General features: G+C 42.4%; 48 protein-coding genes (1 of these 48 running past the window's edge). 25 read left to right on the forward strand and 23 right to left on the reverse strand.

The window, feature by feature from the left end:
* Positions 1–315: 315 nt before the first annotated feature.
* From I3259_RS09605 to hemC, 5 genes are all read right to left on the reverse strand, one after another.
* Positions 316–828: a helix-turn-helix domain-containing protein gene (locus tag I3259_RS09605; protein ID WP_238029418.1), complete on the reverse strand. Its 513-nt coding sequence runs from the start codon at positions 826–828 to the stop codon at positions 316–318.
* A gap of 359 nt (positions 829–1,187) precedes the next feature.
* Positions 1,188–2,378: a heme biosynthesis HemY N-terminal domain-containing protein gene (locus tag I3259_RS09610; RefSeq protein WP_238029419.1), complete on the reverse strand. Its 1,191-nt coding sequence runs from the start codon at positions 2,376–2,378 to the stop codon at positions 1,188–1,190.
* Positions 2,378–3,727, reverse strand: coding sequence for a uroporphyrinogen-III C-methyltransferase (gene hemX / locus I3259_RS09615; RefSeq protein ID WP_238029420.1), 1,350 nt, complete (start codon positions 3,725–3,727; stop codon positions 2,378–2,380). The genes I3259_RS09610 and hemX overlap by 1 nt, the downstream gene beginning before the upstream one ends.
* 14 nt (positions 3,728–3,741) lie before the next feature.
* The gene (locus tag I3259_RS09620) at positions 3,742–4,488 is read right to left on the reverse strand and encodes a uroporphyrinogen-III synthase (RefSeq protein ID WP_238029421.1); all 747 of its coding nucleotides are present in this window, start codon (positions 4,486–4,488) and stop codon (positions 3,742–3,744) included.
* On the reverse strand, positions 4,488–5,420 hold the full coding sequence (gene hemC, locus I3259_RS09625) for a hydroxymethylbilane synthase (protein WP_238029422.1): 933 nt from the start codon (positions 5,418–5,420) through the stop codon (positions 4,488–4,490). Before hemC ends, I3259_RS09620 begins: the two co-directional genes overlap by 1 nt.
* A gap of 394 nt (positions 5,421–5,814) precedes the next feature.
* Between hemC and I3259_RS09630 the strand changes: the two genes are divergently transcribed.
* Complete coding sequence (locus tag I3259_RS09630; RefSeq protein ID WP_238029423.1) at positions 5,815–8,370, forward strand: class I adenylate cyclase; 2,556 nt, start codon at positions 5,815–5,817, stop codon at positions 8,368–8,370.
* Between the two features lie 81 nt (positions 8,371–8,451).
* On the opposite strand, the gene cyaY is transcribed toward I3259_RS09630, so the two are convergent.
* Positions 8,452–8,763 carry an iron donor protein CyaY gene (cyaY, locus tag I3259_RS09635; protein WP_238029424.1) on the reverse strand — a complete coding sequence of 104 codons (312 nt, stop codon included), beginning with the start codon at positions 8,761–8,763 and terminating at the stop codon, positions 8,452–8,454.
* A gap of 78 nt (positions 8,764–8,841) precedes the next feature.
* Here cyaY and I3259_RS09640 point away from each other — a divergent pair, with 78 nt between their 5' ends.
* From I3259_RS09640 to yigB, 6 genes are all read left to right on the forward strand, one after another.
* Positions 8,842–8,958 carry a lipoprotein gene (locus I3259_RS09640; protein WP_005372467.1) on the forward strand — a complete coding sequence of 39 codons (117 nt, stop codon included), beginning with the start codon at positions 8,842–8,844 and terminating at the stop codon, positions 8,956–8,958.
* A 68-nt stretch (positions 8,959–9,026) separates the two neighbouring features.
* A complete protein-coding gene (gene lysA / locus I3259_RS09645; protein WP_238029425.1) occupies positions 9,027–10,277 on the forward strand; it encodes a diaminopimelate decarboxylase in 1,251 nt (416 codons plus the stop codon).
* 38 nt (positions 10,278–10,315) lie between these two features.
* Complete coding sequence (gene dapF / locus I3259_RS09650; protein ID WP_238029426.1) at positions 10,316–11,146, forward strand: diaminopimelate epimerase; 831 nt, start codon at positions 10,316–10,318, stop codon at positions 11,144–11,146.
* Positions 11,143–11,847: a DUF484 family protein gene (locus I3259_RS09655; protein ID WP_238029427.1), complete on the forward strand. Its 705-nt coding sequence runs from the start codon at positions 11,143–11,145 to the stop codon at positions 11,845–11,847. Before dapF ends, I3259_RS09655 begins: the two co-directional genes overlap by 4 nt.
* A 1-nt stretch (position 11,848) precedes the next feature.
* Complete coding sequence (gene xerC / locus I3259_RS09660; RefSeq protein WP_107294801.1) at positions 11,849–12,754, forward strand: tyrosine recombinase XerC; 906 nt, start codon at positions 11,849–11,851, stop codon at positions 12,752–12,754.
* Between the two features lie 32 nt (positions 12,755–12,786).
* The gene (yigB, locus tag I3259_RS09665) at positions 12,787–13,515 is read left to right on the forward strand and encodes a 5-amino-6-(5-phospho-D-ribitylamino)uracil phosphatase YigB (RefSeq protein ID WP_238029428.1); all 729 of its coding nucleotides are present in this window, start codon (positions 12,787–12,789) and stop codon (positions 13,513–13,515) included.
* A 59-nt stretch (positions 13,516–13,574) separates the two neighbouring features.
* Here yigB and I3259_RS09670 read toward each other — a convergent pair whose 3' ends face one another.
* The 4 genes from I3259_RS09670 to I3259_RS09685 are packed head-to-tail and all read right to left on the reverse strand — an operon-like array spanning position 13,575 to position 15,930.
* Complete coding sequence (locus I3259_RS09670) at positions 13,575–14,027, reverse strand: DoxX family protein (protein WP_238029429.1); 453 nt, start codon at positions 14,025–14,027, stop codon at positions 13,575–13,577.
* Positions 14,020–14,838, reverse strand: coding sequence for a DNA-binding domain-containing protein (locus I3259_RS09675; RefSeq protein WP_238029430.1), 819 nt, complete (start codon positions 14,836–14,838; stop codon positions 14,020–14,022). Before I3259_RS09675 ends, I3259_RS09670 begins: the two co-directional genes overlap by 8 nt.
* Positions 14,816–15,679, reverse strand: a complete 864-nt coding sequence (locus I3259_RS09680) for a DUF692 domain-containing protein (protein WP_238029431.1) — start codon at positions 15,677–15,679, stop codon at positions 14,816–14,818. The genes I3259_RS09675 and I3259_RS09680 overlap by 23 nt, the downstream gene beginning before the upstream one ends.
* Positions 15,679–15,930: a DUF2282 domain-containing protein gene (locus I3259_RS09685; RefSeq protein ID WP_238029432.1), complete on the reverse strand. Its 252-nt coding sequence runs from the start codon at positions 15,928–15,930 to the stop codon at positions 15,679–15,681. Before I3259_RS09685 ends, I3259_RS09680 begins: the two co-directional genes overlap by 1 nt.
* 214 nt (positions 15,931–16,144) lie before the next feature.
* On the opposite strand from I3259_RS09685, the gene uvrD reads away from it, so the two are divergent.
* The gene (uvrD, locus tag I3259_RS09690) at positions 16,145–18,316 is read left to right on the forward strand and encodes a DNA helicase II (protein ID WP_005372483.1); all 2,172 of its coding nucleotides are present in this window, start codon (positions 16,145–16,147) and stop codon (positions 18,314–18,316) included.
* 96 nt (positions 18,317–18,412) lie between these two features.
* On the opposite strand, the gene ggt is transcribed toward uvrD, so the two are convergent.
* A complete protein-coding gene (ggt, locus tag I3259_RS09695) occupies positions 18,413–20,176 on the reverse strand; it encodes a gamma-glutamyltransferase (RefSeq protein ID WP_238029433.1) in 1,764 nt (587 codons plus the stop codon).
* Positions 20,177–20,310: 134 nt separating this feature from the next.
* The gene (gene rarD, locus I3259_RS09700; protein WP_238029434.1) at positions 20,311–21,216 is read right to left on the reverse strand and encodes an EamA family transporter RarD; all 906 of its coding nucleotides are present in this window, start codon (positions 21,214–21,216) and stop codon (positions 20,311–20,313) included.
* Positions 21,217–21,420: 204 nt separating this feature from the next.
* On the opposite strand from rarD, the gene recQ reads away from it, so the two are divergent.
* The 4 genes from recQ to polA all read left to right on the forward strand — a co-directional run bounded on the left by recQ (position 21,421) and on the right by polA (position 28,468).
* Entirely contained in the window at positions 21,421–23,271 is a 1,851-nt protein-coding gene (gene recQ, locus I3259_RS09705; RefSeq protein WP_238029435.1) for an ATP-dependent DNA helicase RecQ, read from the forward strand.
* Positions 23,272–23,587: 316 nt separating this feature from the next.
* On the forward strand, positions 23,588–23,893 hold the full coding sequence (locus I3259_RS09710; RefSeq protein WP_238029436.1) for a DUF3630 family protein: 306 nt from the start codon (positions 23,588–23,590) through the stop codon (positions 23,891–23,893).
* A gap of 133 nt (positions 23,894–24,026) precedes the next feature.
* Complete coding sequence (locus I3259_RS09715) at positions 24,027–24,737, forward strand: 7-cyano-7-deazaguanine/7-aminomethyl-7-deazaguanine transporter (protein WP_238029437.1); 711 nt, start codon at positions 24,027–24,029, stop codon at positions 24,735–24,737.
* Between the two features lie 959 nt (positions 24,738–25,696).
* Positions 25,697–28,468 (forward strand): DNA polymerase I, encoded by a 2,772-nt coding sequence (polA, locus tag I3259_RS09720; RefSeq protein WP_238029438.1) that lies wholly within the window; start codon positions 25,697–25,699, stop codon positions 28,466–28,468.
* A 950-nt stretch (positions 28,469–29,418) separates the two neighbouring features.
* Here the strand turns inward: polA and yihA are convergent.
* Positions 29,419–30,093 carry a ribosome biogenesis GTP-binding protein YihA/YsxC gene (yihA, locus tag I3259_RS09725; RefSeq protein ID WP_105061451.1) on the reverse strand — a complete coding sequence of 225 codons (675 nt, stop codon included), beginning with the start codon at positions 30,091–30,093 and terminating at the stop codon, positions 29,419–29,421.
* Positions 30,094–30,250: 157 nt separating this feature from the next.
* On the opposite strand from yihA, the gene I3259_RS09730 reads away from it, so the two are divergent.
* From I3259_RS09730 to hemN, 5 genes are all read left to right on the forward strand, one after another.
* Positions 30,251–30,874: a c-type cytochrome gene (locus I3259_RS09730; protein WP_238029439.1), complete on the forward strand. Its 624-nt coding sequence runs from the start codon at positions 30,251–30,253 to the stop codon at positions 30,872–30,874.
* Between the two features lie 948 nt (positions 30,875–31,822).
* A complete protein-coding gene (locus I3259_RS09735; protein ID WP_238029440.1) occupies positions 31,823–32,464 on the forward strand; it encodes a class I SAM-dependent methyltransferase in 642 nt (213 codons plus the stop codon).
* On the forward strand, positions 32,464–33,009 hold the full coding sequence (gene yihI, locus I3259_RS09740) for a Der GTPase-activating protein YihI (protein ID WP_238029441.1): 546 nt from the start codon (positions 32,464–32,466) through the stop codon (positions 33,007–33,009). Before I3259_RS09735 ends, yihI begins: the two co-directional genes overlap by 1 nt.
* Before the next feature lie 3 nt (positions 33,010–33,012).
* On the forward strand, positions 33,013–33,492 hold the full coding sequence (locus I3259_RS09745; RefSeq protein ID WP_238029442.1) for a DUF2489 domain-containing protein: 480 nt from the start codon (positions 33,013–33,015) through the stop codon (positions 33,490–33,492).
* A gap of 140 nt (positions 33,493–33,632) precedes the next feature.
* A complete protein-coding gene (hemN, locus tag I3259_RS09750; RefSeq protein ID WP_238029443.1) occupies positions 33,633–35,006 on the forward strand; it encodes an oxygen-independent coproporphyrinogen III oxidase in 1,374 nt (457 codons plus the stop codon).
* A gap of 81 nt (positions 35,007–35,087) precedes the next feature.
* Here the strand turns inward: hemN and add are convergent, their stop codons facing one another.
* From add to glnA, 5 genes are all read right to left on the reverse strand, one after another.
* Positions 35,088–36,092 carry an adenosine deaminase gene (add, locus tag I3259_RS09755; RefSeq protein WP_238029444.1) on the reverse strand — a complete coding sequence of 335 codons (1,005 nt, stop codon included), beginning with the start codon at positions 36,090–36,092 and terminating at the stop codon, positions 35,088–35,090.
* Between the two features lie 117 nt (positions 36,093–36,209).
* Entirely contained in the window at positions 36,210–37,625 is a 1,416-nt protein-coding gene (glnG, locus tag I3259_RS09760) for a nitrogen regulation protein NR(I) (RefSeq protein WP_238029445.1), read from the reverse strand.
* Between the two features lie 20 nt (positions 37,626–37,645).
* Positions 37,646–38,704 (reverse strand): nitrogen regulation protein NR(II), encoded by a 1,059-nt coding sequence (glnL, locus tag I3259_RS09765; RefSeq protein ID WP_238029446.1) that lies wholly within the window; start codon positions 38,702–38,704, stop codon positions 37,646–37,648.
* Positions 38,705–38,826: 122 nt separating this feature from the next.
* Positions 38,827–39,405 carry a DUF4124 domain-containing protein gene (locus tag I3259_RS09770; RefSeq protein WP_238029447.1) on the reverse strand — a complete coding sequence of 193 codons (579 nt, stop codon included), beginning with the start codon at positions 39,403–39,405 and terminating at the stop codon, positions 38,827–38,829.
* 140 nt (positions 39,406–39,545) lie between these two features.
* Positions 39,546–40,955 carry a glutamate--ammonia ligase gene (gene glnA / locus I3259_RS09775; RefSeq protein WP_005372511.1) on the reverse strand — a complete coding sequence of 470 codons (1,410 nt, stop codon included), beginning with the start codon at positions 40,953–40,955 and terminating at the stop codon, positions 39,546–39,548.
* 578 nt (positions 40,956–41,533) lie between these two features.
* Between glnA and typA the strand changes: the two genes are divergently transcribed.
* A complete protein-coding gene (gene typA / locus I3259_RS09780) occupies positions 41,534–43,360 on the forward strand; it encodes a translational GTPase TypA (protein WP_238029448.1) in 1,827 nt (608 codons plus the stop codon).
* A 171-nt stretch (positions 43,361–43,531) separates the two neighbouring features.
* Here the strand turns inward: typA and I3259_RS09785 are convergent, their stop codons facing one another.
* Positions 43,532–44,170, reverse strand: coding sequence for a DUF2959 domain-containing protein (locus I3259_RS09785; RefSeq protein ID WP_238029449.1), 639 nt, complete (start codon positions 44,168–44,170; stop codon positions 43,532–43,534).
* 176 nt (positions 44,171–44,346) lie between these two features.
* Between I3259_RS09785 and I3259_RS09790 the strand changes: the two genes are divergently transcribed.
* From I3259_RS09790 to I3259_RS09800, 3 genes are read left to right on the forward strand one after another with little or no spacing between them, the layout of a single operon-like run.
* The gene (locus tag I3259_RS09790) at positions 44,347–45,255 is read left to right on the forward strand and encodes a virulence factor BrkB family protein (RefSeq protein WP_238029450.1); all 909 of its coding nucleotides are present in this window, start codon (positions 44,347–44,349) and stop codon (positions 45,253–45,255) included.
* Entirely contained in the window at positions 45,252–45,689 is a 438-nt protein-coding gene (dtd, locus tag I3259_RS09795) for a D-aminoacyl-tRNA deacylase (protein ID WP_238029451.1), read from the forward strand. Before I3259_RS09790 ends, dtd begins: the two co-directional genes overlap by 4 nt.
* Before the next feature lie 58 nt (positions 45,690–45,747).
* Positions 45,748–46,671: a bifunctional GNAT family N-acetyltransferase/hotdog fold thioesterase gene (locus I3259_RS09800; RefSeq protein ID WP_238029452.1), complete on the forward strand. Its 924-nt coding sequence runs from the start codon at positions 45,748–45,750 to the stop codon at positions 46,669–46,671.
* Here I3259_RS09800 and I3259_RS09805 read toward each other — a convergent pair.
* From I3259_RS09805 to hslR, 4 genes are all read right to left on the reverse strand, one after another.
* Positions 46,623–48,617 (reverse strand): AsmA family protein, encoded by a 1,995-nt coding sequence (locus tag I3259_RS09805; RefSeq protein WP_238029453.1) that lies wholly within the window; start codon positions 48,615–48,617, stop codon positions 46,623–46,625. The two genes, I3259_RS09800 and I3259_RS09805, sit on opposite strands and share 49 nt — an antisense overlap.
* Before the next feature lie 183 nt (positions 48,618–48,800).
* Positions 48,801–50,432, reverse strand: coding sequence for a phosphoenolpyruvate carboxykinase (ATP) (pckA, locus tag I3259_RS09810; RefSeq protein ID WP_238029454.1), 1,632 nt, complete (start codon positions 50,430–50,432; stop codon positions 48,801–48,803).
* A gap of 315 nt (positions 50,433–50,747) precedes the next feature.
* Positions 50,748–51,626, reverse strand: a complete 879-nt coding sequence (gene hslO, locus I3259_RS09815) for an Hsp33 family molecular chaperone HslO (protein ID WP_238029455.1) — start codon at positions 51,624–51,626, stop codon at positions 50,748–50,750.
* Between the two features lie 166 nt (positions 51,627–51,792).
* A complete protein-coding gene (gene hslR / locus I3259_RS09820) occupies positions 51,793–52,203 on the reverse strand; it encodes a ribosome-associated heat shock protein Hsp15 (protein WP_238029456.1) in 411 nt (136 codons plus the stop codon).
* Positions 52,204–52,485: 282 nt separating this feature from the next.
* Here hslR and gspC point away from each other — a divergent pair, with 282 nt between their 5' ends.
* The 4 genes in view from gspC to gspF are tightly spaced (at most 48 nt apart) and all read left to right on the forward strand, a layout consistent with a single transcriptional unit that may run on beyond the window.
* Positions 52,486–53,373, forward strand: coding sequence for a type II secretion system protein GspC (gene gspC / locus I3259_RS09825; protein ID WP_238029457.1), 888 nt, complete (start codon positions 52,486–52,488; stop codon positions 53,371–53,373).
* Between the two features lie 48 nt (positions 53,374–53,421).
* Complete coding sequence (gspD, locus tag I3259_RS09830; protein WP_346015695.1) at positions 53,422–55,446, forward strand: type II secretion system secretin GspD; 2,025 nt, start codon at positions 53,422–53,424, stop codon at positions 55,444–55,446.
* Positions 55,446–56,948: a type II secretion system ATPase GspE gene (gene gspE / locus I3259_RS09835; RefSeq protein ID WP_238029458.1), complete on the forward strand. Its 1,503-nt coding sequence runs from the start codon at positions 55,446–55,448 to the stop codon at positions 56,946–56,948. Before gspD ends, gspE begins: the two co-directional genes overlap by 1 nt.
* Positions 56,948–57,671: the 5' portion of a type II secretion system inner membrane protein GspF gene (gene gspF, locus I3259_RS09840; protein ID WP_238029459.1), read on the forward strand. It continues 503 nt past the right edge of the window; the window shows 724 of its 1,227 coding nt (coding positions 1–724); its start codon is at positions 56,948–56,950; the stop codon falls past the right edge of the window. Before gspE ends, gspF begins: the two co-directional genes overlap by 1 nt.

Consider the following 57,671-nt stretch of genomic DNA (forward strand, 5'->3'; position numbering starts at 1 on the left):
GTGCTGTTTTGCCAATATCACCTTTATAAGAGCGGTATCTTTTGGGTCTCACTGTTGATTTTAGATTGAGTTGACCCATAAGACGTTGCACCGTCTTATGATTTATCATTATGCCTTGATTTCGCAACTCTAAATGGATGCGGCGATAGCCATATCGTCCTTTATGTTGATGAAAAATAGACGTTATCAGCGCTCGTTCATCGGCATAACTCTCAGGATGTTTACTCGCCTTAGCTTGGTAATAAAACACACTTCTTGGTAGCTTTAGCACCTGCAGCAAATATTTTAAAGCGTGGGTATTTCTTAGAGTTAGCGCTATTGCCGCTTTTTCTTTACTTGGCGATGTTTCTTTTCCTGCGCTAACTCTTCCAACTTTTTTAAGACGGCATTCTCAGCTCTTAAGTAAGCTAATGCTTCTTTCAGCTCCTCACGTGTCATATCGTCATCGGATTTTTGAGTACGTTGAGGTTGCTGCTTCATAGATGGTCTGCCTAATCGTTGAGGTTCGAGCCCTTGGATACCGTGGTCTCTATATCTTTTGAGCCAGGTGGAAAGTATTCCAGGGGAGGAAAGGTTTAATACAGCACTAGTGTGCGTTAAAGACCAGCTGTTCGTCCACATTAAATGAAGCGCTTTTATCTTATCTTTTACAGTACTGTATTGCGCAGTAAAAGCAAAGGAGCGGTTGCCATGAATGGCAAACACTTGAGTCCAATAACGTATTTGACGCGATGAAATGGAATGTTGTTTAGCGAGTGAAATAGATGAGGCTCCCGCTAAGCATTGCTTAGCTAAGATGCATTTTAACTCTCGACTGTATTTGGACATAAAAGACCCCCAATAATTGGTGTCCAACTATTGGGGGTCAGTTCAAAAGTGGAGGCTTTTTTTGGTTTCGTATTAGTCAGCGTTTTTAATTAGTACTGCGGTCATTACGCATACAATTACTGAAACTACGATACCAGAAACAATTAACCAAGGAAGCATATCCATAGCTTAGTTATCCAAATGTTAAGGAAATGGAAAGGCTATTGAAGCGTGTTTATGCGACGGGAGCAATGGTCTTGATATACCTTGAAATGGCTGTTTACAACTAGAAACATGTTTTTGTTAAAAATGTTAATTAACTTTGATTTGGCAAAAAAAAAGCGTCCACAAAGGGACGCTTTTTTATGTTATTTAGCCCGTTAAGCTTGTTTGCTCGGTTGTGCTAATTCCAGAGCTTGACGAGAAGCTGCAGCAGCACCTTGCTTGTCATCTAACTGCTCTAGCGTTGCGACTAAGTGAGCGTAGTCTGTCATATCAGGACGAACCGCAACGGCTTTTTCAAAATGATCTTTTGCTTCTAGCCAGTTACCTTCAGCCATTAACATCTGACCCAATGCACTGTGAGTGACTGCATTATTACCATCTTGGCGTAATAGTTCCTGTAGCTTCACAATCGCAGGGTGACGATCGGGTAGGTTTAGCTGAGGAACAAGACTGATCAAACGCTCATCTTGGCTCTTCTTAAGCGCATCACGTAAAATTGGGTAAGCATCGTTATCTGCATGACGTGCCATCATTTGTTTGATGAAGCATGCCACAAGCGCTGGATTCTGCTTATCTTTACGTCCCATGTTATTCCAGTAACCCACTAAGCCATCAGTACCATTTTGCTGACCAAGGTGCTGCATTTGACCACATTGCGCTTGTTCATCAAGGATTACCGCTTCTTCTGGAGTGATCACGCCTGCTTTAGTTAGCTGTGGCAGTAAAGTCAGTAGTGATTTCCAATCTTCTAGCTTTAAGTAGCACTCTTGAAGTAGACCTAATACGATAGGATTGCGAGCATGATCTTGTTGTACTTCTTGTAATGTTGCTAATGCTTGCTCAAATTGCTGTTGGCGGATTTGAAGCTTAGCACGGGTTAGCGCAACGGCAAGATTTTGGCTATCAAGTTCAGCGGCTTGCTTTAAGTACTCATCACGCTGCTCAGTTTTACCTAATCCTTGCGCCGCTTCTGCTGCTGCAAGGTAGTTAAGGAGTGGCGCATCGCTGAACTTAGCTGATTTGGTCAGTAGTTTTTCAGCAGGTTTCCAATCACCTTCAGTGACTTTTAATAAGCCTTCTGAAGTTTGGATACGTGCTTTACGAACTTTACGCCCACTAAACCAACCACGAGTTGAACTACTGATTGAAAAGACGCGTTTTAGAATAAATTCTAGTAATAAGAATACGGCAAACAATGCGACGATTAATACAACGAGTGTGGTTAAACTCATCTCGATGGTTTGATTTGCCGTAGAGATCAGCACATATCCTTGGTTGCCTGCGAGTTCTGGGCCGACAACAATACCGGCGATAAGCGCAAGTACCAATAATAATAATTTAATCATTATTTGGCCTCCACAGTGGTTACCGTGTTGTAAGTAACGGTTGCCTTATTCTCGCCTTTATTTTTAGTTTCAGCTGGTTGCGTCACTGTTGTTTCAAGCTTCGCTTGGATTGGTTTTTTTTCTACTGCTGGCACTTCTGTTTTCGGTGTAGGTTTTACTGCTGGCTTAGTCTGCTTTACAGGTTGTGCCTGCGTATCACCTAATGTCGCCATTTTATTACGTAGCACTTGATTGACGAGCTTAGTAATTAACGCCTGAGATTGCAGCTTATCTGGGTAGTTAACTGTGATTTGCTGTTGGGCTAATTGATCAAGGCTTTTAATAAAGCTTTGTGTTAGCGGTGAAGACATATCGTAATACTGTTCAGCCCACTTTTTCGCTGTATCAAGAGAGATCTTATAAACATCACCTTGTTCACGGTAAACCGCATCAATGGCCGTTTCTAACTTATTTTTGATATTTTGCTGTAAGTAGAAATCTTGCTGTGGTGAAAGCAGTGGAACAACATTGCCATCGCGCTTACGGTAAGTAATGAAGTGTTCACCAAAATTTTTCAGCGACGTCATTAAATTATCTTTCCAATCATTCACCGATTGACTCACGGTTTGTGATTGTGGTTCATCTTCTGCTTTTGGCAAAATAGCATTAGCTAATGGTAAGCCATCAACACTGTTTTCAAGGCTGGTTAAGCGTAGTACTAAGCCATCACGATCAACATTAGTCAGTGATTTTAATGTTGTGATGTCGTTACTCATTGCTTGGCGTAGGTTTTTCAAGCTTGGATCATTCAGCTCTGCGATACGATGATCGGCAGACTCAAGTAATAACGTTGCACTGGTAACATCATGTTCTAACCAGAGTTTACGTCCAGCCATTTTGACAAGATAATCTGCTTCAGCGAGTAGCCAATCATTTGGATTATTGCCTTTAAGCTCTGTCACTGTAGTTTGCAGTGCTGCAATGGATTTTTGCTGTTGGCTTAGGCTGACTTCAGTACTGCGTAATCCACCATTAATAATGCTAATCGTTTCTTTTTGATCGTTCTGCATTGCTGCTTTCATACTAGCAATTTGCTGTTGAAGTGCATCAATATGTTGTTGCTGCTGCAACCCTTGCTGATGACCGTGATAGTACAGCCCACCACCGAGTGCAATAACTAATGCAATCGCCACCCAACCTGTTTTGCTACCCGATTTTTTTTCAGATTTCTCTGTTTTTGCTGGAGCTTTAGGTTGTTCTTTGGTCGCTTTTTTGGGCGCTTCTTTAGCCGGAGTAGACGTTGCTGCCGTGGTTGGCTTGTCCTGCTTTGGCTGTTCTGCTGCGGTATTGTTGTTAGATTTGTCTGTCATCCTAATTATTCCGTTTAGCTAAAGTTGCTTAGGAACGTGAAGAGTGCATGATTAGAGGCACTGCCCACGGTGGAAATATTCACAAAGCCAAGCGCTGTTGCTTGCTCGGCTACTCGTTGACTTGGGACGAGAAGGTGGCAATTGAGAAACCAAGTCAAATGCTGAGTTGGGATCCTTGTTGTTAAAAATACTAGCTGTTCAGCACTGGTAATAACAAGGGTATCCAGTTGTTGATGTTGCCATTGTGCCACTAATTTCTCGCCATCGAGATCAAGCCAACATCGCTGATACGTTTCGCAATAGTTGACTACTGCATGGCGTGCCGTTAATGCTTGGTGGATCAGTTCTCTGCCACCATTCCCTCGCAATATAAGTATGTTACGATCCGTAACCTGTGCGAGTTCGGGTAAGGCTAATAATCCTTCGCTATCACAGCGGTGTTCAGGAGATAATACTCGCTGTCCGCTCAATTTTGTCAATGTTGCGGCAGTTTTATGGCCAACAGCTATATAATGCACGTTTTTTGGCCATGCTGCACCTTGTGATACTAAGTAATCGTGCGCAAATGTTACTGCATGATGACTTACGGCAATAATATAATCACCGGCTTTTAATGCATTGATTTGTAGCAATAACGAAGAAAGTCCATCACCCGCTTTTAAGGTTAATAGCGGTTGAGCTATTGCGCTGATCGCCGCAGCATTAAGTTGCGCTGCCAATTGATAACAATCGGGGGCAGGGCGGGTGATCAGCACTGTCATTATGCGTTACCGTATAAACGTTCTAAAATATCACGGGCACCATCGTTAAGTAGTTGCTCCGCAAGGGTTTCTCCTAACTGTTCTGCTTGCTCGATTGGTCCACGAATTTCAGCACTCACAATCTTACTTCCATCGGGCTCACCGACTAATGCACGTAGCCAAATTTGGTCGCCTTCAAGTTCTGCGTAACTACCAATTGGCACCTGACAACCACCTTGTAAGTAGTTATTCATTGCGCGCTCACACAATACACGTGTAGTTGTCGCTTGATCGCTTAATGCTTCTAATAACTGACGAACACGTGAGTCATCGAGGCGGCACTCAATACCTACCGCACCTTGACCTACAGCCGGTAAACTGACTTCAGGTGGGATCTCGCTACGAATACGCTCTTCCATTTTTAGACGTTTAAGACCAGCACAAGCAAGAATAATGGCATCGTATTGGCCTTCATCCATCTTACGTAGGCGTGTATTTACGTTGCCACGCAGATCGTTGACGATAAGATCAGGGCGCTGAGCACGTAGCTGACATTGACGGCGCAGGCTAGAAGTACCGACAATAGCCCCTTGCGGTAGCTCATCAATATTATTGTATTTATTTGAGACAAACGCATCGCGAGGATCTTCACGCTCACAGATGGTCACAAGACCTAAGCCTTCTGGAAACTCAACAGGTACATCTTTCATTGAATGAACTGCGATATCGGCACGGCCTTCAAGCATTGCAACTTCAAGTTCTTTTACGAAAAGCCCTTTACCACCGACTTTAGCTAATGGTGTATCAAGAATGATATCGCCTTTAGTTATCATAGGAACAAGCTCGACAATAATGCCTGGATGCGCTTGTTCTAGTTCTGCTTTAACGAATTCAGCTTGCCACATAGCCAATGGGCTTTTGCGTGTTGCAATACGGATTGGTTGATTACTCATAAGTCTTGGGGATCCATAATGAAGGTTCTATTTTTTATTAAGCACATCGTACCATTAGCATCGTCTGGATGATAATTTGCTTGCTCATTTGAGTATATGCATACTATTGTGTTGCTAATAGTTTAAAAAAATGTGATATTAATCACATCTACTTTAAATGATAATAATGATGATTCGCTAACAACTGGCACTCATTCATCATTGTACTAATTTGAGGTAATAGTTTAAGGATGAATCACACAGAATTGTCGCATTACCTGACTTGGCATTATCTTTACCAAGGGTATTAAAAGTGTTACATTGATCACGTTTTTGCTCATATTTAACACAGCTCAAATGATCCTAATAGTGATATTTGAGGTGCTTCAACGCTGGTAGCTCTTGGAAGAGTAATTTGCAAAATTATATTAAGACGCTGAAAGGCAGGCTAGACTCATTAACTGAGCTTCGTATCGAACGAGCACGGTTGGCGATGAATGCTCAATCAGTACAAGTGTTCGACTTGTTGCCTGTCTTACTTCATTACAATCACCCTGCTTTACCGGGTTATCTTGACCAGCCGGTATCTCAAGGGATCGCGAAATTTGTTGTTACTGATGTCCAACAACAATTCGTTGACGATTGCGCCCACTCTGCCGAACTCTCGGTCGATCCCTTATTGCTTGAGATAAATGACTGCCCGATCACTGGCTTATATGCCATGGGAAGCACTTCATCAATGGGGCAAAGCCTGACGAGTGATCTTGATATCTGGGTTTGTATCCGAACTTCATTAACACCAGAAGAACGCAGCGCACTTGATAGCAAGTGTAGCCTAGTGTCGCAATGGGCAATGGAGCAAGGGGTTGAAGCGAATTTCTTTCTTATTGATGAGAATCGATTCCGTCATAACTTCTCTGAAGCGATGACGGGTGAAAACTGTGGTTCTAGTCAGCATTTATTATTATTAGATGAATTTTATCGCTCTGCCGTTTGTTTGGCAGGGTTACCATTATTGTGGTTTATGGTGCCGCCAGAAATGGAAGAGTGCTATGACCAATATATGGCGTACTTAATTGATCAAGATTACATTAATCTTGATGAGTGGATTGATTTTGGTGGTCTAACGCGTATTCCAGCCGAAGAGTATTTCGGTTCAAGTTTATGGCAGTTATATAAAAGTATCGATTCACCGTATAAATCAGTGCTCAAAGCCATTTTGCTTGAAGCCTACTCATGGGAATACCCGCATACCCAACTTTTAAGCCTTGATGGTAAGCGTCGCTTCTTTGCTGAAGATCGCAGTGAATACTGTATGGATGCGTACTATTTAATGTTGGAAAAGGTCACGCGTTATCTTGAACGTATTGATGATCATCGTCGTCTTGATTTAGTGCGTCGTTGCTTCTATTTAAAAACCCATGAAAAGTTATCGCGTGAACCAAGTGCAGGCTCTGTGCCTTGGCGTCGTCGTGTACTCAAACACTTAACTGAGCAGTGGCAATGGACAGATACGGTGATTAATGAGCTTGATCATCGTCGTGATTGGAAAGTAGCACAAGTTAAAGAGGCACATAACGAATTATTAGATGCGTTAATGCTAAGTTATCGTAACTTAATCCGTTTTGCGCGTCGTAATAACATTACCTCTGCGATCAGTCCTGAAGATATCAGTATCTTAGCGCGTAAATTATATGCGGCATTTGAGGTGCTACCAGGTAAAGTCACGTTACTTAATCCGCAGATCTCACCGGATTTGCATGAAGAAGATATCACCTTTATTCAGGTGCCCGAAGGGCGTAGCAATGCTGCTGGGTGGTATTTATATAAACAGCCAATTGATCCATTATTAATTATGGGGCAACCCTCGTTAGAGCATAACCGTTATTTGTCGAAGCTAGTGGCTTGGAGCTATTTTAATGGTTTATTAACGGAATCAACGCACCTACATACCGTGGTACGTGATGCTGATTTTGATTTAGATAAGCTCTATCAGTTGGTGAGTGATATTCGAAATACCTTCCCAATTCGCCGTCCGAATCCAAGTTTACAAGCGCTATCGAGTCCATGTGAAATTCGTCAGTTAGGTTTATTTATTAACTTAGAAAATGACCCAACCAATGAATTGAAAAATCGCTCGGTACGGTTTGATTTTAAGACCACGGATATTTTTAGTTATGGTCCTGAGCACAAATGTTTAGTGGGTAGTGTCGATCTGATCTATCGCAATTCGTGGAATGAAGTACGTACGCTTAACTTTAGTGGCGATAACGCCATGTTAGATGCACTGAAAACCATGCTTGGTAAAATGCACCATGATGCAATTCCACCTGAAGCGGTTGATGTGTTCTGTTATAGCAAGCACATGCGTGGTTTGATCCGTAATTTGGTGTACCAGTTGGTTGCCGAATGTATTGAAATGCGTTTAAAGCCGGTTGAAGAAGAAAAACGTCGTCGATTTAAAGCCATCCGTATTGCAGAAGAAACCTTTGGCTTGTTCTTTGAGCGTCGTGGTGTTTCTGTTCAACGGTTAGAAAACCCCGTTGATTTCTACAGTTGTATTTCATCGAATAAAGTCAGCGAAGTGCCTCATGTTGTTATGGGTAAAATGGATGAACCTCATCCGCCACAAATTGTTGATGCTTATGCGAGTGAAGGTCTGATCCAGTTCTTCTTTGAAGATTGCGAGCAGGGCTACAACATCTATATCTTAGATGAAACCAACCAGATGGAAGTGTACCGTCAATGTAGTGGTAATAAAGATGAGATGGTACATGGGGTTAATCGTTTTTATACTTCGGCTCAAGACCGTTTTAGTGCGACTAACTTCATCAACTTTAATTTACCTCAGTTTTACGACATCGTGCATTGCGACAATGGTAAATTACAAGTGCTGCCATTTAAGAGTGGTCAAATGCCGCGTCAAAAGCCGGATTTAGATCCCAATTCAACTGGGATGCTCAACAGTTAATACCGTGTTTTGACATGACAATAAAAAGCCTTCAGAAAATGAAGGCTTTTTTTATCGGTACTTCATGACAATAAATATTAATTACCATTCAACCGCTTCACCAGCATGAAGGCTGCATTCTTTTTTAAGTAGTGAAAATAGCTCTTCATCACTGCGGGTACAGCGCCATTCCGCGCCATTATATTTGAAATGATAGCCGCCCGATTTTGAGGCTAACCAGAGTTCATGTAATGGCTCTTGGCGGTTAATTACGATCTGGCTGCGGTTAGCAAACTCGAGTGTTAATACATTACCCGTTGTCTCTGGTTCAATGTCGGCACCGGATTCATCGATACCTTCTTCAATTTGCATTAGTGCTAAATCAGCTAATTGGTGAAATTCAGTGTCATTCATCTTATTGTGTCCTATTGCTTTTCCTGTTCTTGGTGCGATTATAGAGGGCATTGGTTTGATAATCACTGGCTTTGAATTATGCGTAAAGGTTTATTAGCAATTTTTGTGTTAGGTACCCTAACATTAGCGGGATGTGGACAGAGTGGTGCCCTCTACATGCCAAAAGATGCACCACAGCAAGAGCAAGCAAAGTAAAAAATAAATAAACACTGAGTTAAACAGTGTCGCCATTGAAAGCAGCTACTTAACAGGGAAGAAAAACATTGGATTACTTTAACTACCAGCAAAATAATCAATTATGGGCTGAAAATGTGCCATTAGCACAATTGGCTGAGCAATACGGTACGCCTTTGTATGTGTATTCACGTGCAACGTTAGAGCGTCACTGGAAAGCATTTGATGAGGCGGTTGCAACTCACCCTCATTTAATCTGTTATGCCGTGAAAGCTAATTCTAACCTTGGAGTATTAAATGTCCTTGCTCGTCTTGGTTCTGGCTTTGACATTGTGTCGCAAGGTGAATTAGAGCGTGTGATTGCTGCTGGTGGTGATCCGGCAAAAGTGGTGTTCTCAGGTGTCGGTAAAACGGCTGCTGAAATGAAGCGTGCACTAGAGCTTGGGATCAAATGCTTCAATGTTGAGTCTGAACCTGAATTAGAGCGTCTAAATAGCGTTGCTGAAGAGCTAGGTGTTACAGCGCCTATTTCATTGCGTATTAACCCTGATGTTGATGCGAAAACGCATCCTTATATATCAACAGGATTGCGTGATAATAAGTTCGGTATTGTGTTTGATCGCGCAGTGGAAGTGTATCGCCTAGCGCACAGTTTGCCACATTTACAGGTTGTTGGTATGGATTGTCATATCGGCTCTCAGCTAACTGACATTACTCCGTTTATTGATGCTACCGATCGTTTATTGGCGTTAGTTGATGAGTTAAAAGCTGAAGGTATTCATATTCAGCACCTTGATTTAGGCGGCGGTCTTGGGGTGACTTACAATGATGAGCAACCACCACAACCTGCAGACTATGCTTCGGCATTACTCGCGCGGTTAGAAAATTATCCTGATTTGGAGCTGATTTTTGAGCCAGGGCGCGCCATTGCTGCGAATGCGGGTGTGTTACTGACAAAAGTTGAGTTTCTAAAGCATACTGAACATAAAAACTTCGCCATTGTTGATGCGGCAATGAATGATTTAATTCGTCCGACGTTATATTCAGCGTGGCAAGACATTGTGCCAGTTAGCCCGCGTCAGGGTGAAGCACATGTCTACGATTTAGTTGGACCTATTTGTGAAACCGGTGACTTTATCGGTAAAGATCGCAGTTTATGTTTAGCGCAAGGTGATTTATTAGCAGTTCGTTCAGCAGGCGCTTATGGCTTTGTGATGGCATCGAACTACAATACCCGTGCTCGTGCGGCTGAAATTATGGTCGACGGTGAACAGGTTCATGTTGTTCGTGAGCGTGAAACGCTAGCGCAACTGTGGCAACTAGAACAGATTATTCAGTGATCATGGCTGCGATGAAATGAAAAAAATTAAGGAACATCATGCAGATTAACTTTTCCAAAATGCATGGGTTAGGCAATGACTTTGTTGTTGTTGACTGCGTGACACAAAATGTATTTTTTTCACCTGATGCGATCCGCCGTTTGGCGGATCGACATCGTGGTATCGGTTTTGACCAATTGTTAGTGGTTGAACCGCCTTATGATCCTGAAACGGATTTTCATTACCGCATATTTAATGCCGATGGTAGTGAAGTCGAACAATGTGGTAACGGCGCCCGTTGTTTTGCCCGTTTTGTTTCCATGAAAGGGTTAACCAATAAATACCATATTTCGGTGAGTACCAAAGCGGGAAAAATGTTGCTGAAACTTGAAAATGATAATCAGGTGACAGTGAATATGGGTGTGCCGATCTTTGAACCGAGCAAGATCCCGATGAAAGCAAAACAAGCTGAAAAAACCTATATTTTACGCGCAGGTGAGCAAACGCTTTTCTGTGGCGCGGCAAGTATGGGTAATCCGCACTGTGTTACTGTGGTTGATGATGTTGATACTGCTGATGTCGATACATTAGGCCCGTTATTAGAATCCCATGAACGTTTTCCTGAGCGTGTTAATGCTGGCTTTATGCAAGTACTCGATCGCAATAACGTGCGTTTGCGTGTGTATGAGCGTGGTGCGGGTGAGACTCAAGCTTGCGGTAGCGGTGCCTGTGCGGCGGTTGCGATTGGGCGAGTTCAAGGTTTGCTGGATGAAAATGTAAAAGTTTCTCTACCTGGTGGTGATTTATATATCCGTTGGGCGGGGGAAGGTAAGCCATTATTTATGACCGGCCCTGCCGCTCACGTTTTTGACGGGCAATTTATTCAATGACAACACATTCTCAGCAAACTTGTTCATCAGGGGATGACTTGAATGAGGTGCTGAATGAGCAAGCAGTTGTAACTTACTTGCGCAATAATCCCACTTTTTTTTCACGTCAATCGGAGTGGTTGAGTGACGTGCGGATCCCTCATAAAGAGCGTGGTACTGTCTCTTTGGTTGATATTCAATTAGAGAGACTACGACTACGGATCGCCGAGCTTGAGCAACAACATGCCACGTTACTCGCCAATGCAACTAAAAGTGGTGAGTTATCGGTCTTGTTCTCTAATGCTCAAGTACAATTATTACAATGCCATAATATTTATCAGGTACTGACGATTGTTGATACCTTAGCGGCGCAATTGGATCTTTCCGTTTGTCTTCGTTTGTTTGATAGCGAAGATAAGGTGTTATACCTCGAACGTCGTCAATTTAACGATTTTTATCGTTCACGTTTAACTCAAGATCGTCCATATTTAGGTCGTCTACGTCGTCCTGAAGCTGAATTGTTATATACCCATCCGCCACAGTTAGGATCATTTATTGTGTTGCCATTAGGTCGTTCGGCAGCCAATGGTGTATTGAGTTTTGCGAGCGCAGATGGTGGACACTTTCAACCCGAAATGGACACCTTGTTTGTTGAGCAGTTAGCGACAACCATTAGTTACTTGATAGAGCATTGGCAATATACCCGTGAGGTTATTGACTAATATGTTGCCCCGCAGTTTGGAACAACCACTTGAACGTTTCTATGAATATTTACGTAGTGAACGTGAGCTAAGCTTACATACTCAGCAAAATTATAAGCGCCAGTTAACGCGTATTGCAGAACAATTGGTCGAATTGAGCGTCGATAATTGGCAGCAAGTGGATGCCGGTTGGGTACGTCAAATCGCCAGTAAAGGGATGCGAGATGGCTTAAAGGCGAGTAGCCTTGCGATGCGATTATCTGCCTTGCGAAGTTTTTTTGATTTTTTAGTCCATCAAAATGTTTTAAAAGCCAACCCTGCAAAAGGCGTTGCGGCGCCACGAAAAGCACGTCCATTACCCAAGAATTTGGATGTGGATGAAATGAATCAATTATTGGATGTTAACGATGATGATCCATTAGCAATTCGTGATCGCGCAATGATGGAGTTGATGTACGGTGCAGGGTTACGTTTAGCCGAGCTGGTTGGTATTGATGTGCGTCATATCAGCTTAAGCAAAGGCGACTTACGGGTAATTGGTAAGGGCGATAAAGAAAGGGTGGTTCCTTTCTCTGGCCTTGCTCGTGAATGGGTAGCGAAATGGTTGAAGTTGCGTGACAACATTGCTCAAGCAGAAGAGCCTGCATTGTTTGTGTCTAAATTAGGGACGCGTATTTCGACTCGAAATGTGCAGAAAAGGATGGCGGAATGGGGACAAAAGCAGGCAGTATCGAGCCATATTAACCCCCATAAATTACGTCATAGTTTTGCGACACATATGTTGGAATCGAGCGGTGATTTACGTGCAGTACAAGAGCTTTTAGGTCACGCGAATTTATCGACAACCCAAATCTATACCCATTTGGATTTTCAGCATTTAGCGAAAGTGTATGATGAAGCACATCCTCGTGCTAAGCGTAATAAATAGCATTGACTGCTACGTATCAATACAGAGAGATTATGCATTTTTACCGTCAATTAACGCCAATTAGTGCCCTAACCTTTGATCTTGACGATACCTTATACGATAACCGTCCGGTGATTGTTCGTGCTGAACAAGCAATGTTTGACTGGTTAACGCAGATCTTACCGTCACGTATCATGATTGATAAAACCGTTTGGTCATCGCTTAAATCGCAATTAGCGATGCTAGATCCAATGCTCAAACATGATGTCAGTTTGTGGCGATATGAAACCATTAAAATAGGTTTAATGCAGCTAGGGTTTCGTCTATCAGAGGCAGAAGTTTTAGCGCAGCAGGGGTTAGATACTGTACTGGCAGTTCGCAACCAAGTCGATGTTCCTGCAGAAACGCACCGAGTATTAAAACAATTAAGTGACCATTTTCCGCTAGTCGGGTTAACCAATGGTAATGTTGATGCAGAAAAAATTGGCTTAGCGCCATATTTTGTCGAGGTGTTTCAAGCGGGCAAAGATGGTTTAGCAAAACCTGAGGCAGATTTATTTAACCTTGCGGTTAATACCTTAAATTTACCGGCAGCGGCAATTTTACATGTTGGTGATCATCTTATTACTGATGTAAAAGGCGCGAAACAGCATGGCTTTCAAGCGTGTTGGTTTAACGATCAGCAAAAATTGATTCAGCAGCAATCGAAAGCGTTGATCCTACCCGATGTAGAAATTACGCAATTGGCGCAGCTGCTTGAGATTGTCGGATTAGAGAATTAAAAAAAGCGACCCTAGGTCGCTTGTTTGTTAGGTATAGCATATTAAAACTTGATCAATATTCAGTAAGAATGGTGAAGGTTGCCACGATTAAAGAAGTGATCAAAAGAGAGACTTCCCGCCCCCCACATCACATTGGTGAGTAGCATCATTCCCCACAGTTGGTGATCATAAAATCCTTTTTCCCAAAGTGCTGGATAGGAAATGACTGCCATGACGTTAAATCCAAAAAGTACGAATGCCATCGGACGAGTAAATAGACCCAGCGTGAGAAAAATAGGGATAAAAACTTCAACCGCAGTACCAAGATATGCCGCCCATTGCCATGGTAATAAGGGCACATGATACTCGTATTCAAAAAGATATAAGGTGCTATCCCAGCTTGAGTATTTGATCATGCCAGATTGAAAAAATACCCATGCAACCCAAAGACGAGTAAAAAGCAGTACAAGTGGGATAAAAGGGGTGGTTAACCGTGAGAAAAAAGGGTCGATACTGCGAATAAAACTATCCATCGTTTGCCTCCACGATATCGTCGGTGAGTTGATATTCAAATAATAAAGGTAGTTGTTCAAGCATCTGTGGAGAGGCTTGTTGAAGTGATTTTTGTTGTTGGCAGTGAATGATTAACGCCTTGAGATCTGAAGAGATGACCTGCGTTAATATTTCGTTTCCACGCAATTGAATAACCACGGTTTGTGGCTGTTCGATATCAAGTGCTGCCAATGGGTCATCAGCGCTAGAAAACTCTGATGCGTGATGGTTGAGCCTTTCACCATCTACAATATGCCACAAATCCCCGACACTATACTGGCTGGTCAAAACATAGGTTGCCGCAGGAATATGAAAATAGCTTTGTCCAAAGGCATCGGTATTTTCTGCATTTTGAAGGTGTTGTAATTTTTCCAATGGAAAACCGTGTTGTTGTGACGGCATGCGGCTGACAATATCTCGGTACCATTCGAGTTGAGCGAGATCTGACAAATACGGCAAGGCTTTGTTGATGGTTTCATTATTTGCAATGGTGCGATGAAACCCTTCACCGTAATGGCTCACATCGCCTTGCGTTAAGGGAGAGTGCAGTATGTGTAATCGCGCCAGTTGAACAAAACAGTCATGGCCGATCATTGCAAGGACTGCGGGATACGTAGCCGAAAGAATATCGGTTAAACTCAAAATAAAATTATTTCGATAAATTTGTAGATGTTGCTCAGCACTAAAGGTGGTGGATTTTATCGTCGTAGACGCATAGCTGTGTTTATATTGCAGTGCATCGGAAAAGGCGCTTTGGAGCTGATGCAGTTCATTGTTGACAGCATATTTCATAGTGATGTTCTCGTTGAAGGAACGCGTTCGCTTTAGCCGCTTCAGCAAGGAGTATTTCTAATGATGGTAACTCTGCATCCCACTCTATTAAGGTTGGAGTATGCTTACCATTTTGCTGTATCCATTGACGATAAAGTTGCCATACAGGCTCACTTACCGGCTTGCTGTGAGTATCAATCCATATTTCCCCTTCAGGGAATTGTTTCACCGTAAAGCCTGCAAGGTGGATCTCTTTTACCGTATCGGGATTGATGGCATCTAAATAAGTTTGACAATCAAACTGATGGTTAAAGCTATTGACGTAAAGATTGTTTAAATCTAATAACAAGCCACATCCTGTGCGTTGTTGAACGGCAGTTAGAAACTCCCATTCCGGTATAACTGAGTGCTTAAAACTGAGATAGCTCGATGGGTTTTCAATTAACAATTGTCTGTTGAGGTAATCTTGCACTTGTTCGACATGCGTACAGAAAACATCAAGCGCTTGTTCGGTATAAGGTAGAGGCAGTAAATCGTTAAAGTATTGACCGTTAACTGAACTCCAACTGAGGTGATCTGAAACCGCAAAAGGATTAACAACATCAATCAGTTGTTTCAGTTGCTTTAAATGCTCACGGTTAATTGGATCGGCTGAACCAAGGGATAGTCCAATACCATGACAACTTATCGGGTAATGCTCGATGATGGCTAACAGCTGTTGATATTGAGGCGCATGGCGGTTGAAATAGTTTTCACTGTGAATCTCAAGCCAGCCAATATCCGGACGTTGCTTGATAATCGGTTGGTGATGAGGTGAGCGTAAACCCACCCCAACCATATCCTTTAATAACGGAGAGCCCATTATGCCGACTCTGTTGAACCACCATGAAGGCGATCGCAAAGCCCTTTAGGTACGGCAATGAAAGCATCTTTTTGACCATCTTCTTTGGCTGAGCCTGCGCATGATGTGGTTTTGGTCGCGCAGTCATTTTTTCCTGCTTTCGCTACCCCATAACATTTTTCTTTTGCTTCGCCAGCAACGGCAGAAGTTGAGGCGACTGCGATAAGACCTGTCATTGCAGATGCAAGTGCAAGTTTGTTTACGTTGTTCATGGTGAAATCCTCTTGAGATATAACTTATTGGCTGATTTTTATGTGGCGTTAAAACGCTCTGTTTAATAGGAAAGGGAAAGGCTGGGATTTATTGCGAAAAAAAATGATTAAAATTAAAACAATTTTCTGCACCAAGGAAAGATGAAGATATCGAGGCAATCTTTTTTCGTGCTGTTATAATCATCACCATTGTATAAATAACCAGTAGATAGCGATGGACGTTTCACTCCTATTAGACGGGCTCAATGATAAACAAAGAGAAGCGGTGGCAGCGCCGTTGGGTAACCACCTCGTGCTGGCTGGTGCCGGTAGTGGTAAGACACGAGTGCTGGTTCATCGCATTGCTTGGTTGTTATCGGTAGAGCAAGCATCACCGTATTCGATCATGTCGGTGACTTTTACCAACAAAGCGGCCGCAGAAATGCGTGGGCGTATTAATGAGTTAATGCATGGTTCAAGTGCGGGGATGTGGAATGGCACTTTCCACGGACTATGTCACCGTATGCTGCGCGCTCATTACCTTGATGCACGTTTGCCGGAAGATTTTAATATTTTAGATTCTGATGATCAGATGCGTTTATTGCGCCGCTTGATCAAAGCGCAGAATCTAGATGAAAAACATTGGCCTGCTCGTCAGGCTGCTTGGTATATCAATGCCAAGAAAGATGAAGGTTTACGTCCTAAACACGTTGAAACCTATAGCGATCCCGTAGAGCAAACTTGGCTGCGAATTTACACCGCTTACCAAGAAGCGTGCGATCGCGCGGGTATGGTCGATTTTGCTGAACTATTGCTGCGATCTTACGAGTTATTGCGCGATAACAAGCATATCCGTGAACATTACCAAGCTCGCTTTAAGCACATTTTGGTCGACGAGTTTCAAGATACCAATAGCATTCAGTTTGCGTGGTTACGCTTAATGGCAGGGCCTGATTGCCATGTGATGATCGTGGGTGATGACGACCAGTCTATTTATGGCTGGCGTGGGGCAAAAATCGAAAATATTCAGCGTTTTTTAAATGAATTTAAAGATGCGTCGTCGATTTTCCTTGAGCAAAATTACCGTTCGACCGGCAATATTCTAAATGCTGCCAATGAGTTGATTGCGAATAACAACGAACGTATGGGCAAGAAACTTTGGACTGACGGCGGTGAAGGTGAACCGATTTCGCTTTATTCTGCGTTTAACGAGCTCGATGAAGCGCGTTTTGCGGTGGGGAAAATTAAAGAGTGGCGCGATCAAGGTGGTAGCCTCAACGAAACGGCTTTCTTGTACCGTAGTAACGCCCAATCTCGCGTATTAGAAGAAGCATTAATTCAAGCTGGGTTGCCGTACCGTATCTACGGCGGTATGCGATTCTTCGAGCGCCAAGAGATAAAAGATGCGTTGTCTTACATGCGTTTAATCTCCAATCGTAATGATGATGCCTCGTTTGAGCGTGTGGTAAATACCCCGACGCGTGGTTTGGGCGATCGCACGTTAGAGACGATTCGTTTAGCTGCTCGCGATCGTGGTTTAACCATGTGGCAATCAAGTATTGCCTTGCTTGAAGAGCAAGTTTTAGCCGGTCGTGCAGCGAATTCATTACGCCGTTTTATCGAGCTGATTAATGCTCTTGAAGACGATACCGCAGACTTGCCAATGTATCAGCAGACCGATGAAGTCATTCGAAATTCTGGTTTACGTGCAATGTACGAGCAAGAAAAAGGCGAAAAAGCCCAAGCGCGTATTGAAAATTTAGAAGAATTGGTCACAGCTACTCGCCAGTTTGAGATCCCAGAAGAAGCTGAAAGCATGACACCACTTGCGGCCTTCTTAGCCCATGCGGCACTAGAAGCGGGTGATGGTCAGGCGGATGACTTTGAAGATGCGGTGCAGCTGATGACGATGCACAGCGCCAAAGGCCTGGAATTCCCAGTGGTATTTATGGTGGGTGTAGAAGAGGGAATGTTCCCTAGCTCACGTACCACAGAGGAAGTGGGACGTTTAGAAGAAGAGCGTCGTTTGTGTTACGTGGGGATGACCCGTGCAATGCAAAAACTGTATATCACGTATGCTGAAATGCGTCGTTTATACGGTAAAGATAATTTCCACAAACCTTCACGTTTTATCCGCGAAATTCCCGACCAGTTCGTCGAAGAAGTCCGCATGAAAGCACAAGTGTCACGTCCGGCAAGCAGTGGTCGTTTTAGCCAAACACAGGTGAATAACAACTTTAATGAGACAGGTTTTAACCTCGGTCAGCGTGTTGAGCATCCAAAATTTGGTGAAGGCACCATCATTAACTTTGAAGGCAGTGGCGCACAAAGCCGTGTGCAAGTGGCGTTTAATGGTGAAGGTATTAAGTGGTTGGTGACTCAGTACGCCAAGCTTACACCAATGTAATTGCATGCATTGTTAATTGCTCGTAATACTTAAAAATAAAGCCCAGCAATCATCTTGAGTGCTGGGCTTTATTTTTATCTGTATATTAGCGCGCGGCTATTGGCTGATCACTTTACCTTCTCGACGAGGATCGGCTGCGCCAATAAGCTGGTTTGGCGCAATACTTATCGCTTGAATACCTGAATTCAGATCTTTGATTTGGGTTTTGTAGCCCAGCTTCTCAAGCTTTGGCGCCCACTCAGCCGCGGGCGTGTTTTTTTCAAGTTCAAAAGTGCCGAAGCGATTATTCATATTCGGTAAGTTGATCGCTTGTTGTAAATCCATCCCCCAATCAATATACGCGACCAAGGTTTTTGCGAGATAGCCTATGATCTGACTTCCTCCTGGTGAGCCAATGGTTAGCACTGGCTGATTGTCTTTGATCACAATCGTTGGCGTCATTGACGAGCGAGGTCGCTTACCCGGTTCAATTCGGTTAGCAACAGGAATACCATCAATTTGGCTACGGAATGAAAAATCCGTTAATTCATTATTGAGTAGAAATCCCCTGACCATTAAACGTGAACCAAAACTGTTTTCAATCGTCGAGGTGAGTGAGACCACATTACCTTCTTTATCTACAATCGATAAATGGCTGGTGGAAGGCAGTTCGATCGCTTCATCACTGGCGCGGTTATTGGCATGATTCCAAGGTGGCGTCCCCGGTTTTACTTGGGTTAATGCTTTATTTCCATCGAGTAATTTAGCACGCTCGGTAAGGTAGTTCGGATCGAGTAAGCCACGAACCGGCATCGGCACATAATCACTGTCTGCCATATAGCGACCGCGATCAGCAAAAGCTAAACGAGAGGCGTCACCAATTAACAGCCAACTTTTGACGTTATCAGCACCGAGCTTATCCAAGGGGTAATGATTGAGCATGGCTAATATTTGCCCCAAGGTTAATGCGCCAGAGCTAGGTGGACCCATTCCACAAATTTGATACTGACGGTAAGGTGCACAAATAGGCTCACGTTGTTTAACGCTGTAGCTGGCGAGATCCATGGTGTTTAATACTCCAGGATTGCCCTTTGCTTGCTGAACGGTATTAACAATATCTCGCGCAATATCGCCTTGATAAAAGGCTTTGGGGCCATAATCAGCAACTTGACGTAAGATGTTTGAATAAGCGTTATTAACTAACTTACTTCCTGCTTGAAGTGGTTTGCCTTGTGAGTCAAAAAAGTAGGCTTTAGTCGTAGGGTAGCGACTAAGATTTTCTGCATCGTTTTGAACCATTGCAGCGAGCCGTGGGCTGACGATGAACCCTTCTTTGGCTAATTTGATCGCAGGAAGAAACAGGGTTTTCCACGGTAATTTTCCGTATTGCTGATGACTGCGCCAAAGCAGTTTAATCGTCCCCGGTGTACCTACAGATCGTCCACCGACAACGGCATCATAGAATTTTAGCGGCTGACCTTGATTGTCTTGAAACAAACGGGGAGTCACAGCAAAAGGAGCCGTTTCTCGACCATCAAATGTCGTCATTTGGTTATTGTCATTATCCCAATACACCAAAAATCCGCCACCACCGATCCCTGATGATTGTGGTTCAACTAAGCCTAATATTAGCTGTGCGGTAATCATTGCATCAACAGCACTGCCACCCTGACGTAAAATATCAGCTCCTGCTTGACTGGCATAGGCATTGGCTGTGGCGATCATCCACTCTGTACCTGAAACCAACTGTTGTGATTGTTGGTTAATACTCGGCTCAGGTTCAATATGATCAGAGGCTTGTTGAACTTCATTGGCTAGTGCAGGAAATGAAAAACAACAAACACTCAATAAAAAGGCTGTAGCGGAGGTAAACCTTGGCATCGTCAATCCTTATGAGTGGAGTAATGTCGTTAACTGAACGCTATTTTATACTTTTATTTTCTTGAGTTAGATAATAAAAATGAGAGTTCTATCATACATGTCGAATGATTCTCTAAAGGCAAACAAGTTAGCCGCTAATTTTTATTATTCGATGATTGCTGATGAGTTCGGATCCCATCAATACTAAATAACAACAGTGCTAACCAAATACAGCCAAAGGTAATGCCATGTTCTAATTTAAACGGCTCTTTATAAATAAAAGTCGCTAATACGAACATCAAACTAGGGCCGATATATTGTAGAAAACCTAAGGTAGAGAGCTTTAATTTCGTTGCGGCACCCGTAAAACACAGTAAAGGCAAGGTAGTGACAATACCGGCTGCGACTAACAGTAAATTGAGGTCGAAGGAATTATCCGTAAGATTAGCTGTTGGGCTGCTACTGATAAAAAATAGATAAATAGCGGCTAACGGTAATAACACAAAGGTTTCAATAAATAAGCCAGTTTGAGCATCAATATTGATTTTTTTTCGTAATAGGCCATAAAACCCAAAGCTGGTCGCAAGTGCAAAGGCAATCCAAGGTAATGACCCAAATTGAATTAGCTCGGCAATAACACCGACCGCAGCGATTAAAACCGCCCCCCACTGTAAACGACGTAGTCTCTCACCCAGTAACAGCATGCCTAATAACACATTTAATAAAGGGTTAATGTAGTAGCCTAAACTTGCATCTAAAAGGTGGTTGTTATTAACCGCCCAGATGAAAATAAGCCAATTACAACCGACAAGTAGCGCAGATATTGTGAGTAGGAAAAGCGTTTTCGGTTGAGTGAAAACGGCTTTGACACGCACCCACTGGCGGCTGAATGCAATAATGAGTGCAAGGAAGAAAAACGACCAAATCACGCGATGACTCAATATTTCGAGCGGAGGAACGCTGGCAATGGATTTGAAGTAGAGTGGCGCAATCCCCCACATGGTATAGGCAGAAATAGCGAGAATGATCCCACGTTTAGCGAGATTGTTGTTATCTTCCATGAAACTCCAAATCTAACATTGGTTAATTTTTATTCTATGGCAGTATATAAATAAGATGGTTTGATTTACCAGTCTTTATTTTATCGCTGAAGATAAGGTGCAAAGTGAGAGCATCGAGTTTTTAATTGATAGCTAAGTTACTACCTCGCATCAAAGGGGGCTTTAGGTATAGAATGAACGCCCCGTTTAGCCAAGAGACTTATCATGTCATCCGTCTGCCATCATGGACCCAGTTCTGTATTATCAGCGTCTACGAGCGAGTCTGTTTTACAGGAAGTTTTCGGTTATCAGCAATTTCGTGTAGGTCAACTGGATGTGATTGATGCCGTCAATCGTGACGAAGATTGTTTGGTGATTATGCCAACGGGTGGTGGTAAGTCATTGTGTTATCAGATCCCTGCTTTGTTGAAAGAAGGGATCACGCTAGTTATTTCACCGCTTATTTCATTGATGAAAGATCAGGTCGATCAGCTTAAAGCCAATGGTGTTGCTGCCGCTTATATCAATTCGACAATGGAACGAGATGAGATCCTCACCGTGTTTGATGCGATGAAAGATGCAACGGTAAAGCTGGTCTATGTCTCGCCAGAGCGCGTATTAACGTATGATTTTATTGATCGTTTGCGTGACGTACCGCTGGCGATGGTCGCGGTTGATGAAGCGCATTGTATTTCGCAGTGGGGACATGACTTTAGACCAGAATATGCCGCGTTAGGACGATTGAAGCAGTCGTTTGAAAATCTACCGATAATGGCATTAACCGCAACGGCAGATGAAACAACCCGCCATGATATAGTTAGCCGTCTAGGATTGCAGACCCCTCATGAGTATCTAGGCAGTTTTGATCGTCCGAATATTCGCTATATTTTGTGGGAAAAGCATAAACCGCTAACACAAATTATTCGTTATGTTGAAGGTATGCGTGGGCAATGCGGTATTATTTATTGTAATAGTCGTAAGAAAGTAGAACAGATCAGTGAAAAACTGCGAGATAAAGGCATACGTGCAGAGGCTTATCATGCGGGGTTAGATCATGTTGAGCGAGCCAATGTTCAAGAGGCGTTTCAACGGGATGATATTCATATCGTGGTTGCCACTGTTGCCTTTGGTATGGGGATCAATAAACCCAATGTGCGGTATGTCGTGCATTTTGATATTCCTCGTAATATCGAGTCGTATTACCAAGAAACCGGTCGAGCAGGGCGTGATGGTTTACCTGCTGAGGCGGTAATGTTTTACGATCCTTCAGATTTAGCATGGCTTCGCCGTTGTTTAGATGAAAAAGAAGAAGGGCAACAAAAGGACGTCGAACGTCATAAACTGCATGCGATGGGCGCTTTTGCTGAAGCACAAACCTGTCGTCGTCAGGTATTGTTGCATTACTTTGGTGAGCACCGTGATGAACCATGTGGTAACTGTGATGTGTGTTTAGATCCGCCGCAACGGTTTAATGCGGTAGAAGTGGCGCAAAAAGCCTTGTCTTGTGTCTATCGTGTCAACCAAAGCTTCGGTATTACCTATATCGTTGAAGTGCTCCGTGGGATGCAAAACCAACGTATCCGTGAGCATGGGCATGATAAATTAAGTACTTATGGTATTGGGCGTGAATATAGCCATGAATATTGGGTGAGTGTCTTGCGCCAGTTAATCCATTTAGGCTATTTAACCCAAAATATCAGTCGTAATTCGGTACTGCAATTAACTGAAAAAGCCCGTCCATTATTACGTGCTGAGATTAGCTTAGAGCTTGCTGTTCCACGACTCGATAGCATTGCACGTAATATGAAAGTGAATAAACTTGCCAATCGTCAATACGATAAAAAGCTGTTTGCCAAATTACGTAAATTGCGAAAAGCGATTGCAGATGAAGAAGATCTACCGCCTTATGTGGTGTTTAACGATGCCAGCTTAATGGAAATGGCAGAGCGATTACCGACGTCAAATGGTGACTTTCTTGCGGTGAACGGAGTAGGACAGCGTAAACTAGAAAAATACGGTGAGGTCTTTTTAGGCTTGATCCGCGATCATTTATTGGCGATTGAAGAGCTGCATTAAGATATAGATCTAGCAATTTGGTACTGATATAAAAAAACCGGGCTCATGGTAAACCCGGTATAGAATGCGTTAAGAAACACCCTCATGGTGTTTGCCACGACAAAACAGCTTGCGTATTTGGTGGAATATTCATTTCACCGACCATCAAATTAACGCGACGGGACTCGCGATAACATTTTTGATGGCGTGCTAATAAGACCATGATGAAATAAGAAATACTAGCGTGTACTAAATCTTTGTAATCTTAATTAACACTTACTTACATCATGGTGTGAGTAAGTGCTATTTCTCTTTCTGGTTATAAAAAGGAATGACAATGACCCTACTTGAAAGCCAACCGTTTAGTGTTCGTCAACTCGATCTCAATGCCCGTTACTTATCCATCGTTAGCCCTGATTTTGACTTTGATAGTTTTGGTTCAGTCGCTTTACAACTTTTAAAGATACTCGATGCTACTGTGATTGAAAAAGAGTGCAGTGCTGATCTGCATATTTGGTTAGTTGATTTTGAAGGTTGTCGCTTGTTGCTCAAAGGTGAACATTACAGTAGTGCATTATGGTTAGAGGCTATGAGTGAGGATGATCTTGATACATTGGCATTTGTCGCAGGCTTATTAAATTGAGATCGATATTTATCAAGAGCTAGGCAATAAAGTGAATTTCTGTATAATCGCCGACCTGGTTGTTGTTGGCATATAAAATGGCGAGCAACATATATTTTTGGGTTCCCTCCCCCCATTGACAAAAAGGTCTCACATGACGACTGCTTTATCTCAATCTAACGCTATAGCTTCACCCTCTTTTACTCCGCAACAGCAACGTAAAGCCCTAGGTTATTTAGTGCTATTTCATTTACTCGTGATTGCATCGAGTAACTATTTAGTGCAATTGCCATTTACTGTGTTTGGCTATCACACCACATGGGGGGCGTTTACTTTTCCGTTTATATTTTTAGCTACCGATCTTACTGTGCGTATTTTTGGGGCAGGAATGGCGCGTAAAATTATTTTTCGCGTCATGATGCCAGCGCTGCTCGTATCGTATTTATTATCGGTCTTGTTCTTCCAAGGCGAATACCAAGGGCTAGGACATTTAACGGAATTTAATCTGTTTGTTGCTCGTATTGCGATTGCCAGTTTTATGGCTTACTTGCTCGGACAAATTTTAGATGTATCGGTATTTAATCGTCTACGTCAATTAAAACAATGGTGGATAGCCCCAACGGCCTCCACTATTTTTGGTAATGCGATTGATACCATCGCGTTCTTTAGTATTGCGTTTTACCACAGCCCCGATCCGTTTATGGCTGCAAACTGGACGGAAATTGCGTTGGTGGATTACAGCTTTAAATTAATTATTAGTCTCGGACTATTTGTGCCTATTTATGGCGTATTACTTAATTATTTAATTGATAAGCTGACAACGTTATCACCGCAAGCGTTAGTGGTTGCAAAGACTAATCAATAGTTTTGTTACTAGTGATAAGGGTGAAAGAAGAAGCCGATCTTAGGATCGGTTTTTTATGCTGTGAAGACGCGGGTTAAAAAATATCATTTTAAATGACAATTGTTCTCAATAAAGTGCTTGCATCTCAAGTGAGAATGGTTATTATTAACAGGCAGTCAGGCGATAGGGATGGAACATAATCATATCGTCTTGATGGCACGACATTGCTCACATTGCTTCCAGTGTACTACAGCTCCGGTTGCGTGTTATTAGTGTAGGGCTAATAACCGAACACCACTTTTGCTGAGCGACGCTACTCATCGTAGCGTCGCTTTTTCTTTTCTAAGATTTACTTATTTTTATTCTCGCCTTTTATTATTTCGTGAACGTTAAGTGCATTGATCTATTCTGTCGCCTTCACAAGGGCGTATTATTTTGGTGTTATCTTACTGCGCCATAATCGAAGCATTGGTATGGATCACGATTAGGATAAAAGAGAGGGTGACGCTATTTTTTTGTCTTCAATTGAAGCTAAATGTCCATTGACAGATATCTCTGCCATTAAATTGTTCGAAGGTGGTTAAAATTACCGCAATTTAGTTATTTTTGGTTTTGTTACTAAGCAAATCGTCTGATTTTTATGGTGTTATTACCGTATTTTTATTTATCAAGATAAGGTTTTCCACAATTAATGATCAAATTGGGATCGAGGATCTAAATCGATTTTTTTTATTAACTGTTTGATTATATAAAGAATAGTTTCTTATTTTGGAAATAACCTAAAAAACGATCAACTGGCGTAAATTAAATACTAACAAAGTTATCCACAGAAAAAGTCAGAATAGAATAAAACATTGGTTAACACTTGCGACAGGGCGTGGCATTCTATGGTTATTGCATTTTTCCTGTCGCTCAACGCCTAATATGGTCGATAATAGAGCTACCCTGAACGACAAACGCTTGGATATAAGAATAACCCTATGGCAACTATTCCAGAAAATCCATTGATCCTGATTGATGGATCCTCTTACCTGTATCGTGCTTACCATGCTGCGCCGAATTTCACTAACTCTGACGGTGATCCAACAGGCGCAATATATGGTGTTGTAAACATGCTACGTAGCATGTTACGTCAATTTTCAACCGAACATATTGCAGTGATCTTTGATGCGAAAGGGAAAACCTTTCGTGATGATATGTATCCTGAATATAAAGCCAATCGTCCACCGATGCCGGACGATCTTCGCAGTCAGATCGAACCATTGCATGCGGTGATCAAAGCAATGGGGCTTCCATTGATCGCGATATCTGGAGTTGAAGCCGATGATGTGATTGGTACGTTATCCACACAAGCATCACAACAAGGTATGCCAGTACTGATCAGTACAGGTGATAAAGATATGGCTCAGCTGGTGGATCAAAATGTTACTTTGATCAATACCATGACAGATGTCGTGATGGATCCTGCCGGTGTTGTGGATAAGTTTGGGATCGGTCCTGAGTTGATCATCGACTACCTTGCTCTGATGGGCGATAAAGTGGATAACATTCCTGGCGTACCTGGGGTTGGCGAGAAAACAGCAAAAGCATTGCTTACCGGTATCGGAGGGTTAGATGCCTTATACGATAATTTAGATGATATTGCTGCTCTCGGTTTCCGTGGTTCAAAAACCATGGCGAAAAAGCTGATTGATAATAAAGAAGCGGCTTACATGTCATATAAGCTTGCCACCATCAAATTAGATGTTGAGCTAGATGTAACACCTGATGAATTGCGTAAAGGCGTGCCAGATACAGATGCACTCACCGAGCTGTTTGGTAAGTTACAGTTCCGTCGTTGGTTAACTGAAATGCTTGATGGAAGCGATGGCCGTATTGTTGCTGACGAAAAATCAGGTGATGCGCCAACTGAGAAAAAAGCCGTTGCACCAACGATCGATCGTAGTGGGTATGAAACGGTTTTAGATAAAGAAAGCTTTGCAACATGGCTTGAACAATTAAAAGCGGCAGAGGCGTTTGCCTTTGATACCGAAACCGATGGTTTAGATTACATGACGGCGAATGTCGTCGGTGTGTCTTTTGCGATTGAAGAAGGTAAAGCGGCTTACGTCCCTGTGGCTCATGATTACCTTGATGCGCCAGCGCAGCTTGATCGTGATTGGGTACTTGAGCAGTTAAAGCCGCTACTTGAAGATCCAAAACAAGCGAAAATTGGTCAAAATCTTAAGTTTGATGCCAGCATTGTTGCTCGTTATGGCATTGAAATGCAAGGTATTGTGTTCGATACAATGCTTGAATCTTATGTGTTTAATAGCGTTGTTGGGCGTCATGATATGGATAGCCTTGCCCTACGTTATTTAGAGCACAAGAATATCAGTTTTGAAGAAGTTGCAGGTAAAGGTAAAAAGCAGCTAACGTTCAATCAAATCGATTTAGAGCAAGCTGGCCCTTATGCGGCTGAAGATGCTGACATTACTTTGCGTTTGCACAATACGTTATATCCAAAAGTAGAAGCTGACGACAAGCTTAAGCACGTCTTTGAAACTATCGAAATGCCATTAGTGCCGGTACTTTCACGTATGGAACGTACGGGTGTGTATGTCGATAGTATGTTGCTTGGCGCACAATCAACAGAGATCGCTGCTCGACTCGATGAGATTGAGAAAAAAGCGTTTGAAATTGCAGAGCAAGAATTTAATTTAAGCTCGCCAAAACAGCTTCAAGCGATCTTATTTGAAAAAATGGGATTACCGGTTTTAAAGAAAACGCCATCAGGTACACCGTCAACCAATGAAGAAGTATTGCAAGAGCTTGCGCTTGATTACCCACTGCCTAAGTTACTCTTGGAATATCGTGGACTTGCAAAACTGAAATCTACTTACACCGATAAGTTGCCTAAGATGGTAAATCCAGCAACGGGGCGAGTGCATACTTCTTACCATCAGGCCGTGACTGCAACCGGACGTCTATCATCAAGCGATCCAAATTTGCAGAATATTCCAGTACGTAATGAAGAAGGTCGTCGTATTCGCCAAGCGTTTGTCGCGCAAAGTGGCTATAAGATCCTAGCAGTCGATTACTCTCAAATTGAACTACGTATTATGGCGCATTTATCCGGTGATAAAGCATTATTAGATGCCTTCCGTCACGGTAAAGATATCCATGCAGCAACGGCTGCTGAAATTCTCAGTTTAGATATCGAAGATGTGAGTAATGAGCAGCGTCGTCGTGCTAAAGCGATTAACTTTGGCTTGATCTATGGTATGAGTGCATTTGGTTTAGCAAAGCAGCTAGATATGGGACGTAATGAAGCGCAAAACTACATGAATGTGTATTTTGAGCGTTATCCCGGTGTTTTAGAATATATGGAGAGCACGCGCAATGCGGCTTCAGAGCAAGGTTACGTTGAAACGCTCTTTGGTCGTCGTCTATATCTTCCTGACATTAAATCACGTAATGGTTTACGTCGAAAAGCAGCGGAACGTGCAGCAATCAATGCGCCAATGCAAGGAACCGCAGCTGATATCATCAAGTTGGCGATGATTGCGGTTGATGCTTGGGTGCAGCAACAACCGGAAGGTGATGTACGTTTATTAATGCAAGTACACGATGAATTAGTGTTTGAAGTGAAAGAATCAGTACTTGAAGCGGTAACGGCATCAGTTAAAGCATTAATGGAACAAGCCGCAACGCTGGATGTACCACTTATCGCTGATACTGGTTACGGTGATAACTGGGATCAAGCGCACTAATATTTATTGGTAATAATCAAAATAATGATAAATAGTCAGCACGATGCTGGCTATTTTTTTTGTTAAAAATAAGCGACAAATAAAAACCAATATGTAAAATTTACTTACAACAAAGTGAAAAAAAACTACATTTAGGGGTTCCAAAAACTGCACGTTTGATATACAGTTATAGGCGTAGGGTACAGAGGTAAGATGTTCTATCTTTCAGACCTTTTGTTTCACGTTATTGGATTTGGCTGATTCAGCCGCCCTGGTCTCACTTTGGACCGGGGCGTTTTTTATTGTGCGCTCGAAAACTTTTTCTCTTCGTTTATACCTTTCTTTTTTATCTGTTATTACTAATTTCTTTTTAGTTTTCTCGCTTTGAGCTAATTATCAATCAAATTGTGGTTATTCATTGCTCGATTCAATCTTTTTCGCTTGTCTGTTGGTCTATTTTTCTCTTTATTTTCTTTTTAGTTGTTATTTTTTAGAGTAAATACTTTAAAAAATAAAAACAGCCGTTATACTAAAAAAAGCTTCTTGTTCATATTTGCTGTTAGTGCTGATGACATTATTAGCCGTTCAACAAATCCATGAAATAACCATTCCTAAATTATTGGGGGTGGTTTTTTTTTGCTTTTTTTTAGTCAAATAGTGTTGTAATAAACTTCCAAAAAGAAAAGTAGCTTATTAACATTTTACGTTGTTATTTTGTTAATAAAATAATGTTCTGAGTAAGAATAGCTTGACCAATATTTATATCGGAATTGAGAGAATAAATAGGTGGGGAGTCGCAAAAAAGTATGTAAATCTAGTCATAGGAAGGCAAGATATTGCGTTAAGGGTGGAAATCATTATTGTTCGTTGCACAAAACTAAAATGACCTCCTATTTCTCTCTTTACTTGCCCCACCGAGATGGTGGGGAATTTTTATAGCTCCAATCCTTAGAGCTACATCAACAACCAAGTTACTCGTTGTCTTCTTCTACTTGCTCTGGGAAAGCATCATCACCACCAGCAAGCACACGTTGGCGCTCTAACTCTGGTGCGTACCACTCATCTAATTTTCGACGAACTTGATCAACACCAATACCTTTTAATGAAGAGAAAGCTTCAACTTGTACGTCACCTTCTAATTCTTTAGTCATTTGGCGGATTTTTAACACCTGCGCTTTACGAGCACCACTTTTCAATTTATCTGCTTTAGTCAGTAATACCAGCACGGGTAAACGACTTTCAAGTGCCCAATTAATCATCTGTTGGTCAAGATCTTTCATTGGGTGACGGATATCCATCAATACCACAAGACCTTGTAAGCACTCACGGCGCTGAAGGTATTCTCCTAATGACTTCTGCCACTTTAATTTCATTTCAAGAGGGACTTGTGCAAAACCGTAGCCAGGTAAATCGATGAGGTTACAGCCTTGAACCACTTCAAACATATTGATCAGCTGAGTACGACCAGGCGTTTTTGAAGTACGTGCTAGCCCTTTTTGATCGGTTAGGCGATTTAGGGCACTCGACTTACCCGCGTTAGAGCGACCAGCAAATGCAATCTCAACGCCTGCATCTTGCGGCAAGTGACGAATATCCGGTGCACTTGTGATAAAACTTGTATTTCTGTAGTTGAGAGGTTGATTCACTGTTAACTCCGTCAAGTCTTCATGTAGTCGACTGATTACTTTTATGTGAAAATGTGTAAAATATGTTAAACCGAGCTTGGTTTGTGATCGTATTGTATACCATGTAACTGAGCATTACTTGTGGTAGTGGAAGCCCTATAATTATAAATGGAATGTCATGAAGAAATTAATATTAATATTAACCCTTCTTGCTAGTTATTCGGCCACGGCTGAAGAAGGCAATATCGAAGCAGGTAAATTGAAAGCTGCAACATGTGCCGCCTGTCATGGTACGGATGGCAATGCAGAATTGATGCAGCAATACCCCAAACTTGCTGGGCAGCATCCTAAATATCTTGAAAAGCAATTAAAAGAATTTAAGTTAGCAATGACCTCTGGTGGAGAAAAAGGACGTAACGATCCTGTGATGGGGGGTATGGCAATGTCACTATCTGAACAAGATATGGCAGATATCGCTGCTTATTTCTCTTCTCTACCTATTTCTGATAACACCTCTTCAGAAGAGTCAATTGAAGTCGCGCAACAGCTTTACCGTTTTGGCGATGCTGAACGTGGTATTGCAGCATGTATTGCGTGCCATGGTCCTCGTGGTAATGGTACGAGTTTATCAGGATTCCCTAAAATCTCTGGTCAAAATGCGGAATACGTAAAACTTCAACTGGAAAAATTCCGTTCAGGTGATCGTGCTAATGATATGAACGCGATGATGCGTTCGGTTGCTGCAAAATTAAGTGATGATGAAATTAATGCGTTGTCACAATATGTCGGCGGCTTGCACTAATATCGCTTGATCCGAATTGAAAAAAGCAGCCTTTTGGCTGCTTTTTTATTATCTATTAATTATCGTTTTACATCTTTTGTTGATTCATTCTACAAGACTATTTTTACTTCTGTCTTATTTGCTCAACAGCTTGTAAGAGATCTGCCATTTGTTATGGTTTTTTTTGCTCGATATTTTGTAGTTAAAAAAATAATAACTATTGATAACAATGAGTTGCTATTGCTTGGTGGTTTGTGCTTTTAAAAATGTGATATCAGTACATTGTTTCAGTTTTTGGTTACTGTAAATTATCTCGTGTCGACAGGGAGAGCGACAATGGATGGAAGCGCTAGGATGGCATGAGCAGGAGCTCGAAGGATCACAGGAAGTCTAGTTAGGATGACTAGGGTTGACGCAAGATGCGGATTGGATTGTCAGGAAGACACTTACGGATAAGATTTTGCAATGACATGATGTCGAAGCAAGAAGTGGTACGTAACGGATAACGTGCTCACAAGGATGGTGTCATTATTATCAGGATGATAGTAAGCGAAAGGGAACGCCAACTCAGGATGAGTTGAATTGCTATGGATAGGACACGGAAGAGTAAAACTCATCAGGATGATGACGAACAACAAGTTCGCAAGGAAAGCACTAATAACAAAAGGAACGTTGCTTAACCGGGATGTTACACGCTAGTTAGGATGACTAGACAGAATATAAGCCAGTGGCTTACATATAGAGCGATAGGTGTAAACCTATCGCTTTTTTCTTTTTAAACCTTTCTATTATCTGCATTATAAACAAGTTAACTTGTTGATCTTTTATCTATCTTTATCGTATTTCCAGATAAAATTGCACAATTTGTCGGCAAAACTACATCTTGATCGCGATTGGGTATAGAATAGCTCGCTCGATTTTACACCAGTTCCGATTTTGCTAATGATCGGCAACACCGGAGATATGATCATGCAACCATGTCCACTATGTCATAGTGAGCAGCCTGGAATATTTGTTGAAGATAAAAATCGCCGTTATTTCCGTTGTCAGCACTGTGCACTAATTTTTGCCGATCCTGAGGCTCAATTATCACCAGAGCAAGAAAAAGCGGTTTATGATCAACATCAAAATAATCCTGATGATATGGGGTATCGCCAATTTTTAGGTCGTTTAGCGACGCCATTAGTGGAACGTTTATCCCAAGGGTCATTAACGGGGTTAGATTTTGGTAGTGGCCCAGGCCCAACACTTTCGATTATGTTGGAAGAAATGGGATATAATATGACGATCTATGACCCGTATTTTGCACCCGATCATAGTGTATTAACGCACCAATATGACTTTGTTACTTGTACCGAAGCCATAGAACATTTTAATCAGCCTGCGAAGGAATGGGGGCTGCTGCTGAGTATGATTAAACCTGGCGGATGGCTAGGATTAATGACAAAGCTAGCAACCGATGCCGAAGCGTTTACACGTTGGCATTACAAGAACGATCCAACCCACGTTAGTTTCTTTAGTCGCGATACGTTCCGTTTTTTAGCGCAACGTGATGGCTTAGAAGTTGAGTTTGTTGGAAATGATGTGATTTTGCTGAGGAAAACCCAGTAATGACCCGTAAGAAAAGAGGCCGTAAGGTTGGCTCTGAAGGCCCAGCGGTATACCGTGATAAAACGCCCAACCAATTAGAGATTGAATCTCGCCAGCGCCAAAAAGCGAAAAAGCGTAAAGGCTTAAAAACTGGTAGCCGCCATTCTGCCGTTGAAGAAACTAAGCAGCGTAATGCCGCGCAGAAAAAAGACCCACGTCTTGGTAGTAAAAAACCAATTCCTTTGATCGTTGAGCCTAAAAAGCCGATGACCAAACAACAACGTCGTTTAACAGCAGAGCAAGAATTAGCGATGCTTGAAAATGACGCTCAGTTGATGGTTCTTCTTGATCGTTTAGATGCTGGCGAAAAGTTAGGGGCTGGCTTGCAAAAACAAGTTGACCAAAAACTGGATCGTATTGAGCAGCTAATGAAGCAGCTTGGTTTGATGGAAGAAGATAACGTTGAGTTGTTCGAGGAAGATGAATACCGCCCAGCGGTTAAATCTGATGATGATTTACTCGATCAATTTGAAAAGATGGATTTAGATAAGTTCGGTAAGGAGTAACCGTTGCAGGATTTGACGCTTCTGCTTGTTATTGGTGGCACAATTGTGACCGCACTTGGTATTTATGCGGGTATGTTACTCGTAAAGCTATACCAACAAAATCAACGCCATAAAGTTTTTTTAGCCCGTGCTGAAGCGCAGCAAAAAGAGGCGATAGAAACGCGTAATAATACGATTTTAGAGAGCGTTTATGTGATAGCCGCTGCCACCAAGCAAGGACAATGTGATTTGTCTGAAGCGGCGATTCGTTTGTATAAGTTGATGGAAGCCTTGCAGGCGGATAAGAGCGTAGATTTCGCAGCAACTTATCCAGCTATTACAGAGCTGTATGAGGTGGTGAAAGAAATGCCTCGCGGTGAAGCGCGTCAACAAACAGAAAAACGCACACGTATGCGTTTTGATCTGGAGCGAATGAAGGCTGAAACCCGATTACAAGAAACTATTGCCATCGAGCTTGATGCCATCCTGTCTACGAAGTCTTAATGACTTGATCTGAACTATTACAGTCATCGTTTAATCTGATTAGGCGATGACTGTATTGTCTTATAAACTATAAGTGTTATTCGTTTTACTATCATTGTACGTTTAACTCTTTATTCTCCCTACAATATTGGAAATATGTCATGTCAAATGAGCAGATTATTTGGGATCAGGCCCTGATTGAAAAGTACAACTACTCAGGTCCGCGTTATACCTCTTACCCAACTGCATTAGAGTTTAATGAAGCGTTCACGTCTGCTGAATTTGAGATGGCATGTAAGCAATACCCTGATCGTAAGTTATCACTTTATATTCATATCCCATTTTGTCATAAGCTTTGTTACTACTGCGGTTGTAATAAAATTATTACCCGCCATCAGCATAAAGCGGATGACTATTTGGATAAGCTAGAACAAGAAATTAAACAACGTGCGACCTTATTGGGTGATCGTCAAGTGAGTCAATTGCACTGGGGCGGCGGTACACCGACGTTCTTAACTGCTGAGCAAATTAGCCGTCTAATGAACAGCCTACGAGCATCATTTAATTTTGATGAAGATGCCGAGATCAGTATTGAAGTTGATCCACGTGAAATTGAACTCGATATTCTTGACCACTTGCGAAGTGAAGGCTTTAACCGTTTAAGTATCGGTGTACAAGATTTTAATAAAGACGTGCAAAAGCTGGTTAACCGTGAGCAAGATGAAGCGTTTATCTTTGCGATGGTTGAGCGTGCACGTGAGTTGGGCTTCCGTTCAACGAACCTTGATTTGATCTACGGCTTACCGCTACAAAATCGTGAAATGTTTGCGAAAACATTAGAGCAAGTACTGGCGATGAATCCGGGACGTTTGTCGGTGTTTAACTACGCCCACATGCCTAAATTGTTTGCAGCACAACGTAAGATTAGCGAAGAGCTATTACCAAGTGCCAAAGAGAAGTTAGGCATCTTGCAAGATACCATTGCGACGTTGACTGGGGCAGGATACCAATTTATTGGTATGGATCACTTTGCAAAACCGGATGATGAATTAGCGATTGCACAGCGCGAAGGTATTTTGCACCGTAATTTCCAAGGTTACACCACTCAAGGTGAGTGTGATTTATTAGGTATGGGTGTATCAGCTATTTCTATGATTGGCGATTGCTATGCGCAAAACCAAAAAGAGTTAAAGCACTACTACCGCGATATTGAAGAAAAACAAAACGCACTATGGAAAGGGGTCTCGCTAGATGCCGACGACTTACTGCGTCGTGAAGTGATCAAAGCCCTAATTTGTAATTTTCAGCTGGATAAAAAAGCGATTGAAACGGAATTTAATATCAATTTCGATCAGTATTTTGCTGAAGACTTGGCGTTGTTAAAAACCTTTATTAATGATGAGTTAGTATCAGTTGATGAGCAACATATTTTTGTTGAACTTAAAGGTCGCCTATTGATCCGTAATATTTGTATGTGTTTTGATAAATATTTACGTGATCGTGCCCGTCAGCAACAGTTCTCACGTGTGATTTAATCTCTCGGTATAAAAATTAGAAAAGCCCCATTCAAGTCGTACTTGAATGGGGCTTTTTGTTATTCGATGTTCATCACATCACTAGGTGCGTTTCGCTACCATCTCGCGAAGTGCTTGTTTCTCACTTTCACTTAAGAAGGCGATCTCTAAGCCATTACGTTGTGCTTGTTCGATTTGCGCTTGGCTTAATCCAACAGCAGGTGCGGCAACCTCATACTCGTAAGGTAATTCAATACCTTCAACGGCAGGATCATCAGTGTTGAGGCAGGCTAAAATCCCATGTTCGAGGAATGGTTTGATCGGATGATCTTTTATGTTAGTTACCGTGCTGGTTTGAATGTTTGAGGTAATGCATGATTCAATACCGATCTTATGCTCAGCCAAGTAATCCATCAGTTTTGGATCTTGAATCGCTTTTACACCGTGACCAATACGTACCGCGCCAAGCTCATTCATTGCTTGCCACATACTTTCAGGGCCTGCCGCTTCACCGGCATGAACCGTGACACGTAAACCCGCATCACGAACTTGTTTAAAATGAGCGTTAAATTGCGCGCCAGGTTGGCCTAATTCATCACCGGCTAAATCGATAGCGACCAATTTATCTTTGTGCGCTAATAAGCCATTAAGCTCTTGTTGGCAAGCTTCTACACCAAAGGTACGGCTCATAATACCAATCAAATTCGCTTTAATGCCAAAGTCACGACAACCGGCTTCAACCCCATCGATAACTGCTTCTACTACACCGGCGATAGGTAAGTTGTGCTTCATTGCCATGTAGTAAGGTGAGAAACGTAGCTCGGCATAATCAATTTGTGCATGTAAGGCATCTTCAACGTTTTCATAAGCGACACGACGACAAGCTTCGAGATCGCCTAATACGGCAACGCCCCAGTCTAATTTTGATAGGAAAGCGACTAAACTTGGCTCAGCTTCTACGATTTGAACGTGTGGACGTAAGCTTTCTAGATCATGACCTGGTAGCACCATATTAAATTGCTGGCCAAGTTCTAGGATGGTTTGAGGGCGAATGTTGCCATCAAGGTGACGGTGTAGATCCGTCAAAGGAAGGTGCTTATTGATCATTATGATTATTCCGATGAAAACTGAGCGTTAAGTATAAGCAAAGTGTATAACGTGAACATAATGGTTGCAGCTAAATGTGATCGCGTTCACCTGCAACCCAATATTACGCTATAGTATTCAATCGTTAATACCCAGCTCTTTGAGTTTTCGGGTTAAGGTATTTCGTCCCCAACCTAATAATCGCGCCGCTTCTTGCTTATGACCATGGCTATGTTGCAGGGCGGTTTCTAGCAAGATTCTTTCAAACTCGGGCAGTGCTTCTGCTAATAAATTTTCATTCCCTTGCTGTAATTCTTGCTTTGCCCACTGCTGTAAACCCTGCTGCCAATGCTGATTATCTTGCTGAGTTGATAAGGTATTTGGATGACTTTCGAGCAACTCTGGTGGTAGATCGCTGGGTAAGACTTCACTGCTGCTTGCCATGACTGTAAGCCAGCGACAAATATTTTCTAGTTGGCGAACATTTCCCGGCCAATCCAGTGCTGCTAGCTGTTCGGTCGTATCTGGGTGTAGAGTTTTGACTTCCACTCCTAATTCGTTAGAAGCGCGTTGTAGGAAATGACGTGCCAGCTGAGGGATATCTTGGCGACGATCTTTTAGTGATGGTAAGTGCACTCGAATAACATTTAGACGGTGAAATAAATCTTCACGAAAATCACTACTGGCAACAAGACGCTCTAGATTTTGGTGCGTTGCGGCAATAATACGGACATCGACGTTAACGGGAGAATGTCCACCGACACGATAAAACTGCCCATCTGCCAATACACGCAGTAAACGAGTTTGAATATCTAATGGCATATCACCGATTTCATCAAGAAACAGTGTTCCGCCGTTGGCTTGCTCAAATCGACCTTGGCGAACACTGTTGGCGCCAGTAAACGCCCCTTTTTCATGCCCGAACAGTTCCGATTCAATCAAGTCTTTGGGGATAGCGGCCATGTTCAGGGCAATAAAGGCATTTTTACTGCGTGGACTATGACGATGGAGTGCGTGCGCAACAAGCTCTTTACCCGTACCTGATTCTCCGTTAATGAGCACCGAAATAGAGGAGCGAGAAAGGCGGCCAATAGCACGGAAAACTTCCTGCATGGCAGGGGCTTCCCCGATGATTTCAGGCACCGACTTTACCTCTGCTTCTGGTTGTTGTTGGCGCTTTTGCTCTTGGCTATGGCTAACGGCGCGTTCAACCAAACTCACGGCCTCATCAATATCAAATGGTTTAGGGAGATATTCAAATGCGCCACGTTGATAAGCATTGACCGCCGCATCTAAATCAGAATGTGCCGTCATAATAATCACAGGTAATAACGGATAATCTTGTTGCAGCAGCTTCAACAAAGCTAAACCATCTGTACCTGGCATTTTAATGTCAGAAACTAAAACATCAGGCACGTTACGCTCAAGGGCTTCTAATACACTATCGGCATTAGCAAAGGTTTCACACTTCATGCCTGCAGTGATCAGTGTTTTTTCCATTACCCAGCGAATAGAACTGTCGTCATCGACAACCCAAATTAACCCTTTGCTCATACGTGACCCTCCTATAGTTATTATTGTATTGGTAAATAGATCGTGAAGTTGGTGTATCCAGGCCAGCTAATGACCTCAATTTTGCCTTGATGTTGGTCTATTAAGTTTTGTGAAATTGATAACCCTAGCCCCGTACCGTCAGCATTACCCGTTACCATTGGATAGAACAAAGTATCTTGAATTGCCGTAGGGATCCCGGGGCCATTATCAATAATTTCAATTTTCGCGGCGATGCGGGCATATTTTCCTTGGATCAATGCTTGGTGGGTGGTACGGGTTTTGAGTTTAATGACTCCACCACCTTGTGCTTTGAGGACGTGGGCTGCGTTGCTGACAATATTAAGTAAGGCTTGCTCGAGTTGTTCGGCATCCATTTCAATTTCGGGCAAGCTTGGATCATAGTCGCGCTCAATCACAATCTTGCTATCATTTTCAATGCTCACCAGCTGACGTACTTTTTCTAATACGAGATGAATATTATCGGTCTTTTTTATGCCAGGGCGCTGTGGCCCTAATAGCCGATCAACCAAATTACGTAACCTATCGGCTTGTTCGATGATCATTTGGGTATATTCGACATAGCTAGGATCGGGTAACGCTTTTTCAAGTAGCTGTGCTGCGCCCCGTAAGCCGCCGAGAGGGTTTTTTATCTCATGCGCTAACCCTCGTACCAATTCTTTTGCCGCTTGCTGCTGAGCTAATTGGGAGAGCTCTTGGCTGATACGACGTTGTTGATCGATAGGTTTCAGCTCAAGCATAATGAAAAGATTTTTTTGCCATGAGATAGGACTGGCATTCAAGCTGAGGAGGTGGCGCTGCCCATCAATCACAAAAGCAACATCGCTATCTGCTAGTCCTTGACCACTTTGGAGTGTGGCTGCGATTAAATCGAGATCAAGAGAAGAGTGTTGCAATAACTCAGGTAACGTAATACCCAGTAGACGGCGCTTACTGGACGATAACAATTGTTCTGCGGCGGGATTGACATAACGAATTGTTAAGTGCTCATCCAATAAAACGATTGCAGTCACAAGATTATCAATAATTATAGGGGTAAAAGCGGTAGTCACAATCAGCATCCTTGTTGATTACCTAAACCATCAATCGGCTTATTTAGGTCAAATGCACCAAGTTGGTGCGTTTGAGTGTAACCTGTTTAATGCTGATCGGGCACCACTTATTATTAAAAGTGTAGGACGGGCTAGCGGGGAACGGGTGTTGTTTTCTTCGCGACTGTCGATGCCCGATGCAGGTAAACAGTAATACTTTCAGATGATGCAATAACCTTGCCGCCTTTAATTAATTGAATTTGTAGCTGGTGGCTGCCGCGATCAATATTGTTTAGTTGCCATGTTAAATCTGTTTGAGGTTCACCTTTTACCACACCATCTAAGACCAATTGCGCCTGGGTTTGACTATTTAGCTTCGTGTTGGTGACGGCATGAACCTTAATAATACCTTCATTGTTTCTGATGGTTTGTTCATGCATCGGAGAGACTAAGCTGACGGTTTTAATAGGTTGTGCTTTTTGCTCAGTGACTGTGATCTCTGTGGTCTGAGCTTCAATGGTTTCAGCGGTTTGTTCAATATTACCGCTGACTTCAGTCACGCTTAAATCATATGTTTTCGCATCAGGTACTTGTGGTTGATCTGTGAAATGAACCACGCCATTTTCATCAGTCCATGAGTAGATAGTGGAAGCATGCGTCGATATTGATGTGATCCACATGATAGCCACAATGGTTGAGGGTATTACATTCATAAAACGAGAGAGTTTCATCCATTAACTCCAAGTTTGATAGCACAGGACGGGGGATAGAAGAGGCTTCATTGTCGTTGCTTTGTGACTAACAACAAGATCAAAAAGGCCTGCTTGTGAAGCAGGCCTAAATATTCAATGTTTAGTAATTAACAAATTACTTAAACTGAGTAGTAAAGTTCAAACTCTAATGGGTGAGTTGTCATGTTTACTTTCTCAACATCTTGAGATTTCAATGCGATGTAAGAATCGATGAAGTCATCAGAGAATACGCCGCCAGAAGTTAAGAACTCACGGTCGTCGCTTAGTGCTTGTAGTGCGCCTTGTAGCGATTCTGCAACTGTTGGGATTTCAGCTGCTTCTTCTGCTGGTAGGTCGTACAAGTCTTTATCCATAGCTTCGCCTGGGTGGATCTTGTTCTGGATACCGTCAAGGCCAGCCATTAGCATTGCAGCAAATGCAAGGTATGGGTTAGCCGCTGGATCACCGAAACGTACTTCGATACGACGTGCTTTCGGGCTTGGTACTACAGGAATACGGATAGACGCTGAACGGTTACGTGCAGAGTAAGCTAGCATTACTGGAGCTTCAAAGCCTGGAACTAGACGCTTGTATGAGTTCGTTGCAGGGTTAGCAAAGGCGTTGATTGCACGTGCGTGCTTGATGATACCACCGATGTAGTAAAGAGCCATTTCAGAAAGGCCGCCGTACTTATCACCAGAGAATAGGTTTACACCGTCTTTCGCTAGTGATTGGTGAACGTGCATACCAGAACCGTTATCACCGACTAGTGGCTTAGGCATAAAGGTTGCAGTTTTACCAAATGCGTGTGCAACGTTATGAACTACATATTTGTAGATTTGAATTTCATCCGCTTTTGTTGTTAGCGTGTTGAAACGTGTTGCGATTTCGTTCTGACCAGCTGTTGCTACTTCGTGGTGGTGAGCTTCAACAACTAGACCCATTTCTTCCATGATTAAACACATAGCCGAACGGATGTCTTGTGATGAATCAACAGGTGCTACTGGGAAGTAACCGCCTTTAACACCTGGACGGTGACCTTTATTACCGCCTTCGAAATCAGAACCTGTATTCCATGCAGCTTCTACATCGTCAATTTTGAAGAAAGAGCCTGACATGTCAGTGTTAAACTTAACATCGTCAAATAGGAAGAATTCTGGCTCAGGACCGATAAGAACAGTGTCTGCGATACCTGTTGAACGCATGAACTCTTCTGCACGCTTAGCGATAGAGCGAGGGTCACGGTCGTAACCTTGCATTGTTGCTGGCTCTAAAATATCACAACGGATATTTAGCGTAGCGTCTTCAGTGAATGGGTCTAGTACCGCGCTTGACGCGTCAGGCATCATTACCATGTCTGATTCGTTGATACCCTTCCAACCTGCAACTGAAGAGCCATCAAACATTTTACCTTCTTCGAAGAAATCAGCATCAATTTGATGAGATGGGATCGAGATATGCTGTTCTTTACCTTTAGTATCGGTAAAACGTAGGTCAATAAACTTAACTTCATTTTCCTGGATCAGCGCTAGTACGTTTTCTACTGACATCTTGAGTAACCTCCGGTGTTATATAAGGGCATGGCCGCAAATTTATTGTTGCTCATTTATGAGAATAAGCAGAGCTGAATACTCTTTAGCGAAAACCATGCCAATTTTTAAAAGCTTTAAGAATGCGGTTTCTACGCATTGCTAAAGCTTAATTAATCCATTTTTGCACTATCTTGATGCGTCTTTGCACTTATTTGGTGCAAGGTCGTGTCATTAACAATAATAGAACATGCTTACTATCGCGATGTTAAAAATTATTGTCAATTCATAATATCCGTAAAAAAGTGTTTTTTTATTGTTAAATGAGAGCTGAGTATCTTTAATGATGTTTTTTATCCGTAGGACTGAGAAAGCAAGGTTAAGTGGGTATTTATGGCCTGAATAGAAGGGTTAAAAAAAATAAAATTAGCCAAAAAAGCGAGTAAAAATGCGGCTCTAGAGCATGGTCAGAAAAAAGCTGGTGATATAAATCACATATTTCGTGGGTTTTGGCGTAAAATCTGTTAAATTATGAGCCGTTTTTTTAATCAAGTAGCCTCTAGTGAAGATGCTGCATGTTCTGAGTGAATGTGAAACTAATGTCTAATCAATCGATCGATAAATTAAGAAATATCGCAATTATTGCTCACGTTGACCACGGTAAAACTACCCTGGTTGATAAACTTCTACAGCAGTCTGGCACGTTAGAGGGTCGCGGCGAAGCCGAAGAACGTGTGATGGATTCTAACGATATCGAGAAAGAGCGTGGCATTACCATTCTTGCTAAGAACACAGCAATCAACTGGAATGACTATCGCATCAACATCGTAGATACCCCAGGACACGCCGATTTCGGTGGTGAAGTAGAGCGTATCATGTCTATGGTTGACTCTGTATTGCTTATCGTTGACGCAGTTGACGGCCCTATGCCTCAAACTCGTTTCGTAACGCAAAAAGCGTTTGCATACGGCCTTAAACCAATCGTTGTAATCAACAAGATTGACCGTCCAGGTGCACGTCCTGAGTGGGTTATGGATCAAGTATTTGACCTATTCGACAACCTTGGTGCAACTGACGAACAGCTAGACTTCCAAGTAGTTTACGCATCAGCATTGAACGGCTGGGCGACACTTGAAGAAGGCGAAACTGGCGAGAACATGGAACCATTGTTCCAATCTATCGTTGATAACGTTGCAGCGCCATCTGTTGATGTTGATGGTCCACTACAGATGCAAATCTCTCAGCTAGATTACAGCTCTTACGTTGGTGTTATCGGTGTTGCGCGTATTACTCGTGGTACAGTGAAAGCTAACCAACAAGTAACTATCGTAGGTGCTGATGGTTCTAAGCGTAACGGTAAAGTAGGTACAGTTCTAGGTTACCTAGGTCTTGAGCGTCATGAAGTTGAAGAAGCGAAAGCGGGCGACATCATTGCTATCACAGGTCTTGGTGAGCTGAAGATTTCTGACACTATTTGTGATCAAAACTGTGTTGAAGCACTAACGCCGCTTTCTGTTGATGAACCAACAGTTACTATGACTTTCCAAGTAAACAACTCTCCGTTTGCTGGTAAAGAAGGTAAGTTCGTTACTTCACGTAACATCCTAGAGCGTCTTCAAAAAGAACTAGTACACAACGTTGCACTACGTGTTGAAGAAACAGCTGACCCAGATAAATTCCGTGTATCAGGTCGTGGTGAACTTCACCTATCTATCCTGATCGAAAACATGCGTCGTGAAGGTTACGAGCTAGCAGTATCACGTCCAGAAGTTATCATTAAAGAAGAAGACGGCCAGCTAATGGAACCGTTTGAAACTGTGACTATCGACGTGGTGGAAGAGCACCAGGGCGGTATCATGGAGAACATCGGTCTTCGTAAAGGTGAGCTAACTGATATGGCACCAGATGGTAAGGGCCGTGTTCGCATGGACTTCATGATGCCTTCTCGTGGTCTTATCGGTTTCCAAACTGAGTTCATGACACTGACTTCAGGTTCAGGTCTTCTTTACCATACGTTTGATCACTACGGTCCTCACAAGGGCGGTACTATCGGTCAACGTAACAACGGTGTATTGATTTCTAACGCAACAGGTAAAGCACTGACTTACGCACTGTTTAACCTACAAGAGCGTGGTCGTCTATTTACTGAGCACGCAGACGAAGTTTATGAAGGTCAGATCATCGGTATTCATAACCGTTCTAACGACCTAACAGTTAACTGTCTGAAAGGTAAGCAGCTTACAAACGTTCGTGCTTCTGGTACTGACGAAGCGCAAACTCTTTCTCCTGCTATCAAGTACACACTTGAGCAAGCACTAGAATTCATCGATAACGATGAGCTAGTAGAAGTTACACCTGAAAGCATCCGTATTCGTAAGAAACTTCTTACTGAAAACGATCGTAAGCGTGCAGGTCGTACAAAATAATTACTGATTAATTTCATTAGTTATTAAACAATCCCTCGGTTGGTAACAATCGGGGGATTGTTGTATTTGGGGATGGAAAAACTTCGATTGTTGAAGATAAGTGGAGTAGTGCTTGGGGGAGTGTGAAAAGAAATAGTGAGCCAACTGGCGCTGACTCACTTTGTGAATCGCTTATTTCTTTAGATGACCAATAAAGCGGTTAGATTCCGCAATGGCGCTGTTCATATCGCGGATCGCTTGTTGGATTTCTCGCTGCAGTGAATTGAACTCACCTTGTAGTGAGCCAATGGCGGCAGCATTCAGATTATGCTTTAGATATAACGTGTTATCACGCAAAGTATCTAACACAGGCTCCATTTTTTGCTCTGCGCGTTTCATCGCAGATAGCATTTTTTGATACTGTACTTTGGTTGCGCGTAGCTTGTTTGCACTATCACGTTTCAGTGTTGCACTCTTATAAAGCGCAAGCTCGTCATTCCATTCATCAAATAACGCATCTGCTACATCTTCAATCGCCGCGATACGATCTTTTACTTTATTTACTGCTGCTTCACTGTCTTTGTATTGATCATTAACGTCATTGTATGCGGCTTCTAACTCACCGCCATTGAAGTTATTTAATGCTTTTAGCCCTTCAAGTGCGCTGGTAAATTGTTGCTGTGCATTTTTTTGTGCCGCGTTGGCGTCTTCTACCCGATCAACCATGATGTCACGTTTATGGACGCCGACTTGCTCCATCGCTGAGTAATAGGCTGATTGACAGCCTGAAAGTAAGCTAACGCTAAGTAAAATAGCAAGAAAATAAGGCATGTTATGCTCCTAGTAAGACATGCTGCGCTGAAATAAATCAATCTTAACGTTTGTTTTAACAAGAGAGAATTGATTGATAAGACGCAAATAAAGAGTTGAGAGAAGACAAAAAAGAATGCCTTTTCACAACAGGTATAAGATTAATAGAACAAAGTTATAAGGCTGACAACAAACCAATGGCGAAGTTGCAATTAGGTCCCAAAATCCATCTGATGATGGATTATTTTTCTTATTTAATCCAGCGAGTGAATCATGATCGTTTAACGGTTACCGCAGGCTCAATGGCTTATGTCACTTTATTATCATTGGTGCCGCTCATTACTGTTGTTATTTCGGCGTTGTCAGCTGTACCGGTATTTGCAGGACTTGGCGAACAATTACAAAACTTTGTGATTGAGAATTTCGTACCTGCAGCTGGCGCGGTCGTTAAAACTTATTTAAATGAGTTTGTTTCTAATGCTGGCAAAATGACGGCTGTCGGTATTGCGGCGCTGTTTGTGGTTGCCATGATGTTGATTTCATCAATAGATACCTCGTTAAATTATATCTGGCGAATTAAAAAGAAACGTCGTTGGGTTATTTCTTTTTCGATCTATTGGATGATTCTAACCTTAGGGCCGATTCTATTAGGTTCTAGTATCGCTATAAGCTCTTACCTTGGTTCACTAGCATTACTTGAACACCAAGCATTACACGGCCTTTTACAGCAGTCTTTACGCTGGTTTCCTTCTCTTATGTCGAGTTTGGCATTTTTATTGCTCTACTTATTAGTGCCGAATTGTAAAGTGACATTCCGTCATGCATTGATTGGTGGTTTAAGTGCCAGTATTTTATTCGAGCTAAGTAAGAAAGGTTTTGCGATTTACCTCGCGCATTTTCATTCTTATCAGATGATTTACGGTGCTTTAGCGGCTATCCCTATCTTATTTGTTTGGATTTATTTATGTTGGTGCATTGTTTTACTGGGTGCAGAGATCACTGCCAGCTTAGGTGAGCGTGGTTTTTGGGAACCATCGAATCAGTTATCATTGACTGAGCAAAAATCCGATGACACGTCGCATAACCTTAAAGAGGAAGAAAAATGATTGCACTGATCCAACGAGTTACAGAGGCTAGCGTGACGGTTGATGGACAAATCACCGGCGCAATAGGCAAAGGATTGTTAGTACTGTTAGGCGTTGAAAAAGGTGATGATGAAGTAAAAGCGCAAAAACTGCGTGATAAAGTGCTAGGTTACCGTGTCTTTAGTGATGACGACGGAAAAATGAATTTAAACGTACAGCAGGCGGGCGGCAGTGTATTGGTTGTATCACAATTTACATTAGCGGCAGATACCAAAAAAGGTATGCGTCCAGGTTTCTCGAGTGGGGCTGCACCTGTTGATGCTGAACGTCTTTATGAATATTTTGTCGAACAATGTAAGGTGAACGATATTCAAACTGAAACCGGCATCTTTGCTGCCGATATGCAAGTGGCACTAAATAATGATGGTCCAGTCACGTTCTGGCTACAAGTCTAGAAAAGTACTTTACCATTAGGGATACACCATAAACCGAGAATGGAAAGAGAGGGAATTCATGTTTCGACTAGTGACGCCTCAAACCGACGAGCAGTTGGCGAGCTATTACCATTTTCGTTGGCGGATGTTGCGCGAACCTTGGCAAATGCCACAAGGCTCTGAACGAGATGCGTATGATGAACTGAGTGAACATCGTATGATCATCAATAATCGTGATCAGGTGGTGGCGATTGGGCGTTTATATCTAACGCCTGATAATGAAGGACAAGTACGTTATATGGCGGTTGATCCTGATGTTCGTCACCATGGTTTAGGTGGCTTAATTTTAATGGCTCTAGAATCACTAGCAAGGCAAGACGGTGCTAAGCGCATGGTGTGTAATGCTCGTGAAGATGCTATCCCATTTTATTTAAAAAATGGCTTTGCCAGTGAAGGTGAATTGAGTGATGAGCGAGGCCCTGTTCGTCACCAACAAATGCTTAAACATCTTGAGCCATTAAATGAAGTCGTACGTCATCCTGAATGGTGTCAGGAATTACAAACACTGTGGCAACAGCAGATCCCGATCAGCGATAAAATGGGGATAAAAATCAACCAATACACAGGTTATCGCTTTGAAGTGAGTGCGCTGTTTAATGCTAACTTAAACCCCAATGAGTTTATGTTTGCGGGGAGTATTTTTACTATGGCAACCTTAGCGGGCTGGGGCTTTATTTGGTTATTGTTGAAAGAGCGTGGGCTAGAAGGCAATATCATTTTGGTTGATAGCCATATTCGTTATTCAGCTCCTGTGACAGAGCGACCTAAAGCGGTGAGTACCATAGAAAACTTACGCGGTGATATTGATCGCTTAGCGAAAGGTCGTAAAGGTCGCATTAGTGTCGATGTGAATGTGTATAGCGGTGGCAAAATTGCTTCTAGTTTTACCGGTACTTATTTGATTTTACCATTGCACGTTGAAAACGAATTCACTTCTGTTTGATCTGCATGCCAACGACGATCAACCTGTTGGCAGTCTTCCTTTAATACCCACTCAAGTCGTTGCTGTTTTGGGATCGCTAGATCCCAATCGCTGGTGAGTGATAGGCTAAAATTATCGTTGCTTGCACGCCAAGTTGGAATGGTGATCTTTCCTCTTTCCGCAGTAATCTTAAGTGGTAATAGAGTTAATGCTGTGTTGCTATCGCTATTTTCATTATCGTTATCTAATTCTGTACCGAGTAATTTTTCTTTCTTTTTCCAACGGGAAAGTAATTGGGTTGGTACCACTTTATCTAAATGAATATCCCGAAAGGTGAGATCTGCTTGCCCTGATAAGCTGTAATTGAAACTTTGTCGGTTACTTGCGAGCCCTTGCGCTTGTAATATACCGTCAATTTTACCGTTTAATGGTAGTGGTAATTTGAACCAACGATAAATGAGAGCGGCGGGAACACTATCATTCGAGATAGAAATAGACCAAGGCTGACCTTGTTGCGCTAATTGAATATTGGCATCTGCCGTTAGCATGCCGTTAGTAAAAGGTAAGACAAATTTATTGATTGTCCAGTCGCCATTAGAGCTGCTCATTTCTGCAATAGGATCGGTAAAAACGACTTGGTTGATGCTGGCAAAGCCAAGGCTGGTATCGAGCTTTCCTTGCCATAATCCCCATTGATGTTGATGCTTTAATACCACATCGTTACCGTCAATATTGATCCCTGCGAGTTGAAACGGTAGCTGAGTGTCTGTTGCCGTCAATTGTATGTTATTGATATCAAGATTATCGATAGTTAGCTCTGATAATCCTGAGGTTAATGTTTTTGTCGTATGTAGCCACTGTGGAGGAAGAAAGCCTTTTATTCCTGATATCAACAATTTTTTTAGTTTGACCTTGTCAGGTGAAATCTCTCCATCCATACGCATATAGCCATTGAGTAACTGAGCCGAAATACCCTGACTGTTGATCTTTTCCGGCATGAAATTCAGCTCAATGATCGGTTGTTCAAATACGATATCGTGCCATTTTGCATTACTGGCACTGACAGATAAGTGAGCCTTATCTTGTTGCCAGTAACTGTTAGGCCATGACCAATTCTCTAATGACAAACTAATATCATCAGCAGCCCAAATAGGTTGTTCAATACTGGTGTCTAGAATGTCAGCACGTTTAATCATGATATGACGAACGGGTATGGCATCTGCTAACCATTGCGACCATGCAGCCAATGGTTGTGATTGTTGAATGCGAAGGTTAGTTAGCGTGAGTTGATCCAACGTTAATAACTGGGTGTCACGGTTATAGTCTGCGGTGCCATTAAAGTTCGCTCGTTGCCATCTTCCTGAAAAACCTGCTAGTTGCCAGTGCTGCTGCTGTTTTGTCCCGTTTAATAACAGATTTTCTAGTGTCTGATTGTGCCATGTTATTTGAGGAGCGCTTAATTGAAACTGTCCACTAAATTGCTGCCACCAAGGTTGTTGATGATCACGATATTGCCAATTATCAATTTGAAGTTGTGCATGGTTGATTGTTATTGCTGGAGTGACTATTGAGAGATCATTTATCGCTAAACGATCAATAGAAAAGACAGAGAGATGTTCAAACTTATCCCATTGCTGATGATGTAAATCGATCCCATCAATTATGACGTTAGAAAAAATTAGATGCTGTGTTTGTAATGAACGTGATGAAAGTTCGAGAGTGATACTGTGAACTGACAATAACGTTTTATTCGCTTTTTTTACGGTTAGTGGTTGAAGCGTTATTTGTAGCGGTTGTTTTATATCATAGTGTAATTGTGTTTCAGCTAATTGATAGTGAGAGAAAATGGCGAGGGTGTGATTGAGTAAGGGGGTTGCGTAGCGGGTTTGCAGTAATACGATCAGTGCTGCGATACTCAGTCCGCCAAGCAGTAATACAGAAGCAACAAGTTTGATAACCCAACGCATAATTCATTCCCTGAAAGGCATTAACACATTTTTATTACTTATATGATGAGATTGGCGCAAATATCAGTAATTGGCAAGATATGTGAGTCGGATTTGAGGCACGTTATAGTTTTGAATTTATAATAGATTCGTGATGTGAGAGATAAAAAAGCCCCTACAAATAGGGGCTTGGTTGTTGGAGGTTTAATCGAGCTGTGGACCAGCTTTGACTAAAGACTCGCCTTCTGCGGTATCAGTATATTTATCGAAGTTTGCGATAAATCGACTTGCAAGATCTTTGGCTTTACTTTCCCATTGTAGTGGGTCGGTATAGGTATCACGAGGATCTAGAATTTCAGAGTCGACACCGGGTAATGCCGTCGGTACGGTTAAATTGAAAATAGGAATTTGCTTAGTCGGTGCGCTATCAATTGAACCATCTAAAATCGCATCGATAATGCCACGAGTATCTTGGATCGAAATACGTTTACCTGTGCCATTCCAGCCTGTATTGACTAAGTAAGCTTCAGCCCCTGCTGCCTCCATGCGTTTCACTAATACTTCTGCATATTGTGTTGGGTGGAGGGTTAAAAATGCATTACCAAAACAGGCAGAGAAGGTGGGTGTTGGCTCGGTAATACCACGCTCAGTGCCCGCCAGTTTTGCAGTAAAGCCTGACAAGAAATGATATTTGGTTTGCTCGGGTGTTAGCTTTGATACTGGAGGCAATACACCAAATGCATCAGCCGATAAGAAGATCACTTTATTGGCATGACCACCTTTTGAAATAGGTTTTACAATATTATCGATATGATAAATAGGGTAAGACACACGGGTGTTTTCTGTTTTTGAATTATCATTAAAATCGATAGAACCATCATTACGTACGGTTACGTTTTCCAGTAACGCATCACGACGGATAGCATGGTAAATATCAGGCTCGGCTTCTTTTGAAAGGTTGATGGTTTTTGCATAACATCCTCCTTCAAAGTTAAACACGCCGTTATCATCCCAACCATGCTCATCATCACCAATTAATGCCCGTTTAGGATCGGTCGATAGGGTCGTTTTACCTGTACCAGATAAGCCAAAGAAGATGGCGGTATCACCACTTTCCCCTTTATTGGCAGAGCAATGCATAGAGGCAATGCCTTTGAGGGGTAAAAAGTAGTTCATCATTGCGAACATCCCTTTTTTCATCTCGCCGCCATACCATGTACCACCAATAAGCTGCATTTTTTCAGAGAGGTTAAATACCGTGAAGTTCTCTGAGTTCATGCCGTGCTCTTGCCATTTAGGGTTAGTACACTTCGAGCCATTCATGATCACAAAGTCGGGCTCAAATGTTGCTAACTCAGCCTCTGTGGGGCGAATAAACATGTTTTTAACGAAGTGTGCTTGCCAAGCGACTTCAGTGATCACCCGAATACATAAACGGGTATCAGGATTAGCGCCACAATAACCATCTACCACAAAAAGACGCTTGTTAGAGAGTTGCGTTGTTACGAGAGATTTAAGATCATGCCATGCTCGCTGGCTCAGTGGCTTATTATCGTTTTTGCCTTGATCTGACCACCACAGAGTATCTTGGGTGGTACCGTCTTTTACAATAAACTTATCTTGTGGTGAACGACCCGTAAATATCCCTGTATCGACAGCAACAGCACCAAGCTCGGTGACAATGCCTTTCTCAAACCCTTTTAACTCAGTTTTCGTTTCTTCTTCGAATAGTATTTCGTAAGAAGGGTTACGAATAACATCTGTAACATTGAGTATTCCGTATCGGGATAAATCCATGTTCGTTGCAACCTTATTATCGACACACATCGTGCTCATTGGCGCTCCTTGGGTAAGATGTTGTTTAACTATTAACCATGCTAGCAACCATAAAGGGCTAAATCAGGGATATACATCATAAAATAACCTTAATCTTTATAAGGTTAATGAGAGTGTGAATTAGATGTTTTTATTTAGTTTACAGGGCGGTTAAAGCAGAAAGCTAGAGGGTTGAATTATTATTTCTGGTGAAAAAAGAAGCAGTTTTTAGTGGTTCACTTTCAAGTTTTTGCTTGAATGTTGGTTTTTAATATGAAAAAGCCGACATATATGCCGGCTTTGTAATTATATTTCAAGCTTAATACGAAGCGAGAATTAATGAACGTTGCTCTCGTCAGCATTGCCAGCATTTTCACGAAGTGCTGCAATATCAATGCTATCGAAGTCATAATCTGTGCCACAGTAATCACAATGCAGTGATACTTTACCGTCTTCCGCTAAGATTTTTTCAATCTCATCTGGGTGAAGGCTAATAACGGCAGAGCCACTACGATCTCGTGAGCAACCACACTCAAAGCTTACAGCTTGTGGTTCGAACACTTTGACTTCTTCTTGGTGGTATAAACGGTAAAGTAGATCTTGCGCGTCTAAGCTAAATAGCTCGTCGTCTTTAACTGTATCAGTGATTGTTTCTAAGTGCTCAAAATCACCTTCACTACCCTGACCATCAGGCATTACTTGTAATAGCATACCTGCAGCTTTCGGTTGGCCTTCAAACTCACCGGTACGTAGCCAGATACGTGTTTTTAGCTGCTCAGAGTTTTTAAAGTAAGCCTCTAAACATTCCGCCATGGTTTCACCTTCAAGACCAACGACACCTTGGTAACGCTCACCTTTGGTTGGAAGAATAGTGATTACCATGTAGCCTTTACCCATTAGATCATGGATAGAGCTGTCTTCTTTGATATCGCCTTCCCAGCGAGCAACACCACGTAGTTTTTGGTTTTGATCACCGTTAATCACGGCAAGGCTAACTGGACCATCACCTTGTAATTGTACTGTGATTGAACCTTCAAACTTTAATGTAGCGGTTAATAGGCTTGTTGCTACCAATAATTCACCTAACAGTGTTTTGATCGGTGCTGGGTAGTCAGTGCTTGAGATGATTTGTTGGTAAGTATCACCTAGCTGTACTAACTCACCACGTACTGAAACGCCATCAAATAGGTAACGGTTTAAAAAATCTTGTGTCATGTTCTCTTTTCTCCAGCTGTGGCGCCAACCTTACATCATATTTGGTAGTGCATCTAAATGCGTTATACCCAGTATTTCAATGAACTCATGTGGCTCAGCATTTGGCTTACTTGTTATAAAGCACTCTGCTATTACCAGTGATGAATTGATAAAGGCTGGCAACCTTTTATTCTGATGTATTGATGTTTTTGAATCTCATGATGTCACGACGTTGTTTTTTATCAGGTCGTTTGATCGGACTCGGACTATCAAAAGCATTGAGTTTGCGCATTTGTGCATGGCGTTCCCGTAATTCAATACTTTGTGCTGTTTCTTGATATAGCAATTGTGCTTCCGGTGCACCACGGCGGGTATCAGAGATTTTTTCGATGGTAACGGTTTTTTCATCGTTACCTTGGCGCAATTTCACTTCAGCGCCAATTTCAACCATTTTACTCGGTTTTGAGCGTTGCCCGTTATATTGCACTTTGCCGCCATCAATCATAGCGCGAGCAACAGAACGAGTCTTATAAAAACGTGCAGCCCATAACCATTTATCAAGACGAACCTGTTTTAGTTCGGATGTCGCTTGACCCATAACGGTTCCTTTATTCAAAGGGGCGATAAAATATCACATTGTTTTAATAGCGTCAGCTATCACTTATTTCTAATAAATGGTGATGTTAATCGGGGTTTTCAATCATTAATTAGGAATTTATTACAAATTATCGTTAGTCTTTTAAGTAATTTTCCCTTTTTTTAAAATAATGAATAGCATTCAAGGTTTTAAAAAGAGATCATAAAATCTGATTATTATAACTCTTGTTTATTATAGGGAAGGTTAATACTCCTCCCAATATTCATTGAATGGATTTCCACTATGCAAGTACCTACATGGTTGCCCATGATGACCACAAAGCGCCCGCTCTCTCAGCGCACACTTACTCGACTACTGACGTGTCTACTAGTGGTTATTTTAGCGTGGATTTCTGGTCGTATTGTGTGGATGTTATTAGCCCCCCCAGCGGCGGTTGCGCCTTGGCAAGCGAAGTCGGTAAAAGTGATGGCGTCAGGCTCTGATGTTAATGTCGGTAACTTATTGTCAATGAATCTATTTGGGCAATATAACGCGCAGCCGAAGCCTGTTGAAACTACGGTAAAAAAAGATGCGCCACAAACCCGATTAAATTTGAAACTAGTCGGAGTTGTCGCGAGTAGTGATCCCCAATCTGCATTTGCCGTGATTACAAATAACGGTAAGCAGAATACCTATGGCGTTAATGAAGTTATTGATGGTACCCGTGTGACCTTAAAAGCGGTGTTTAACGATCGCGTTATTATTAGTAATAGTGGTCGTGATGAAACCGTAATGCTTGAAGGGTTGAAATTTTCTACATCATCTCAACCAGCGAATCAAAAAATAACCGCAGATAAATCCACGAAACCCAATGCCGACAGTTCTAAATTAGCTGAGATTAAAAAGAAAATCTTAGCTCAACCTCAATCTTTATTTAGTTATATTCGTTTATCCCAAGTGAAGAAAGATGGCGAAGTACAGGGATATCGAGTTAATCCAGGTAAAGACCGAATTTTATTTGATTCTGTTGGTCTCAAAGCGAATGATTTGGCAGTCGCGATCAACGGCAATAGCCTGACCGATCCAAGTGTGATGGCAAAACTATGGGCTGAGCTTTCTTCAGCGACGGATTTTACCTTGACGGTTGAACGTGGCGGTCAAGTTCATGATATTCACATTGAGCTGCAATAATAGCAGTGCATTGCGTGACAAAAAAAGACGAAAACGCAGGAGTTTTTTGTGAAAAAATTAATGGGTAAAAGTGCCCTGTGGTTAGCAAGTAGCTTGCTTTGTAGTTCGGCAATGGCTGATGAGCTAAGTGCCAATTTCAAAGGGACAGATATTCAAGAGTTCATCAATATTGTTGGGCGCTCATTACATAAGACTATCATCATTGATCCTGCGGTTCGTGGTCAGGTAAACGTGCGTAGTTATGATCTTCTTAATGATGAGCAATATTACCGTTTCTTCCTGAATGTGTTGGAAGTCTATGGTTTTGCTGTTGTAGAAATGGAAGATGGCGTACTCAAAGTTATTCGTGATAAAGATGCCAAAACCTCTGCGATTCCCGTGGTAGGGGCTAACGACAGTAATGTACCTGGTGATGCTGTGGTTACGCGTGTTATCGCAGTTAAAAACGTGTCGGTAAGAGAGCTTTCTCCATTACTGCGCCAACTTAATGATAATGCGGGGGCAGGTAACGTTGTTCACTATGATCCTGCCAATATCATTATGATCACTGGTCGTGCTGCGGTGGTTAACCGTTTAGCGGATATTATTGAGCGTGTCGATCGTGCTGGTAATAAAGACGTGACTGTTGTGTCGCTGAATAATGCTTCGGCACCTGAAATGGTACGTATTGTTGAGGCGTTAAATAAAAGTGCTGATGCGAAATCAACCCCAGGTTTTTTGATCCCGAAAGCGGTGGCCGATGAGCGAACAAATTCGGTATTAATTTCTGGTGATCCTAAAGTTCGTGAACGTTTAAAAGCTCTGATTCATAAGCTTGATAAAGAGATGGCAGCAAGCGGTAATAGTCGCGTTATCTACCTTAAATACGCGAAAGCCGCCGATATGGTTGATGTGCTAAAAGGCGTGTCTGAAAATATCCAAGCGGCAAATAAGAGTAACACGCCACAAGTGAGTCAATCGAGCAAAGATGAAGTCATGATTTCTGCTCATGACGCCACTAACTCTCTGATTATTTCTGCCCCCAGTGATGTGATGAATAAACTTGAGTCGATTATCTCTCAATTAGATATTCGTCGTGCACAAGTCCATATTGAAGCCATGATTGTGGAAGTACAAGAAGGTGACGGTGTCGATTTCGGTGTGCAATGGGGCTCGCAAGACGGTGGTGTGATCCAATTTGGTAACAGCGGTGCACCTATTGGCGGCTTATTGTCGGCACAAGAGGCTGCGAGAGATAAAACGACAACACAAACCCGTACCAATCCTGACACAGGTGAACAGTTGCCACCAATTGTAACGACAGAAAGTGGTGACTTAGCACCTATGGCTGCCTTCTTAGGCGGTGTGAAAGGGGCTGCAGCTGCAATTGCATTAGGCGATTGGACAGCGTTGGTAACGGCAGTGCAGTCTAACCGAAATGTGAACGTACTATCGACACCGAATATCACTGTATTGGATAACCAAGAAGCGAATTTATCGGTTGGTCAGGAAGTCCCTGTGACGACTGGTTCACAAACAGGCTCTAATAACGATAATCCGTTTACTACGGTTGAGCGTAAGGATGTCGGTATTCAACTTAAAGTCACCCCACAGATCAACGAAGGGGACTCTGTTCAAATGAAGATTGAACAGGTTGTCTCACAAGTGGCTGATGCTAATGGTGCCGTTGATATTCGTTTTGATAAGCGAGAGCTAACCACATCGGTATTGGTTAAAGACGGTAACATGATCGCACTAGGTGGCTTAATGCAAGAGAAGACCCTTGAGTCTGAGCAAAAAGTACCGATTTTAGGTGATATTCCCGTTCTTGGTGCATTATTCCGCTCTACTAATAACCAAACCGAAAAAACCAATCTAATGGTTTTCATTCGTCCAACCATTCTACGTGACGGAATGAGTGCTGACGGTTTAACTCAGCGCAAGTACAACTATATTCGTGCGCAGCAATTATACCAAGCAGATAAAGGTATGCGTTTGATGGATGCTGATATGCCTGTATTACCAAAATACGGTGAAGATATGGATTTACCGGCTGAAGTGCGTGCCTTTGTTTCTCAGTTGGAGCAACGCTAATGGCTGATGGGTTTTTAGAAACAGAATCAACGGTAACGTTTCGATTACCTTTCTCTTTTGCCAAGCGCCATCATGTAGTGGTAGAGGCAGGTGAGCAAGGATGGCAACTCTATTTCAGTGGACAATTGTCTGCTGCGGTACTTGCTGAAGTACGTCGAGTGCTAGGTTGCTGTTTTACGCCCATCGCATTAAGTGACAGTGAGTTTGAGCAAAAGTTAACAGAAGCATACCAACGTGATTCATCAGAAGCGCGCCAGTTAATGCAAGATTTGGGTTCTGATAGCGATGACTTTTTTGCTCTTGCTGAAGACTTACCTGAAACAGAAGACTTGCTCGAATCAGAAGACGATGCACCTATTATCAAATTGATCAATGCCATGTTGGCTGAAGCGATCAAAGAAGGTGCATCTGATATTCATATCGAAACCTTTGAAAAAGTGTTGTCGATCCGTTTTCGTATCGATGGCATGTTACGTGAGGTCTTACAGCCTAGTCGTAAATTGGCACCGCTGCTTGTTTCACGTATTAAGGTGATGGCAAAGCTTGATATTGCAGAAAAACGTATTCCTCAAGATGGTCGTATTTCACTGCGAATTGGTGGTCGTGCGGTTGATGTACGTGTATCAACCATGCCTTCTTCTCATGGCGAGCGAGTAGTACTGCGTTTATTAGATAAAAACGCGACACGTCTTGATTTACATAGTCTGGGTATGACTGATGAAAATCACCAAGCGTTTAGAAAAATCATCGAGCGTCCACACGGTATCATTTTAGTTACGGGTCCGACAGGTTCAGGTAAATCCACTACCTTGTATGCGGGTTTACAAGAGCTTAACAGCGCCGAGCGTAATATTTTAACCGTCGAAGATCCGATTGAGTTTGATATCGATGGCATTGGACAAACGCAAGTTAACAGCAAAGTTGATATGACATTTGCGCGTGGTTTACGTGCCATTCTTCGTCAAGATCCCGATGTGGTGATGATTGGTGAGATCCGTGATTTAGAAACTGCAGCGATTGCTGTTCAAGCATCGCTAACGGGTCACATGGTGTTATCAACCCTTCACACCAATACCGCAGTGGGTGCGATCACCCGTTTACGTGATATGGGGATAGAACCCTTCTTAGTGTCATCGTCATTGCTCGGGGTGTTAGCCCAACGATTAGTACGTACGCTATGTAAAGATTGTCGTCAGCCTTATGAAGCTGATAGCCAACAGAAAAAGCTATTTAACCTAGCCGAATCTGAATCATTAACGTTGTATCGCCCGAGTGGCTGTGAGCATTGTAACCAGAAAGGCTATCGTGGTCGTACAGGTATTCATGAGCTATTGCTGGTGGATGAAGAAGTTCAGGAGTTGATTCATGGTGAAGCGGGTGAGCAAGCGATTGAGAAATACGTGCGTCAATATACGCCAAGTATTCGCGATGATGGTTTAGCAAAAGTACGTCAAGGGATCACCACACTTGAAGAAGTGATGCGTGTGACGAAGGAGAGCTAATGGCGGCATTTGAATACAAAGCCTTAGATGCCAAAGGCCGACAGAAAAAAGGAGTACTTGAAGGGGATACCGCTCGTCAAGTACGCCAACAGCTACGCGAAAAAGGCATGGTGCCGATAGAGGTTAGCCAAACGTCTGGTCAAAGTCGCAGTAAAACCACGACGCGTAAACAGTTCAGCTTTAAACGTGGGATCAGTACTAATGAGTTGGCGCTGATCACGCGTCAGTTAGCAACACTGGTACAAGCTTCAATGCCATTAGAAGAGTGTATCAAGGCGGTCGCTGAGCAAAACGAAAAGCCACGGTTGAAAAACATTTTATTAGCAGTGCGTTCACGAGTTGTCGAAGGGTATACCTTGGCTGATAGTATGGCGGAATATCCTCATATTTTTGATCAGCTCTTTCGCGCTATGGTGGCGGCAGGTGAAAAGTCAGGCCATTTAGATACGATTTTAAATCGTCTGGCTGATTACACCGAAAACCGTCAACAAATGCGCAGTAAATTACAGCAAGCGATGATCTATCCCATCATGTTAACGCTTGTCGCTGTGTCTGTGGTGGCATTTTTGCTGGCAACGGTGGTACCTAAAATTGTCGATCAATTTGTACAAATGGGACAACAATTACCAACCATTACCGAAGTGTTATTGGCAGCAAGTAATTTTGTTCAGCATTGGGGGTTAGTGGTCGTGGTGGTGATTATATCTATCATTGCTCTAATCA

This window comes from Photobacterium sp. Ph5 (assembly GCF_022129445.1).
GTDB lineage: Bacteria > Pseudomonadota > Gammaproteobacteria > Enterobacterales > Vibrionaceae > Photobacterium.

Coding starts and splice junctions, on each gene's coding strand:
- I3259_RS09605 (WP_238029418.1), bottom strand. CDS start 828: ATGTCCAAATACAGTCGAGAGTTAAAATGCATCTTAGCTAAGCAATGC.
- I3259_RS09610 (WP_238029419.1), bottom strand. CDS start 2,378: ATGATTAAATTATTATTATTGGTACTTGCGCTTATCGCCGGTATTGTT.
- hemX (WP_238029420.1), bottom strand. CDS start 3,727: ATGACAGACAAATCTAACAACAATACCGCAGCAGAACAGCCAAAGCAG.
- I3259_RS09620 (WP_238029421.1), bottom strand. CDS start 4,488: ATGACAGTGCTGATCACCCGCCCTGCCCCCGATTGTTATCAATTGGCA.
- hemC (WP_238029422.1), bottom strand. CDS start 5,420: ATGAGTAATCAACCAATCCGTATTGCAACACGCAAAAGCCCATTGGCT.
- cyaY (WP_238029424.1), bottom strand. CDS start 8,763: ATGAATGACACTGAATTTCACCAATTAGCTGATTTAGCACTAATGCAA.
- I3259_RS09640 (WP_005372467.1), top strand. CDS start 8,842: ATGCGTAAAGGTTTATTAGCAATTTTTGTGTTAGGTACCCTAACATTA.
- dapF (WP_238029426.1), top strand. CDS start 10,316: ATGCAGATTAACTTTTCCAAAATGCATGGGTTAGGCAATGACTTTGTT.
- I3259_RS09655 (WP_238029427.1), top strand. CDS start 11,143: ATGACAACACATTCTCAGCAAACTTGTTCATCAGGGGATGACTTGAAT.
- xerC (WP_107294801.1), top strand. CDS start 11,849: ATGTTGCCCCGCAGTTTGGAACAACCACTTGAACGTTTCTATGAATAT.
- yigB (WP_238029428.1), top strand. CDS start 12,787: ATGCATTTTTACCGTCAATTAACGCCAATTAGTGCCCTAACCTTTGAT.
- I3259_RS09670 (WP_238029429.1), bottom strand. CDS start 14,027: ATGGATAGTTTTATTCGCAGTATCGACCCTTTTTTCTCACGGTTAACC.
- I3259_RS09675 (WP_238029430.1), bottom strand. CDS start 14,838: ATGAAATATGCTGTCAACAATGAACTGCATCAGCTCCAAAGCGCCTTT.
- I3259_RS09680 (WP_238029431.1), bottom strand. CDS start 15,679: ATGGGCTCTCCGTTATTAAAGGATATGGTTGGGGTGGGTTTACGCTCA.
- I3259_RS09685 (WP_238029432.1), bottom strand. CDS start 15,930: ATGAACAACGTAAACAAACTTGCACTTGCATCTGCAATGACAGGTCTT.
- uvrD (WP_005372483.1), top strand. CDS start 16,145: ATGGACGTTTCACTCCTATTAGACGGGCTCAATGATAAACAAAGAGAA.
- ggt (WP_238029433.1), bottom strand. CDS start 20,176: ATGCCAAGGTTTACCTCCGCTACAGCCTTTTTATTGAGTGTTTGTTGT.
- rarD (WP_238029434.1), bottom strand. CDS start 21,216: ATGGAAGATAACAACAATCTCGCTAAACGTGGGATCATTCTCGCTATT.
- recQ (WP_238029435.1), top strand. CDS start 21,421: ATGTCATCCGTCTGCCATCATGGACCCAGTTCTGTATTATCAGCGTCT.
- I3259_RS09710 (WP_238029436.1), top strand. CDS start 23,588: ATGACCCTACTTGAAAGCCAACCGTTTAGTGTTCGTCAACTCGATCTC.
- I3259_RS09715 (WP_238029437.1), top strand. CDS start 24,027: ATGACGACTGCTTTATCTCAATCTAACGCTATAGCTTCACCCTCTTTT.
- polA (WP_238029438.1), top strand. CDS start 25,697: ATGGCAACTATTCCAGAAAATCCATTGATCCTGATTGATGGATCCTCT.
- I3259_RS09730 (WP_238029439.1), top strand. CDS start 30,251: ATGAAGAAATTAATATTAATATTAACCCTTCTTGCTAGTTATTCGGCC.
- I3259_RS09735 (WP_238029440.1), top strand. CDS start 31,823: ATGCAACCATGTCCACTATGTCATAGTGAGCAGCCTGGAATATTTGTT.
- yihI (WP_238029441.1), top strand. CDS start 32,464: ATGACCCGTAAGAAAAGAGGCCGTAAGGTTGGCTCTGAAGGCCCAGCG.
- hemN (WP_238029443.1), top strand. CDS start 33,633: ATGTCAAATGAGCAGATTATTTGGGATCAGGCCCTGATTGAAAAGTAC.
- add (WP_238029444.1), bottom strand. CDS start 36,092: ATGATCAATAAGCACCTTCCTTTGACGGATCTACACCGTCACCTTGAT.
- glnG (WP_238029445.1), bottom strand. CDS start 37,625: ATGAGCAAAGGGTTAATTTGGGTTGTCGATGACGACAGTTCTATTCGC.
- glnL (WP_238029446.1), bottom strand. CDS start 38,704: ATGCTGATTGTGACTACCGCTTTTACCCCTATAATTATTGATAATCTT.
- I3259_RS09770 (WP_238029447.1), bottom strand. CDS start 39,405: ATGAAACTCTCTCGTTTTATGAATGTAATACCCTCAACCATTGTGGCT.
- glnA (WP_005372511.1), bottom strand. CDS start 40,955: ATGTCAGTAGAAAACGTACTAGCGCTGATCCAGGAAAATGAAGTTAAG.
- typA (WP_238029448.1), top strand. CDS start 41,534: ATGTCTAATCAATCGATCGATAAATTAAGAAATATCGCAATTATTGCT.
- I3259_RS09785 (WP_238029449.1), bottom strand. CDS start 44,170: ATGCCTTATTTTCTTGCTATTTTACTTAGCGTTAGCTTACTTTCAGGC.
- I3259_RS09790 (WP_238029450.1), top strand. CDS start 44,347: ATGGCGAAGTTGCAATTAGGTCCCAAAATCCATCTGATGATGGATTAT.
- dtd (WP_238029451.1), top strand. CDS start 45,252: ATGATTGCACTGATCCAACGAGTTACAGAGGCTAGCGTGACGGTTGAT.
- I3259_RS09800 (WP_238029452.1), top strand. CDS start 45,748: ATGTTTCGACTAGTGACGCCTCAAACCGACGAGCAGTTGGCGAGCTAT.
- I3259_RS09805 (WP_238029453.1), bottom strand. CDS start 48,617: ATGCGTTGGGTTATCAAACTTGTTGCTTCTGTATTACTGCTTGGCGGA.
- pckA (WP_238029454.1), bottom strand. CDS start 50,432: ATGAGCACGATGTGTGTCGATAATAAGGTTGCAACGAACATGGATTTA.
- hslO (WP_238029455.1), bottom strand. CDS start 51,626: ATGACACAAGATTTTTTAAACCGTTACCTATTTGATGGCGTTTCAGTA.
- hslR (WP_238029456.1), bottom strand. CDS start 52,203: ATGGGTCAAGCGACATCCGAACTAAAACAGGTTCGTCTTGATAAATGG.
- gspC (WP_238029457.1), top strand. CDS start 52,486: ATGCAAGTACCTACATGGTTGCCCATGATGACCACAAAGCGCCCGCTC.
- gspE (WP_238029458.1), top strand. CDS start 55,446: ATGGCTGATGGGTTTTTAGAAACAGAATCAACGGTAACGTTTCGATTA.